Annotated in this window: 49 protein-coding genes, 1 pseudogene and 1 riboswitch (2 of these 51 only partly in view); of the genes and pseudogenes, 38 read left to right on the top strand and 12 right to left on the bottom strand. The window is 55.3% G+C overall.

The genetic code is table 11. From position 1 onward, the window contains the following. A protein-coding gene (locus QOY30_RS17235) for a bacteriohemerythrin (RefSeq protein ID WP_283745852.1) crosses the window boundary here: on the top strand, window positions 1-163 show its end. Its footprint begins 293 nt before the window's first position; 163 of the gene's 456 nt are visible here — the last part of the coding sequence; the start codon falls outside the window, past its left edge; the stop codon is at window positions 161-163. Window positions 164-174: 11 nt separating this feature from the next. Here QOY30_RS17235 and QOY30_RS17230 read toward each other — a convergent pair whose 3' ends face one another. Both QOY30_RS17230 and QOY30_RS17225 read right to left on the bottom strand, forming a co-directional pair. Then, window positions 175-1,665 (bottom strand): YifB family Mg chelatase-like AAA ATPase, encoded by a 1,491-nt coding sequence (locus QOY30_RS17230; RefSeq protein ID WP_283745851.1) that lies wholly within the window; start codon window positions 1,663-1,665, stop codon window positions 175-177. 3 nt (window positions 1,666-1,668) lie between these two features. Continuing rightward, window positions 1,669-1,881, bottom strand: a complete 213-nt coding sequence (locus QOY30_RS17225) for an accessory factor UbiK family protein (protein ID WP_283745850.1) — start codon at window positions 1,879-1,881, stop codon at window positions 1,669-1,671. A gap of 231 nt (window positions 1,882-2,112) precedes the next feature. On the opposite strand from QOY30_RS17225, the gene QOY30_RS17220 reads away from it, so the two are divergent. From QOY30_RS17220 to QOY30_RS17205, 4 genes are all read left to right on the top strand, one after another. Beyond that, the gene (locus tag QOY30_RS17220; protein WP_283745849.1) at window positions 2,113-2,910 is read left to right on the top strand and encodes a TorF family putative porin; all 798 of its coding nucleotides are present in this window, start codon (window positions 2,113-2,115) and stop codon (window positions 2,908-2,910) included. A gap of 65 nt (window positions 2,911-2,975) precedes the next feature. After that, a complete protein-coding gene (glnK, locus tag QOY30_RS17215; protein WP_013028206.1) occupies window positions 2,976-3,314 on the top strand; it encodes a P-II family nitrogen regulator in 339 nt (112 codons plus the stop codon). 11 nt (window positions 3,315-3,325) lie between these two features. After that, window positions 3,326-4,831, top strand: coding sequence for an ammonium transporter (locus QOY30_RS17210; protein WP_283745848.1), 1,506 nt, complete (start codon window positions 3,326-3,328; stop codon window positions 4,829-4,831). A gap of 302 nt (window positions 4,832-5,133) precedes the next feature. Next, window positions 5,134-5,472, top strand: coding sequence for a P-II family nitrogen regulator (locus tag QOY30_RS17205; RefSeq protein ID WP_283745847.1), 339 nt, complete (start codon window positions 5,134-5,136; stop codon window positions 5,470-5,472). Between the two features lie 101 nt (window positions 5,473-5,573). Here the strand turns inward: QOY30_RS17205 and QOY30_RS17200 are convergent, their stop codons facing one another. The 4 genes from QOY30_RS17200 to purU all read right to left on the bottom strand — a co-directional run bounded on the left by QOY30_RS17200 (window position 5,574) and on the right by purU (window position 11,571). Beyond that, window positions 5,574-7,682 carry a putative bifunctional diguanylate cyclase/phosphodiesterase gene (locus tag QOY30_RS17200; RefSeq protein ID WP_283745846.1) on the bottom strand — a complete coding sequence of 703 codons (2,109 nt, stop codon included), beginning with the start codon at window positions 7,680-7,682 and terminating at the stop codon, window positions 5,574-5,576. 71 nt (window positions 7,683-7,753) lie between these two features. Continuing rightward, on the bottom strand, window positions 7,754-9,913 hold the full coding sequence (locus tag QOY30_RS17195; RefSeq protein ID WP_283745845.1) for a methyl-accepting chemotaxis protein: 2,160 nt from the start codon (window positions 9,911-9,913) through the stop codon (window positions 7,754-7,756). 220 nt (window positions 9,914-10,133) lie between these two features. Further along, window positions 10,134-10,670: a YbhB/YbcL family Raf kinase inhibitor-like protein gene (locus QOY30_RS17190; protein WP_283745844.1), complete on the bottom strand. Its 537-nt coding sequence runs from the start codon at window positions 10,668-10,670 to the stop codon at window positions 10,134-10,136. Between the two features lie 46 nt (window positions 10,671-10,716). Next, on the bottom strand, window positions 10,717-11,571 hold the full coding sequence (gene purU / locus QOY30_RS17185) for a formyltetrahydrofolate deformylase (protein ID WP_283745843.1): 855 nt from the start codon (window positions 11,569-11,571) through the stop codon (window positions 10,717-10,719). A 145-nt stretch (window positions 11,572-11,716) separates the two neighbouring features. Here purU and QOY30_RS17180 point away from each other — a divergent pair, with 145 nt between their 5' ends. Next, window positions 11,717-11,989: a hypothetical protein gene (locus QOY30_RS17180; protein ID WP_283745842.1), complete on the top strand. Its 273-nt coding sequence runs from the start codon at window positions 11,717-11,719 to the stop codon at window positions 11,987-11,989. Window positions 11,990-12,034: 45 nt separating this feature from the next. On the opposite strand, the gene QOY30_RS17175 is transcribed toward QOY30_RS17180, so the two are convergent. The 4 genes from QOY30_RS17175 to QOY30_RS17160 form a co-directional block, all read right to left on the bottom strand. Beyond that, window positions 12,035-12,799 (bottom strand): polysaccharide deacetylase family protein, encoded by a 765-nt coding sequence (locus QOY30_RS17175; RefSeq protein WP_283745841.1) that lies wholly within the window; start codon window positions 12,797-12,799, stop codon window positions 12,035-12,037. Window positions 12,800-12,862: 63 nt separating this feature from the next. Next, entirely contained in the window at window positions 12,863-13,420 is a 558-nt protein-coding gene (locus QOY30_RS17170; protein WP_283745840.1) for a DUF3617 domain-containing protein, read from the bottom strand. A 138-nt stretch (window positions 13,421-13,558) separates the two neighbouring features. Then, on the bottom strand, window positions 13,559-14,362 hold the full coding sequence (gene murI, locus QOY30_RS17165) for a glutamate racemase (RefSeq protein WP_283745839.1): 804 nt from the start codon (window positions 14,360-14,362) through the stop codon (window positions 13,559-13,561). Between the two features lie 142 nt (window positions 14,363-14,504). After that, complete coding sequence (locus QOY30_RS17160; protein WP_283745838.1) at window positions 14,505-16,100, bottom strand: ABC-F family ATPase; 1,596 nt, start codon at window positions 16,098-16,100, stop codon at window positions 14,505-14,507. A 386-nt stretch (window positions 16,101-16,486) separates the two neighbouring features. On the opposite strand from QOY30_RS17160, the gene QOY30_RS17155 reads away from it, so the two are divergent. The 13 genes from QOY30_RS17155 to ptsP all read left to right on the top strand — a co-directional run bounded on the left by QOY30_RS17155 (window position 16,487) and on the right by ptsP (window position 25,801). Continuing rightward, a complete protein-coding gene (locus QOY30_RS17155; protein WP_283745837.1) occupies window positions 16,487-16,822 on the top strand; it encodes a GrlR family regulatory protein in 336 nt (111 codons plus the stop codon). A 361-nt stretch (window positions 16,823-17,183) separates the two neighbouring features. Further along, window positions 17,184-17,366, top strand: coding sequence for a DUF4160 domain-containing protein (locus QOY30_RS17150; RefSeq protein ID WP_283745836.1), 183 nt, complete (start codon window positions 17,184-17,186; stop codon window positions 17,364-17,366). Beyond that, window positions 17,321-17,641, top strand: coding sequence for a DUF2442 domain-containing protein (locus QOY30_RS17145; protein ID WP_283745835.1), 321 nt, complete (start codon window positions 17,321-17,323; stop codon window positions 17,639-17,641). Before QOY30_RS17150 ends, QOY30_RS17145 begins: the two co-directional genes overlap by 46 nt. Window positions 17,642-17,682: 41 nt before the next feature. Next, window positions 17,683-17,958, top strand: a complete 276-nt coding sequence (locus tag QOY30_RS17140; protein WP_283745834.1) for a hypothetical protein — start codon at window positions 17,683-17,685, stop codon at window positions 17,956-17,958. A gap of 32 nt (window positions 17,959-17,990) precedes the next feature. Further along, the gene (locus QOY30_RS17135; RefSeq protein ID WP_283745833.1) at window positions 17,991-18,374 is read left to right on the top strand and encodes a hypothetical protein; all 384 of its coding nucleotides are present in this window, start codon (window positions 17,991-17,993) and stop codon (window positions 18,372-18,374) included. A gap of 204 nt (window positions 18,375-18,578) precedes the next feature. After that, window positions 18,579-19,214, top strand: a complete 636-nt coding sequence (locus QOY30_RS17130) for a hypothetical protein (protein WP_283745832.1) — start codon at window positions 18,579-18,581, stop codon at window positions 19,212-19,214. Between the two features lie 174 nt (window positions 19,215-19,388). Then, window positions 19,389-20,093, top strand: coding sequence for a hypothetical protein (locus tag QOY30_RS17125; protein WP_283745831.1), 705 nt, complete (start codon window positions 19,389-19,391; stop codon window positions 20,091-20,093). A 17-nt stretch (window positions 20,094-20,110) separates the two neighbouring features. Then, the gene (locus QOY30_RS17120; protein WP_283745830.1) at window positions 20,111-20,641 is read left to right on the top strand and encodes an RBBP9/YdeN family alpha/beta hydrolase; all 531 of its coding nucleotides are present in this window, start codon (window positions 20,111-20,113) and stop codon (window positions 20,639-20,641) included. A 199-nt stretch (window positions 20,642-20,840) separates the two neighbouring features. Further along, a complete protein-coding gene (gene gshA, locus QOY30_RS17115) occupies window positions 20,841-22,115 on the top strand; it encodes a glutamate--cysteine ligase (RefSeq protein ID WP_283745829.1) in 1,275 nt (424 codons plus the stop codon). Next, on the top strand, window positions 22,112-23,218 hold the full coding sequence (locus tag QOY30_RS17110) for an FAD:protein FMN transferase (protein ID WP_283745828.1): 1,107 nt from the start codon (window positions 22,112-22,114) through the stop codon (window positions 23,216-23,218). Before gshA ends, QOY30_RS17110 begins: the two co-directional genes overlap by 4 nt. Before the next feature lie 195 nt (window positions 23,219-23,413). Then, window positions 23,414-23,836: a PTS sugar transporter subunit IIA gene (locus QOY30_RS17105; protein ID WP_283745827.1), complete on the top strand. Its 423-nt coding sequence runs from the start codon at window positions 23,414-23,416 to the stop codon at window positions 23,834-23,836. Further along, complete coding sequence (locus QOY30_RS17100; RefSeq protein WP_283745826.1) at window positions 23,808-24,077, top strand: HPr family phosphocarrier protein; 270 nt, start codon at window positions 23,808-23,810, stop codon at window positions 24,075-24,077. Before QOY30_RS17105 ends, QOY30_RS17100 begins: the two co-directional genes overlap by 29 nt. Further along, complete coding sequence (ptsP, locus tag QOY30_RS17095) at window positions 24,074-25,801, top strand: phosphoenolpyruvate--protein phosphotransferase (protein ID WP_283745825.1); 1,728 nt, start codon at window positions 24,074-24,076, stop codon at window positions 25,799-25,801. The genes QOY30_RS17100 and ptsP overlap by 4 nt, the downstream gene beginning before the upstream one ends. Before the next feature lie 58 nt (window positions 25,802-25,859). On the opposite strand, the gene QOY30_RS17090 is transcribed toward ptsP, so the two are convergent. Together QOY30_RS17090 and QOY30_RS17085 are read right to left on the bottom strand one after the other, a co-directional pair. Then, window positions 25,860-26,465, bottom strand: a complete 606-nt coding sequence (locus tag QOY30_RS17090) for a nucleotidyltransferase domain-containing protein (protein ID WP_283745824.1) — start codon at window positions 26,463-26,465, stop codon at window positions 25,860-25,862. A gap of 12 nt (window positions 26,466-26,477) precedes the next feature. Beyond that, a complete protein-coding gene (locus QOY30_RS17085) occupies window positions 26,478-28,784 on the bottom strand; it encodes a penicillin-binding protein 1A (protein ID WP_283745823.1) in 2,307 nt (768 codons plus the stop codon). Between the two features lie 138 nt (window positions 28,785-28,922). On the opposite strand from QOY30_RS17085, the gene QOY30_RS17080 reads away from it, so the two are divergent. The 19 genes and pseudogenes from QOY30_RS17080 to atzF form a co-directional block, all read left to right on the top strand. Continuing rightward, window positions 28,923-30,023 carry a pilus assembly protein PilM gene (locus QOY30_RS17080; protein ID WP_283745822.1) on the top strand — a complete coding sequence of 367 codons (1,101 nt, stop codon included), beginning with the start codon at window positions 28,923-28,925 and terminating at the stop codon, window positions 30,021-30,023. Beyond that, entirely contained in the window at window positions 30,020-30,607 is a 588-nt protein-coding gene (locus tag QOY30_RS17075; RefSeq protein WP_283745821.1) for a PilN domain-containing protein, read from the top strand. Before QOY30_RS17080 ends, QOY30_RS17075 begins: the two co-directional genes overlap by 4 nt. Before the next feature lie 5 nt (window positions 30,608-30,612). Then, window positions 30,613-31,242, top strand: a complete 630-nt coding sequence (locus tag QOY30_RS17070; RefSeq protein WP_283745820.1) for a type IV pilus inner membrane component PilO — start codon at window positions 30,613-30,615, stop codon at window positions 31,240-31,242. Beyond that, window positions 31,239-31,751 (top strand): pilus assembly protein PilP, encoded by a 513-nt coding sequence (locus tag QOY30_RS17065; RefSeq protein WP_283745819.1) that lies wholly within the window; start codon window positions 31,239-31,241, stop codon window positions 31,749-31,751. Before QOY30_RS17070 ends, QOY30_RS17065 begins: the two co-directional genes overlap by 4 nt. A gap of 159 nt (window positions 31,752-31,910) precedes the next feature. Beyond that, window positions 31,911-33,830 (top strand): type IV pilus secretin PilQ, encoded by a 1,920-nt coding sequence (locus tag QOY30_RS17060; protein WP_283745818.1) that lies wholly within the window; start codon window positions 31,911-31,913, stop codon window positions 33,828-33,830. Window positions 33,831-33,921: 91 nt separating this feature from the next. After that, window positions 33,922-34,425, top strand: a pseudogene (locus QOY30_RS17055) (shikimate kinase); the annotation flags it as partial. A gap of 60 nt (window positions 34,426-34,485) precedes the next feature. Then, entirely contained in the window at window positions 34,486-35,568 is a 1,083-nt protein-coding gene (gene aroB, locus QOY30_RS17050; RefSeq protein WP_283746084.1) for a 3-dehydroquinate synthase, read from the top strand. Further along, window positions 35,561-36,685: a deoxyguanosinetriphosphate triphosphohydrolase gene (locus QOY30_RS17045; protein WP_283745817.1), complete on the top strand. Its 1,125-nt coding sequence runs from the start codon at window positions 35,561-35,563 to the stop codon at window positions 36,683-36,685. The genes aroB and QOY30_RS17045 overlap by 8 nt, the downstream gene beginning before the upstream one ends. A gap of 92 nt (window positions 36,686-36,777) precedes the next feature. Then, the gene (locus tag QOY30_RS17040; RefSeq protein WP_283746083.1) at window positions 36,778-41,454 is read left to right on the top strand and encodes a glutamate synthase-related protein; all 4,677 of its coding nucleotides are present in this window, start codon (window positions 36,778-36,780) and stop codon (window positions 41,452-41,454) included. Next, window positions 41,454-42,917: a glutamate synthase subunit beta gene (locus tag QOY30_RS17035; RefSeq protein WP_283745816.1), complete on the top strand. Its 1,464-nt coding sequence runs from the start codon at window positions 41,454-41,456 to the stop codon at window positions 42,915-42,917. The genes QOY30_RS17040 and QOY30_RS17035 overlap by 1 nt, the downstream gene beginning before the upstream one ends. A gap of 13 nt (window positions 42,918-42,930) precedes the next feature. Further along, window positions 42,931-43,995, top strand: coding sequence for a uroporphyrinogen decarboxylase (gene hemE, locus QOY30_RS17030; protein WP_283745815.1), 1,065 nt, complete (start codon window positions 42,931-42,933; stop codon window positions 43,993-43,995). A gap of 295 nt (window positions 43,996-44,290) precedes the next feature. Next, window positions 44,291-46,465, top strand: coding sequence for a primosomal protein N' (locus QOY30_RS17025; RefSeq protein ID WP_283745814.1), 2,175 nt, complete (start codon window positions 44,291-44,293; stop codon window positions 46,463-46,465). A gap of 55 nt (window positions 46,466-46,520) precedes the next feature. Beyond that, complete coding sequence (locus QOY30_RS17020; protein ID WP_283745813.1) at window positions 46,521-47,534, top strand: hypothetical protein; 1,014 nt, start codon at window positions 46,521-46,523, stop codon at window positions 47,532-47,534. Between the two features lie 277 nt (window positions 47,535-47,811). Continuing rightward, complete coding sequence (locus QOY30_RS17015) at window positions 47,812-49,224, top strand: FAD-binding oxidoreductase (RefSeq protein ID WP_283745812.1); 1,413 nt, start codon at window positions 47,812-47,814, stop codon at window positions 49,222-49,224. Window positions 49,225-49,376: 152 nt separating this feature from the next. Further along, entirely contained in the window at window positions 49,377-50,201 is an 825-nt protein-coding gene (locus tag QOY30_RS17010) for an NYN domain-containing protein (protein WP_283745811.1), read from the top strand. Window positions 50,202-50,406: 205 nt separating this feature from the next. Beyond that, window positions 50,407-50,517, top strand: a riboswitch (guanidine-I (ykkC/yxkD leader). Window positions 50,518-50,671: 154 nt separating this feature from the next. Beyond that, complete coding sequence (locus QOY30_RS17005; protein ID WP_283745810.1) at window positions 50,672-51,400, top strand: urea amidolyase associated protein UAAP1; 729 nt, start codon at window positions 50,672-50,674, stop codon at window positions 51,398-51,400. Window positions 51,401-51,414: 14 nt separating this feature from the next. Next, entirely contained in the window at window positions 51,415-52,065 is a 651-nt protein-coding gene (locus QOY30_RS17000; RefSeq protein WP_283745809.1) for an urea amidolyase associated protein UAAP2, read from the top strand. A 217-nt stretch (window positions 52,066-52,282) separates the two neighbouring features. Beyond that, entirely contained in the window at window positions 52,283-55,903 is a 3,621-nt protein-coding gene (uca, locus tag QOY30_RS16995; protein WP_283745808.1) for an urea carboxylase, read from the top strand. 7 nt (window positions 55,904-55,910) lie between these two features. Further along, window positions 55,911-57,671: the 5' portion of an allophanate hydrolase gene (atzF, locus tag QOY30_RS16990; protein ID WP_283745807.1), read on the top strand. Its footprint extends 9 nt past the window's final position; the window shows 1,761 of its 1,770 coding nt (coding positions 1-1,761); it begins with the start codon at window positions 55,911-55,913; its stop codon lies off the right edge, out of view.

Genomic DNA, 57,671 nt, shown 5'->3' with positions numbered 1-57,671 from the left:
CGAGGATATTTCAGGGGAACTGGAAAGCTATTTGACCAATTGGTTGTTGGACCACCTCAAGCACGACGATACCGACTATGCTGAGCTGGCAAAGCAGCATCTGCAGGCGCAACCTGATTTCCAGAAACAAAACAAGGGAATATTTGCGCGCCTGTTCGGATGACGGGCGGAGGACTAAAAGCTCATGCGCCGATATTGCACTGCTTCGGCGATATGAACCGCCAGTATGTTTTCGCTGTCGGCAAGGTCGGCGATAGTGCGCGCTACCTTGAGTATCCGGTGATAAGCGCGGGCTGAAAGATCCAGACGAGTGATGGCTTGGCGCAGCAGTGTCTCTCCCTTCGTATCGGGCGCGCACCATGTATCTATTTCGGCGACGGAAAGCAGCGCGTTGGGTTTGTCTTGGCGCACAAGCTGCCGCTGCCGCGCGTCTTCTGCCCTGGCCTGTATCGGCGCACTGTGTTCGCCGTCAGCCTGTTTGAGCAAATCCTCCTGCGGCACGGCGGGCACTTCAATCTGGATGTCGATGCGATCCAGCAAAGGACCGGATATCTTGCCGCGATAGCGCGAAATCTGGTCCGGTGTGCAGCGGCACTTGCCATTGTAGTGCCCGAGATAACCGCAGGGACACGGGTTCATCGCGGCAACCAGTTGGAATTGGGCACGGAAATCTGCCCGGCGTGCCGCTCGCGAGATGGTGATGCGTCCGCTTTCCAGGGGTTCCCGCAGCACTTCCAGTACACCCCGGTCGAATTCCGGCAGTTCATCCAGGAATAAAACGCCATGCATGGCGACCGAGATTTCACCGGGACGCGGATTGCTGCCGCCGCCGACCATTGCAACGGCCGAGGCCGTATGATGGGGCGAACGGTAAGGCCTGCGTTTCCAGTTTTCCACTTCGAACATACCGCCCAGGGATTGCATGGCGGCACTTTCCAATGCTTCCTGCTGCGTCATTTGCGGCAGGAGGCCGGGGAAGCGAGCGGCCAGCATGCTCTTGCCCGTTCCGGGCGGGCCAGACATCAGCACGCTGTGCCCGCCTGCCGCGGCGATTTCCAGTGCGCGCTTGCATTGCGCCTGACCTTTGACATCGCGCATGTCGGGGTAGTGAAGAACGGCGGCTTGCGTATCGGGTACATGGCGGGTCAAGGCATCGCGTCCCGCAAGATGGGCAGCCACCTGCAGCAGCGATTGAGCGGGATAGACAACAGCATCTTCAACCAGTGCAGCCTCGGGTGCATTAATGGCGGGCAGGATAAATGCGCGTCCACTGTTCGCGGCGCGGTAGGTCATCGCCAGGGCGCCGCGTATGGCGCGCAACTCGCCGGTCAGCGCCAGTTCGCCCGCATACTCATATTCGGCAAGTTTGTCGGAAGGTATCTGGCCGGACGCAGCCAGAATGCCCAGCGCGATAGGCAGATCGAAACGTCCGCTCTCTTTTGGCAGATCGGCAGGGGCAAGGTTGACGGTGATACGCCGTGCGGGAAACTCAAACTGGCAATTCTGCAATGCCGCGCGGACGCGGTCCTTGCTTTCCTTCACCTCGGTCTCGGGCAGGCCGACGATAGTGAAATTGGGCAATCCGTTTGCAAGGTGCACCTCAACGGTGACCAGCGCGGCGTCCATCCCCGCCAGACCGCGACTGTATAAAACAGCCAGCCCCATTTGTTAGCGTTGCGCTTCCAGTGCGGCCAGGCGAGCTTCGAGTTTCTCCAGACGCTGCGCCAGCACTTCAAATTCCTCGCGCGTGACCAGATCGAGCTTGGAGAACCCCTGCGCCAGCAAAGCCCGAGCATTCTTCTCGAAATCCTTGGCGGGGCTGTTGGCAACGGCTTCGCTCAATTTGGAGGACATTTCTTCAAAAAATTTTGCGTTCAGCATAACGAATAACCCTTAATTGACTAGGGCGCTAGTGTATCAAATAGTTGGCGCACCGCTCGGGTGCGCCGCACTGTTTTCGTGCATGGACTTGGTGCGCCGTACTTTCCAAAATAATTACAATCCTGTCACAAACCGAGTATCGGCGCGGTATTCCATGGTTGGCACAGTTTCTGCTGAGAGGTAGGCGTGGATACTTTCATCCCACTTAATTTAATAACGAAAGGAAACACCATGCTTAAGAACAAACTGCTAGTTGCTGCCTTGGTCTCTGCTTTCTCTGTGAGCGCAATGGCTGATGATGCTCCGGCTGCACCGGCATCGCCATTTTCTACCAACGTGGCACTGACGACCAACTACCTGTATCGCGGTATTTCGCAAACTGGTGGCAAGCCGGCCATCCAGGGCGGTTTTGACTATGCAAATGCCAATGGTCTGTACATCGGTACATGGGGTTCAAGCATCAGCTGGTTGAGTGACGGTGGAGCTGCCGCAAATGCAGGTTTGGAACTGGATACTTACGGTGGTTACAGGTCCACCGCAGGCGCATTGGGTTATGACGTAGGCTTTCTGCGCTATAACTACCCAGGTACCTACGCACCAGGTGCAACCAAGGGTGATACCAACGAAATCTACGGCAAGTTGACCTATTCGTATTTCTACGTGAAGTATTCCTACAGCCTTGGAGATACTTTTGGCGTGCCGGACGCAAGTGGCACGAACTATATAGATATAACAGGAACCTATCCTATCCCGGATACGACCTACACTCTGGCGGCTCACTATGGCAAGCAAAGCTATAGTGGATCATCTGCCAAATATAACGCTTATGTTGCCAATGTTTTGGGCGGCTTTTCACCTACATATTCGGACTACAACATCAGCCTTTCTAAGGATTTGACGAATGGTTATGCGGCTAGCCTGACCTACAGCAATACAAATGCCACCGCGGCATACAACAGCACGGTTTATGGAACGACCAACAAGTTGGGCAAAGGCGTCGCAGTATTGGCGCTGAGCCGTACGTTCTAATTAAGTAAGTAGGTAGCCAGGCAAGCGGGGCGACAACGCTCCGCTCAACTCAAGGAGAAGTGAATATGAAAATCGTCACTGCAATCATCAAGCCGTTCAAGCTCGACGAGGTGCGTGAAGCGTTGTCCGCCATCGGCGTGCAGGGCATCACTGTCACCGAAGTCAAGGGCTTTGGACGGCAAAAGGGCCACACCGAGCTGTATCGCGGTGCGGAATATGTAGTCGATTTCCTGCCCAAGATCAAACTGGAAGCGGCCATCAAGGCTGACCAGCTGGACAGCGTCATCGAAGCCATCGAAAAATCTGCACAGACCGGCAAGATCGGCGACGGCAAGATCTTCGTGCAAGACCTCGAACAAGTTATCCGCATCCGTACCGGCGAGACCGGTCCGGAAGCACTATAAGGAGCGATGAGATGAAAAAATTATTTGCGCTTTTCGCCCTGCTGGCCATGTTGTGCGGCCTGACAGGCGCGGCCTATGCTGACGAGGCTGCCCCGGCATCCGCTGCAGCAACGGCTACCGCAGCTCCGGCAGCGGCAGCAGCAGCACCCGCTGCTGCCGCCACTCCGAAATGCGGCGACAAGGGTTTTGACTGCAACAAAGGCGACGTGGCCTGGATGATGACCTCCACAGCGTTCGTGCTGCTGATGACCGTTCCCGGATTGGCACTGTTCTATTCCGGTATGGTACGCAGGAAGAATGCCCTGTCCACAGTCATGCAAAGCTTCGCGATTTTCTGCGTGATATCGGTACTGTGGGTGATCTTTGGCTACAGCGCGGCCTTTACTGCCGGGCATGAAGGTAGCTCACTTGCTCCGTTCATCGGTTCGCTCGACAAGTTCTTCATGTCTGGCGATGATCCGACCACGGCCGTGGCAGCCACATTCAGCAAGGGTCAATACCTGCCCGACTTCGTGTACTGCATGTTCCAGCTGACTTTCGCTGCAATCACGGTCGCCCTGATCAGCGGCGGTTTTGCAGAACGCTTCAAGTTCTCGTCGATGATCATATTCAGCGTTCTGTGGTTCATCTTCGCCTACCTGCCGATTTCGCACATGGTTTGGTACTGGGATGGTCCTGATGCTTATACCGACGCCAAGGCAGCCGATCTCGCCAATAGCCATGCCGGGTGGTTGTTCCAGAAAGGCGCAATCGACTTTGCCGGTGGCACCGTGGTTCACATCAATGCCGGTATCGCAGCACTGGTTGCGGCTCTGATGCTTGGCCCACGCAAGGGTTACGGCAAGATTCCAATGCCTCCGCACAGCCTGATGATGACAGCAATCGGTACTGGTCTGCTGTGGATGGGATGGTTCGGTTTCAATGCAGGTTCGGCATTGGAAGCCACCGGTGCAGCGGGTCTGGCCTTCTTCAACACCTTGTTTGGAACTGCGGTTGCCGGTGTTGTCTGGACGCTCGTTGAGTGGATCGTCAAAGGCAAGCCTAGCTTGCTGGGCATCTGCTCCGGTATCGTGGCTGGCCTGGTAGCGATCACACCTGCAGCAGGCTATGTCGGCGTGGGCGGTGCAATGGCCATCTGTGCAGTCGCAGCAGTAATCTGCTTCTTCGCGGTAACGGTAATCAAGGCGAAACTGAAGTATGACGATGCACTTGATGCATTCGGCGTGCACTGCGTCGGCGGTATCATCGGTGCCATCGGTACCGGCATATTCGTCAACCCGGCTCTGGGCGGTACTGGCGTATACGACTATGTTGCCAACAAGGTTGCCGATTTCGATGCTTCGGCACAGGTCGTTTCGCAACTGTGGGCCGTCGGTACCTCGCTGGCCTGGTCCGGTTTCGTAGCCTTCGTGATCCTGTTGATCCTGAAGCACACGATCGGTATCCGCGCATCTGACGATGCACAGGAAGAAGGTCTGGATCTGGCCGATCATGGCGAGAATTCCTACAACCTCTAAGTAACATTTAGCAAGTAATGAAAAGGGCATCTTCGGATGCCCTTTTCATTGGTACTTGCGCATGACGATTTTGCGCAAGCAGGAAAGATATCAAGCGAAAGATGGATGTGGTCAGGAAAAAAGCACACGCACCACCTGAGAGCGATGCAATAGCAAATGCGCATGAAGCCGGTGCGAAATCTGTTCAAGATTAATGCGGACCATCCAGCCAACCCAATAGCGGCCTGATTGTATATGCTGGCACAGTACCTGCTCATTACTTGGCATGAATACATTCGTTTAAGCCGGGAACTGGAAAAATCATGAAAATCGTCACCGCAATCATCAAGCCTTACAAGCTGGACGCAGTACGCGATGCTCTGTCCATCATCGACGTGCAAGGCATCACAGTCACCGAGATCAAGGGACATGGCCGGCAAAAAGGGCACACCGAGCTGCACCGGGGCGCAGAATATATTCTGGATTTCGTGCCCAAGCTCAAGCTCGAAGTGGCTGTCAAAGATGACCAGCAAGAAAGTGTGACAGAAGCCATCAGAAAGGCGGCTAAAACAGGCAGGATAGGCGACGGCAAGATATTCGTTCCCGCGCTCGAACAAGCTGTCCGTATCCGTACCGGTGAGACCGGCCCGGAAGCCCTGTGAAAATACGTTCGGTAGTGTTGGATGTACATCCACAATTCACTGAATTGAGCAGCAAGCCATGGCAATGACCAGAAGCAAGGTAAGCGAAGGCCCTGCGCTGATTATCGGGATGGTCCGACGATCAGGAATGTATCAAACGCTGCCGTGGAAAGGGGTTTGCTGAAAAAATAGCCCTGCAGCTCGTCGCATCCTATGCCAAGCAGGAATGCCTGTTGATAGGCTGTTTCCACACCTTCGGCGATGACCTTCATGCCCAGGCTATGTCCGAGTGCGACAATTGCCTTAAGGATGGCAATATTGCTGGGCTCCGCCTCCAGGCGGCTCACGAATACCTGATCGATCTTGAGCCGGTCGACCGGAAAATCTTTCAGGTACGCCATGCTGGAGTAGCCGGTACCGAAATCATCGATCGCCAGTTTCACGCCAAGTGCCTTCAGCTCATGCAGTGTTTTGATAAAGCTGCCTGTGTCATGCACCAGACTGCTTTCGGTGATCTCCAGTTCCAGACATGCAGGGTTCAGGCCGCTCTCTTTCAGTATCGATTGCACTACACCGACAAGACCTGAATGGCGGAATTGGCGCGGCGATACGTTAACGGCGATCGGCAGTTCACGACCCAAACGCGCATTCAGCTCGACGGCCCGGCTGCAGGCAGTACGCAAGACCCATTGCCCGATGTCTTCGATGAGCCCGGTTTCTTCCGCAATTGGTATGAAACTCGCCGGAGAGATCATACTTTCGCCGACGGGTTGCCAACGTATCAACGCCTCAGCACCGCAGATGTCACCGCTGGCAAATGACAGCTTGGGCTGGTAATGCAGAAGAAACTCATTGTTATCCAGCGCCTGGCGCAATCGATATTCCATGTCCAGACGTTCCATCAGCCGCCGATTGAGTTCGTCGGTATAGAACTGGAAAGTGTTCCTGCCCGACTGCTTTGATTTGTACATGGCCGAATCGGCATATTTGAGCAGGGTCGTGGTATCCCGCGCATCGTCGGGATAGATGCTGATGCCGATGCTGCAGGAAACAACGAATTCCCGGCCTTCGATCAGGCATGGGTCGGCTACCGACGATAGAACTCGCTGCATGCTCTCCGAAACATCCTCAATCTTGTGCAGACCGGTCAGCAACAGCACAAACTCGTCGCCACCCAAACGGACCACGGTGTCGGAATCGCGCACGCAGCCGGAGAGGCGCGTCGCCATGATCTTGAGCAATTCGTCCCCGGCGTGATGCCCCATGCTGTCGTTGATCAGTTTGAATTGGTCCAGATCGATAAAGGCTACGGCCACTTTGCTTGAATAGCGCTCTGCCATGCCGATATATTGCTGCAGGCGATCCGCGAGCAAAGTGCGGTTGGGCAAGCCGGTCAGGGCATCATGGGTTGCCTGGTATTCGATCTGCTGCTGGTAGCTCTTGCGCTCGGTGATGTCCTCGACCGTGCCTTCGTAGAATATCAGCTTGCCATCCTGATCCCTTACCTCACGCGCATTCTCGGAGATCCAGATAATATCGCCGTTTTTGCGGTGGACCAGGGCTTCAAAATTTTTTACGTGGCCGTGGGCCGTCATCAGCCTGATAAATTCATCGCGCTTGAAGGGATCGACGTACAGCTGCTTTTTGATATCGGTGATGCCGTGAATCAGATCTACATCCGAATCGTAACCGTAGATCCTGGCCAGAGCGGGATTGAAATTGAGGTAGTGACCGTCTGGAGACGTCTGGTAAATACCTTCCAGAGCATTTTCAAAGATGGAACGATAGCGTTCCTCTGCTTTGCGGGCAGCTATTTCGCTTTCCCGGCGTTGAGTGATGTCCTGCATGAAGCCTTCGATCGCCTCGACTTCACCCGAATCGTTATAAAGCGGGCAGCCGCGTTCAAGTACCCATTTGATTCCGCCGTCAATGTGAATGATGCGATACTCGACTGAAAAATGCTGACCTGAAGAAATGGCATCCTCTATCACTTTGCGCACGCGATCCCGGTCTTCAGGAAATGTGATCGCCTTGAAACAGATGTCCTGGTTCGACACTAACGACAGAGCATCGTAGCCAGTCAGCTGCTTGCAACCATCCCCGACAAACACCATCGTCCACTCGTCATCATAAAGGCAGCAATACACCATGCCATCCAGATTGTTGAGGAGAGCCTTTAGCATGCGCTCGCTGTTTTCGAGCTTGGCCTGCAGGCTGGAATTGATATACATATGGGCAGACGGACTCGCGGAAACACTCGATCCAGTGTCGAATTTGGTCGGCATTAATGAAAGATTGTGTTTCAAAGGACGGGACGCGCTTGCAATTGCGTTACCTGGAATTGACTTGAAAGATGCTGAAGCCTCAGAGAAGTCTGTCTTGCCCTCGCAACGCTGAAATTCAGCTGGTCCAGCGCCCCGCGCATCGATTCCGTGACTTTGGCGACGCCCTGCACATCGTTACCATAACGATGTGAGCTATCGGCAATACTCTGGATCAGACTGAACATGCGTTCCACAATTTCAGTCATGCCGGTGTTATCGGAAGCAGCCGCTTCCGCCAGGCGCAATCCCTCTTCCATTCCGATGGAACCATTTTCCATGATGTGCACAGCGTCACGCGCCTGACCCTGCACGGTGCCGATCATTTGGCCTATCTCCTTGGTTGCAGTTGTGGTGCGTTCAGCCAGCTTGCGCACCTCATCGGCAACGACGGAAAATCCGCGCCCTGCTTCTCCGGCACGGGCAGCTTCAATCGCCGCATTCAGGGCCAGCAGGTTGGTTTGATCTGCGATGGCGTTGATCACCATCACGATCTTTCCTATCTCCTCGGTGCTGTTGCTGAGGCGCTTGATGGTTTGCGAAGACTGCTCGATAGAAGAGCGTATGCCCTGTGTTCGCTGCTGCACCAGCTTGAATTGTTGCCGGGCATTGTCAACGGCAAGTTGCATGGCAGCACGTATCTCGGCCGTGGTTTGCATCGCCGTATCTATATCTCCCATTTGCCGCCGCAACGACAGCAGGATCTCCTGTACCGCAGCGAGAACCTGATGAGCTGCCACGGTTGCTTCCTGATTGCGACTCATCATGCTTTCGTGGTTCTGATCCATCTCTCCGGTGGCATGAATGACGCGACTGACGGTGCCATCGAGCGTATCGATAAAACTGTTGATCCACTGCGACATGATCGCCGGTTCATCGATCGTTGTTTGATTGCGTTCCAGGCGTTGAGAGAGGTTCCCGCCGCCCTCGGCCAGGATACGGATCATGCGTGCCATGAGGCGCAATCGTTCCGTCATCGGCTTCAGGCCAAAGTGGTAAAACAGCAAGACACCAATTCCCAGCAGGGAAAGATTGAGCAGCGCAGTCCACGCAATATCCAGCTCCAGCATCCGCCCGACCACGAATGTAAGCAGCCAGGTCGTGAATACCAACATCAGATTGGTGCTCATCATGAGAAAATTGACAGATCGAAAGCGATTCGCTTCTTCCAGGTCCGCTTCGCACATCATGCCCCAGGTATCGGGTGAACCGGGCATCTGAAAAGTAACGCCTTTGCCGATCACAGGAATATGCCGGTAGTCGGAATAACCTGGATATTTGACGAACAGGTTCGCTCCGCGAGCGATAGTTTCCCTGACTCCGGGATGTAATTTTCCGGTAGCCGGGTCGTTAAAGACTATTTCGAATTCGGTGTGATTCCTGATTTTGACGACGCCAAAATCGGTATGCACGCCCTGCTTGAGGTTTTCTCCCAGACTGAACGTGCTATCTTCAAACCGTGAGCGAGAAAGTGCGGTACCCGGCTGAATAGCGGGGTCGAAAACCGACTTAACCATGAACAGGTAGTTGTCCCCTGAATCGACGAAAATGTGGCCCGCCTCGCGCTGGATAAGATCTCCCAGCACATCGTTCGGTACCCGCCCGCACAGGCAGCCGACGACTTTGCCTTCTGCCTTGAGCGGAAGATAAAACATCAACGTCACCGCATCGTGGAATTTCGAACTGGAAGGCCCGATGGACTGGGTCGTCTGATCGATATAAGGCCCATGCAGGAAACGCTGGGCTTTCGCAGTCTGCAGTACATTGGGAAACTGGAAAGCGGCGCCGACTCGCACAGGGTAACTGGACGCAATAACGCGACCATCGCAATCGATGACGAAAATCTCGGAAAAATCCGCTGATCTTGCAACCAGGTTCTTCATCAGAGTAACGGTAGGCTCCGGCAGTTCGCGCACTACCTCGGCGGCCATACCTTCCAGCAGTACCCATTGGTGGTTAGCCCAGCCTGTCAGGGTCTGAATGCGTGTAGCGGCGATCCCTTCAAAGGTCTGCTCCAGAATCGGATAACGCCGACGATTGATCAGGGTGGCCCAGCGCATCGCGAATTTTCCGGTCTTGCCGAACCAGGGCAACCAGTGTTTCTCGGAAGACAATAATTCCATTTGTTCGCTTTTCAACATGATGCATTAATCCGGAATGAGGACCTGTTACTAAAAGCAAGCTTTGGGCCATGATGTCTGCCAGTCTTAATCGATGTTTATCGGCGTCATTCAGAATTGCTTGCCCAATAACAGTGCACGTCATGAGTGTGTGCACCAAATTTCATGACTGAAGCAATTGGAAAATTGGGGACAAAAAAACAGGGCATCCGCAGATGCCCTGTTTTGATGTAGCTTGCTGTTATCGGGAGTAGGTTGCAGTCAGCTTGGCCAAGCCAATTCTGTTCGCGTGCAACATGAAACCGATCAGTGCGGGACTGGCATCTTCAGGCACGTCAAGTTTTGCAACCTTGAGAGCGTAGACCGTGAAAATGTAATGATGCGGCTTGTCGCCAGCCGGCGGACAGGCGCCGCCAAAATTGCGATCGCCGTAATCGTTGCGTCCCTGCTTTGCACCGGCGGGCAAGGCTGCCTTGACCACCGCTCCGCCGGGCAATCCCGTCGCCGATGCCGGGATGTCATACACCACCCAATGCCACCAACCGCTGCCCGTGGGCGCATCGGGGTCATAAACAGTCACTGCATAACTGAGCGTGCCGGCCGGGGCACCCTTCCAGTTCAATTCGGGCGAAAGATTGCCGCCCTTGCAGCCGAATCCCTTGTATTCCTGTTCCTCGCCCATCGGATGGCCCATCTTCACATCCGGGCTGGACAGATCGAACGCCATGGCGTTGCAGGCAAGCAATGCCGAAAAAATAAAACCCAAAGTTCTTTTCATGTGTTGTATCTCCTGTTCAAAGGTTAGCGGGGGAATCCTGCATTCATTAACGGAACACGATGGTCTTGTTGCCGCACACCAGCACGCGGTCTTCCACATGGTAACGCAGGCCCCGCGATAATACTGTCTTCTCGATGTCGCGCCCATAGCGCACCAGATCATCCACCGTGTCCCCATGGTCAATCCGCACCGTGTCCTGTTCGATGATAGGACCGGCATCCAGTTCATCGGTGACGTAATGGCAGGTCGCGCCGATGAGTTTGACGCCGCGCTGATAGGCCTGGTGATAGGGTTTGGCGCCGACGAAGGACGGCAGAAAACTGTGATGGATGTTGATGATGCGACCGCTGAAGCGCTGGCACAACATCGGCGGCAGTATCTGCATGAAGCGCGCCAGCACCATGCTGTCGCCGCGGTATTGCTCGAATAGATTCGCAATCTTATCGAAAGCGGCGGTCTTGTCCTGCATATCCACAAAAATGAAAGGGATGCCGTGCCATTCAACGAAACTGCGCAAGTCCTCGTGATTGGAGATCACGCAGGGAATGTCCACCTGTAACTCGCCGCTGCGCCAACGGTGCAGCAGATCATCCAGGCAATGGTCCTGCTTGCTGACCAGGAGGACCAGGCGCTTTTTCAAGGCAGAATCGGAAAGCTGCCAGTCCATACCGAAGTCCCGCGCCAGCGAAGTGAAACGGCGACGGAATTCGTCTGCATCAAACGGCAGGGAATCGGCACGTATCTCCTGCCGCATGAAGAACCGCTGCGCGTCCTGTTCGGTGTGATAACTCGCCTCGACGATGAAGCCGCCATGCTGGGCGATGAAGCCGCTTACTGCAGCAATAATGCCCGCACGGTCAGGGCAGGAGATGGTCAAGGTGTAGTGCCGGGTGGAAGACATTCGGATATTCCCTATTTGTTGTCCGGAGATTTTAACGGATAACTCCATCAAACTTGTCGCATGTTGTACAGATGAGGCCTTTGAGGTTCTATGGACTGCAGCTACACTGGAAAGCGAGCCAACATTTCAGCGAGAGAAAACCAATATGCTCGAACTTCCTTCAATGTGGAACCTGGTCATATCCACTATCGTTTTCTTCGTCGTTGCCTGGTATATCCACCGCTACCTCAATGAGCAAGGAGTGCCCAAAGGCATAACACGCGGCTTACTCGTTTTTGTGATGGCTTCGCTGGTGTCATGGGGGGCGGGAGATGTGGTGGACTGGGCGCAGGAAAAAATCGAAGGACCGCGACCGGTTGCGCAAACCCCGAACGATCTGACACAACTGCTGAAAGAAGTGGGTCAGGTAAAACCATAGTTGTTGCCGGGAATCAATGTTGCAAAAATACTGAGGCCGGACCGGTCAGCGTCCCGGCTTTTCGTTAAGTTTTCTTTCAGGTTTTTCCGGTAATTCCTTCAGGTCTACCTGATCCAGGCGGACAAAAACAAATCCCGATTTGAGCAAATACGCCAATCCGGCAGCAAGACCTTCCGCCGAATCTGAATCTGGCTTGTTCATGTGCGCGATGATCACGTCACCGGTTTTTACACGCCGTAGTCTTTTCTCGATAGTGATTTTGCTGGACGTGGCTCCATGGTCAGCATTCACGGAAAACCCTGCGATCTTGTAACCCAGCCTGTCTATTTCCTTGACGGACTGCTCATCGTATTCCGCAGTGGCATCTCTGTACCAATGCGGCGCAACGCCGGTCGCTTTTTGTACGGCGCGTGCGCCTTCCACAACTTCGCGCCGAAGATGGACGACATCAGGCTCGCCGGGAATTCCATATATCTCTCTTCCCGCACCTATGACGGCAGGGATGTGTTTCTCGCCATGATTTTCTACATCGAACAGGTCAAGGTGCGACTTGATGACGGAAAGGCCGTGGGGGTTTCGATCAAGCCATCGTTTTGTGGCAAAGATCGTGGCCGGGATTTTGTTCTTGATCAGGAATTCGATGAGGTCGCTGTCGTATTTTCCGGAGCAGGCATCCAGCGTCAGGGCAACCATTTTTCCGGATTCGGGAGTTGTAGCCAGCTGATCATGAATCTCAACAGGGCGCTGTTCGGCAAGCGCAATCGGAGGCGCAAGCATCGCTGCCAGAATGAATATAAGCGAGAATCTCATTGGATGTGTCACATTTTGTGTCTAATATCAGACGCGGGGCAAGACAGTAGTGAGTACCTGAATCTACCTTGCCAACTGGTCGGCTGGCTTGATGCCTTGGCAGTCGGCGCCCAGATATTTCATCTGCAAATCCATCTGCATTGTGGATTGTCCCCGCGCATCGGTGGTAGTCATGTCCGTATGGGTTGTCACCGTATCGTTGCTGTACGTGCTGACTCCCTTGCCAACCAGGGTTCTTCCATTTTTGGTGCAATTGATATCAAAACTGGTTTTGTTGCCGCTTCGATTCAATTTGACCGGTTCGCAACCGCTTTCCAAAACAGGGCTGTCTTTGCTTGCCATGGCCGGACTGATGCAGATGCGCTGCGCACTGGGTTGCGTCGCCGTCCCGCCGGAGACTTGATTCATCATGGCTTGCATCTGCTTGCGTTCCTCGGGCGACATTTTGGCCAAAGCTTGCTCCATTTGGGCTTGGGCCGCGGCCATCTGGGCGCTCATGTCACGCCCGTCTACCGTCATGCTGATCTGTTTCATTTCCCACAGCCCCGGCTTCAGGTTGGAACTTTGGGCAAACGCGGTGCCGCACAAGCAGATAAGAATTACCAAGGCTAATTTCTTCATGCTTTCCTCCGATAGGCGATGGTTGAAACAGGTTTTAAGAATTACAGTTTATGCCGGTTTTGTCTGTCATGCCCATAGAAATGCCAGCCAATAAACCAGCGAATCGACAAATTCCGCAACCAAGATTCCGTGGGCAGGTTATAAAAACTCAAGCGGTAAGCGCGCCGCGACAACATCGCTCTTCCACAACGCAGACATGATGCGTGAAGCTTGCCCGGCATCGCCGCTGGTGAAAAAACGCGTACTTCCGTCGCCGTGAGCGCGCGCGGGCAATTCGGTCTGAATGCGCCGACGCAGCTGCAGGGCAACGGCAGCACCGGTATCGACCAGGGTAATGTTGGCGCCGACTGCATCGCGAATCAGCGGAGCCAGGAAAGGGTAATGAGTGCAGCCCAGTATTAACGTATCCGCCCCGCGCTCAAGTAACGGAATGGTGTAGCGTTTGACCAATTCAAGAGTTCGCGCGCTGTTCAGTTCACCCAGTTCAACTTGCTCGACCAAACCCGGGCAGCCCTGAGTGACGATCTCCACTTCTTCGCCATAGCGTTCCAGCAGTGCGGCGAAGCGCGCGCTTTCCAAGGTGCCGATGGTGGCGAGTACGCCGACAACGCCGCTACGGGTGGCCGCGACGGCAGGTTTGACTGCGGGTTCCATGCCGACGATGGGCAGTGAAAACTCGCTGCGCAGGCTCGCCACAGCTGCAGCCGTGGCGGTATTACAGGCGATGACGACGGCATCCGCACCCTGCCCGATCAGAAAACGGGTGAGGGTGTGCGAGCGCTGCTCGATGTAGTCCGTAGATTTGTCGCCATAAGGAACGTGACCGGAATCGGCGACGTAAATCAGGCGTTCATGCGGGAGCGTCTGGCGTATGTGTTGCAGGACGGATAGCCCGCCCACACCCGAATCGAAAACGCCGATCGCACCAGTAGAGATAGTCACACCTAAACTCCCGTCATTCCGGCGGAGGCCGGAATCCAGCAGTAAAACATATCCGCATAGCGGACAAAATCAAATGCAGTCCCGCTACGCGAGGCCAATAAATTGGCTGGATTCCGGCCTCCGCCGGAATGACGCCGTATTATTATTCCGCCATCTGGTCACGCAGGAATTCTTCATACGTGCCGTGATAGTCGTTCACGCCCTTGGCCGAGATCTCAATGATGCGCGTTGCCAACGAACTCACGAACTCGCGGTCATGGCTCACGAAGATCAGCGTGCCCTTGAACAGGTCGAGTGCCGTGTTGAGCGACTCGATGGCTTCCATGTCCATGTGGTTGGTCGGCTCGTCCATCAGCAGCACGTTGGATTTTGCCAGCATCAGCTTGCCGAACAACATGCGGCCCTTTTCGCCGCCGGACAGCACCTTCACGCGCTTCTTCACGTCGTCGCCGGAGAACAGCAAACGACCCAGCGTGCCGCGCACCACCTGGTCGTCGTCGGTCGGGCCGCGCCAATCGGTCATCCATTCCATCATTTCTTTGTCCTGGGCAAAGTCGGCGGCATGGTCCTGCGCGTAATAGCCGAGTTTGGCTTTCTCCGCCCACTTGATGCTGCCGGTATCGGGTGCAAGCTCGCCTGCTAGGCAGCGCAATAGTGTGGTTTTACCAATACCGTTGGGGCCGATGATGGCAACCTTTTCGCCCGCGTCGATGCGGAAATTGACGTTGGAGAACAGCATGCGGTCGTAGCCCTTGGCCATCTTCTCTACTTCCACGGCAACGCGGTGCAGCTTGTCACGCTCGTCGTAATCGAAGCGTATGAATGGGTACTGGCGGCTGGAAGGCTTGATGTCCTCGATCTTGATCTTGTCGATCTGGCGCGCGCGCGACGTGGCCTGCTTGGCTTTGGAAGCATTGGCCGAGAAGCGAGCCACGAAGGCTTTCAGCTCGGCAACCTTTTCCTTGGCCTTGGCGTTGTCCGACGACTGCTGCTCGCGCGCCTGTGTGGAAGCCAGCATGTAATCGTTGTAGTTGCCCGGGTACACGGTAATCTTGCCGTAGTCGAGGTCGGCCATGTGCGTGCACACGCTGTTCAAAAAATGGCGGTCGTGGGAGATGATCACCATCGTCGAATTGCGCGCATTCAGGATGTCTTCCAGCCAGCGGATCGTATTGATGTCCAGGTTGTTGGTTGGCTCGTCCAGCAGCAGGATGTCCGGATTGGAGAACAGAGCCTGTGCCAGCAGCACGCGCAGCTTGAAGCCCGGCGCCACCGCGCTCATGTTGCCCTGATGCAACTCGATGGCGATGCCCAGACCCAGCAGCAACTCACCCGCCCGTGCTTCGGCGGTATAGCCGTCATACTCGGCAAAGGTCGCTTCCAGATCTGCGGCACGCATGTAATCTTCTTCACTTGCATCGGGATTGGCATAAATCGCATCGCGCTCGGCCATCGCCTCCCACATTTCGTCGTGCCCCATCATCACCACATCCAGTACGCGATTGTCTTCATACGCGAACTGGTCCTGGCGCAACTTGCCCAAGCGCTCGGTCTTGTCCAGCATGACTTCGCCGGAAGATTGTTCCAAATCGCCACCGAGGATCTTCATGAACGTGGACTTGCCGCAACCGTTGGCGCCGATCAAGCCGTAGCGGTTGCCGTCGCCGAATTTGACCGAGACGTTTTCAAACAACGGCTTGGCGCCGAACTGCATGGTGATATTTGCTGTAGATAACATGGGACTGCCTTATTTTCGAAGGCGCGCATTCTACCACTGACGGGAGGCGAGCTGACCTTAGGCTTCATGGTGGTCTGTAAGTGCTATTTCGGACGCGATGGCGGCATGGCACCCGAAGAGCGGCGATTGACTTCGAACGGTAATTCGGGTGACATAGCTAGTTCAAAGATGTCTCGAATTCATCACTGAGTGAGTAGTTAGGTTGGAAATGCAATGACAGGTGTGTTATCAGAGCCACTATTTGGCTATTCGCTTGGTTCTTCCAAGAAATCAACAGATTGATTGCGATATGGGTAGAGTTATACACCGCTTTACGTTAGGGCTCTTATCCATAATGGTCGCCAAGTATCAGCATCACTTTGTAAATTACTAAATTGAGGTTAATCATGTTAGAAGCACTTTGGTCAGTTGAGTTTAAATCTAGTTTTGGTATGCAAGGTAACGGCGTTGTTGTTTTTGAAACAGGTCGAGTTTTTGGTGGTGACAGCGCCATGATTTATGTCGGTAGTTTCAAAGTTGAAAACGGTGTCATTCACGCCGAGATAAACGTAAAAAAATATGCCGATGTTCAGGGTATGTCCTCGGTTGTCGGGTTGGACAACTTCAATATGAAAGTTACCGGAACGCCTGCGCAAAATGAAATGGTTTTGTCCGGCCATGTAGTTGAAGATCCAGCGCGCAAAATCACAATCAAGGCTGTTCGCCGTGCTGAGCTTCCGTAGTTGCCATAGCCCTAACCTAACGTTCTAGCGGGACTGCCGCGAAGCAGCCCGCGTCAGCCCCTCAACTTAACGTCAGGGCTTAAAAATGGAAGCCGGGTAGGCATGTTTTTGTGCCCACGCGGTAAATCCACCTCAACGCATCTACCTCGTGGGCATAATTGCCCACCTACAAAACTGCGAACCCCTATCTCAACCAACTGGACACCGGCCTGACCGAAGGTCAGCCTGTCCTGAGTCTGTCGAAGGATGGGGTTGCTGGTAAACTGGCAACAAGGAGGTAATACATGCCAACCATCAGCCAGTTCTTCGGAATCATCATCCAGATGTTCTGGCGTGAGCATGCACCGCCCACTTTCACGCCATGTATGGCGAGTACGAAGCCTTGATCGACATTCGCACATTGGAAATCATCAGAGGTAACCTGCCGAGACGTGCTCAGGCACTCGTACTCGAATGGGCAGCACAACATCGCACCGAATTGATGGAGGACTGGAACCTATGCAAATCGAAACAGTTACCCAAGAACATCGCCCCGCTGGAGTAATCGCAGCCGCACCTTGGCGTGTGCGTACAGTCAATGTGCAACAGGGCTATCGGCTTTCAATCACCTGCAACGACGGCACGAGCGGTATCGTCGATATGTCGGCACTGGTGAATAGTGCGAATGCAGGTATTTTCGCCGCACTCAAAGATGCTCAGTTGTTTCAGCAAGTCAGCATCGAGCTAGGTGCGCTCACTTGGCCGAATGGGGCTGATCTTGATCCGCTGTGGGTACATGAGGAGATTGGGGAAAATAAAACGTGGTCTGTTCCCATTTAGTCCGTTTAGCCGTGTCGCCGCTTAGTTGGATTTAAAACTTCATGGGGACTACGCTCGACCTAGATTCGCTTCTTGATCAGACCTTTTTTGGTCTCGATACACTTTCGATGCTCGGAGATGTGGAAGACTTTCTCGAGTTTTCGCAGAGCAACATTGGCTGGCAAAAACATCGGGAGCTTCAGCGTGCTCAGAAAGAATGTGATGACGTGGGATTCGATGACCCACAATCTGAGGTCCAGTATCGAGATCATATGCTGGAAGGTGTGGAGTACAGATTTGAAGTAAGCCTGACACAAGAGTCCGCTACGCGGCTTTAATCGCGTTAATTACAACAATTGAATGGGTGCTATTGGCATTAAAGAAGCGCGCAACCTTTGATTTTCCAGAGCAGTCAAAAAAGCGGAAAAAACAGAATGAGGCGGTATATATACTGACCGTGTTTAATGACAAAACGAAATTGGGCTTAGAATCGAAAATTCAGTTCCTTGAATACTTGATATACGCAAGAAATTGTATCGTTCATGCCGCTGGCCTATTGGATTCTTACGAGCATGGAGAAGAACTGCGTAACAATATTGTGGCAATGCCTGGGTTGAGAATATCCGACATCCACTTTCTTGGTGATGGAATAGAAATTGAATCCGGTTTCCTAGAGGATTTCATTAAAGATGTTAGGCTTTGGCTGCCAACAATAGAGAGAGTAGGTACAGTGCAAAGACTCTTACGCAAATGAGAACAACTATAAGGTGTCTTTATCAAGTTCTGTTTTGCGATGAGATATGGTGCACAAAGTTTAGCTTTATAGGAATGGAAATTTCATTTCGACAGCACCGTATAGTGGTGGTGCAGTTGTCTACATGAACCATAAATATACGCATAGGAGGTAAGCGTGACAGTCCCAGGCATCATAATGACATGCCTCTTTGGCGCCTTCATCGTGATGGGCCTGCTGAGTTCCCGTATGGAGCGACAACAAAAGCAACTGGGTGAAGAAAGGAAAGCTAAAGAACAAGATACCGAAAAAAATAAAAACCAAGAAGAAGCACAGTTTATAAGCACAGTAACCAACCTTCTTCCCGATACGGACGCGGCAATCAAGCAATTGATGACGCGACATAGTTGGGATGAGCTAATTGGTACGATAGGATTGAGTAAACTGCACTTGACGTTGCTAAAGAATGTACGATTTAAGAATCAAGTAGACTTGCCAAATATGCAGGCTGCTCACTACGGGCGCGAAGAAAATCACGTCGCAAACGTGGCTCGCAGAACTACATCGTCTTATATTGATATTGGCTCATATGGCGTCGATTTATTTGCGCAAGAACCTACCGTTGAATTGCTGCGAAATCTAGTAAGTTCAGATTTGGTCTCAACATCTGTCCCAATAACACAAAATCAAAGAAGTTTTGTCTGCAAATTGACTCCAAAAGGTCAGTCAGTGCTGGCACTAAACTCTCGTTTTGAAAATATCGATAAATCATTTCGCTTACGTCATGTTCTAAGTGAGGAAGAAAGAAAACTCATTACTACTGTTTTGTACAAGAGCATATTCGTAGGTGTGACAGATTGAGACTAAAGCGGAATCAAAGTACTAAATTAAAGGGGCTATCTCTGCGCTTAACTCAACGTGCTGATTGCCAACCATTCGGTCAACCTCAACGCCAACAGTGAATTGAGCAGGTCAGGTTCGAAAGATTACTTGGTTTAAACTACAGCCTTCCTGAAATCCGTTACCCGCAATCGAATGAACGAAAACATCCCCGCCATCACCCCGTTAATCAAACACGCCAATGATGGTCTATCAGCCGCAGAGCAAGCCGAGCTGAAGCAGCATCTCGCCGAAAAGCTCCAAGAGCTAAGCGCACTGTCAGACACAACTTCGCTGCAGCGCGCACGGCTGCAAATGGACATCGCCGAACTGCTGAATGCGTTGGAGCGCAAGAAGGAGGCGTGGGACATTGCGCGCGAGGCATTCCGGATTTCCCTGCAACAGGAATCCTGGCAGGACGCGGTGGAGGCGTGCGATGTGCTGTTTCAGGCCGGGCAGGACGATTCCATGGCCGCGCTAGGGATGGGTATATGGCTGGCCATTACCTTTCCGGTCGATCCGGAACTGACGATTGCGATGCTGATCCATCTGGTGGAGGAGACGCCCGATGTTTCGGATGTCGGTGCCTTGGCCGCAATCGCGGCGCGTTATGTGGTTGATCTGCGCGCCGACGATGACCAGCATGAAAGCCAGTGCTTTCTCGTCGACAACCTCATCGCGATGGTGGCCAAGCGCCATGGCAATGTGCAGGATCAGGAGGCGATGAACCGGTGGCTGGACAGGCTGGAGCTGCGCGATCCGCAGGTGTTTCTGCCACGTTTGTCCCAGGCAGTGGACGCGATCGTGGGTAACAGCTGGTGGTTCGATCGAGACGAGTTGCGAAATAGATTGCCCGATTGACAGGATACGAATCTTATATGTCTACACCCGTCCTCATCCTGCCCGGCATCGGCGACTCCGGGCCACAGCACTGGCAATCCCTCTGGGAGAATGCGCACCCTGACTTCGTGCGCGTACAACAACGCGACTGGGACAAGCCGGTTTGCGAAGAGTGGGTTGCAACGCTGGAAGCCGCCGTGAAACAAGCCGGACCCCGGGTTATCCTGGTGGCGCACAGCCTCGGCTGTCTGACCATCGCGCATTGGGCGGCCGGTCCTCATTCACCTGCGGCAGGAGCTTTGCTGGTGGCGGTGCCCGATCCGAACGGGCCGAACTGTCCTCCGGATGTGACGGGATATTCCCTAACGCCAACTCAGCCGCTTTCGCTCCGCAGCACCGTTGTGATTAGCAGAGACGACCCGTATGGTTCTGCTGAACACGCAGAGCGTCTGGCTCAAGCCTGGGGCAGCCGTGTTGTGCATATCGGCAATCGCGGCCATATCAATGCAAGCAGCGGGCTTGGCGACTGGAGAGAAGGCTACGCATTGCTCGAACAGCTCCGGGGTTGATCAGACAGTGTTCTTCCACAACGACGCCCTATTCTTGCAAGGTAACCGGCCTGTGGGCGAGTAACGACGGGCATCTTCAGGCAATTACCCGGCGGCGTCGGCGAATCCCGCACTCCCTTGAAGGCTAGCCTCCTGCTTGCTTGCGCATGAGGTGATGCCAATCGGCTAGAATGTGAGCCTTGTTTTCGCAGGTAGACACATGGTCCCGCACCTCACCACCGCATTGAAAGGCCCGTTGCTCGATCTGGAGCGACGCTTCCTGAGTGAACAGCCCGCCATAGAGCGCTGGTTCCGCACGCAATGGCTGGAACATACGATCCCGTTCTACACGTCGGTCGATCTGCGCAACAGCGGATTCAAGCTTGCCCCGGTCGATACCAACCTGTTCCCGGGCGGTTTCAACAACCTGAACCCGGATTTCTGGCCTTTGTGTGTGCACGCCGCGCAGAGTGCGATCGAAAAAATCTGCCCGGAAGCGCGCGGGGTGTTGGTCATTCCGGAAAATCACACCCGCAATCAGTTCTATCTGCAGAATGTGACGCAACTGACGCAGATATTGCGCCAGGCCGGGTTGAAAGTTCGCGTCGGCAGCCTGTTGCCGGAGATCACCCAGCCGACGCCAATGCAGCTGCCCAACGGCGGGACGCTCACACTGGAGCCGATCCAGCGCAAAGGCAACCGCCTGGGCATGACGGACGGTTTCGATCCCTGCGTGGTATTGCTGAACAACGATCTTTCGGCGGGCGTGCCGGATATTCTGAAGAATCTTGAGCAGAACGTGATGCCACCGCTGGAAGCAGGCTGGATGACGCGGCGCAAGTCGAAGCATTTCGCTGCTTACGACAAGGTCGCCGATGAATTCGCCAAACTGCTGGACATCGATTCCTGGCTCATCAACCCCTATTTTGCCGTGTGCGGCGAGGTTGACTTCCATGCGCGCACCGGCGAGGAATGTCTCGCTGCGCAGGTCGATACTGTGCTGCAGCAAATCCGCGCCAAATACGCCGAGTATGGTGTGAAAGAAGATCCCTTCGTGATTGTCAAGGCCGACGCGGGCACTTACGGCATGGGCATCATGACGGTAAAGGACGCGAGCGAAGTGCGCGACCTTAACCGCAAGCAGCGCAACAAGATGGCAGTGATTAAAGAAGGGATGCAGGTCTCCGACGTGCTGATACAGGAAGGCGTCTACACCTTCGAAGACATCAATGGCGCGGTGGCCGAACCCGTGATTTACATGATCGACCACTTTGTGGTCGGCGGCTTTTACCGCGTGCACACCAGCCGTGGCGTGGACGAGAACCTGAATGCGCCGGGCATGAGTTTCTCTCCCTTGGCCTTCGAATCCTGCTGCGCCTTTCCCAATCCGGATTGCGCGCCGGACGACACGCCCAACCGTTTCTATGCCTACGGGGTGGTGGGAAGATTGGCAATGCTCGCCGCGGCGGTAGAATTGGCAGAAATGCAGCAATGAAGTTTCTTTCACGTCTCGCTCTATTGCTGCTGGTACTGCAGCTTGTCGCTTGCGGCAAAGAGCCGCTCTACCAGGAGCAGGCTTATGTTTTCGGCACGCAGGTGGATGTCACCATCTACGGCGAGAGCGATGCGAAAGCACGACAGGCGGTTGTTCTGGTGATGCAGGAATTTCAGCGTTTGCACGACATGTTGCATGCATGGAAGCCCTCCGAGTTGAGTGACCTGAATGCAGCCATTGCGCAAGGCAAAAGCAGGCAAGTCTCTCCGGAGCTGGCGATGATGCTGAAGGATGCGGCGCGAGTATCCGCCCAGTCCGACGGATTATTCAATCCGGCCATCGGCGGACTGATTCAGGCGTGGGGATTTCAGGCGGACGACTTCAAGGCGGTGCTGCCGGATGAAAAGAAAATCGCTGCGCTGGTAAAAGCGAATCCGCAGATGAGCGACCTGGCTTTTTCCCCTTCGCCACCGACGGGGAAGAGAGCAGTTGTTCTTCCTCCTTTCGGGGGGAAGTCGGAAGAGGGAAATGAAGGGGAAGTCATTTCCAGCAAGAACAAATACGTGAAGATCGATCTCGGCGGCTACGCCAAGGGTTACGCGCTGGATCGTGCTGCCGCCATTCTGAAACAGCAGGGCATACACAATGCGCTCATCAACATCGGCGGCAATGTCATGGCGCTGGGTACGCATGGCTCGCGCGCATGGCGCGTCGGCATCCAGCATCCGCGCAAACCCGGTCCGCTTGCCACGCTGGAACTGCATGATGGCGAGGCCATCGGTACTTCGGGCGACTATCAGCGCTATTTCGAATTGGACGGCAAGCGCTATTGCCATCTGATCGATCCGCGCAACGGACACCCGGTGCAAGGTGTGGAAGCGGTCACCATTCTCACGCACGGCGAGCATGCCGGATTGCTGTCCGACGCTTCATCCAAGCCATTGTTCGTTTCAGGAGTTCAGGGATGGCTGGGCTATGCGCGGAAAATGCAGCTGGAAGAGGCGTTGCTGATCGACGCCCGGGGCGTCGTGCATCTTACCGCTGCGATGCAGAAACGGCTAAAATTCACGGATGAATCCACGCTGCGGGAGGTTGTGCAATGAACGCCAACGATCCGTTGCAACAAAATATCCGGCGCACGACCGGGCAGCATGCGCCAAAAAAGATACGCGCGATCGTGGATTAGGAGAACGGAAGCGCGCAGAGACAGCCGTCACACTGCGCTGGCTGTTGCGCTACGGGTGGATGTATTGCTGGTAGTCGGCGCGCTTCTGGCACATTTGATAGGAGTGTATTGATTGGTCGGTATCCTGCTTATTACGCATAACGGTCTGGGCGAAAGCCTGATCGATTGTGTACGTCACGTCATGGGTAGTGCGCCCGCGCATGTCAAAGCCTTGTCTGTTCTGGCACAGGACGATCCGGCACTCAAGGAAGAAGAGGCGCGTGCGCTGATCGCCGAACTCGATGATGGACAGGGAGTATTGCTGCTATCGGACGTTTACGGCGCCACACCTTGCAATATCGCGCGGCGGTTGTGCCAGCCAGGCCGCATCGAAGGCGTGGCAGGCGTGAACCTGCCGATGCTTTTGCGCGTGGCATGCAATTGCAACAAGTCGCTGGACGAGCAGGTGCAACGTGCCCTGGATGGCGGCAGGGAATGTATTGTTTCTATTGATTCGGAAGGCGGCAATGTTGCAACAAGATGCGCTAATTATTAACAAGCTGGGGCTGCATGCCCGGGCTTCCGCAAAACTCACCCAACTTGCTTCGCAATTTCCCTGCGAAGTATGGTTGACCCGCAATGGGCGCCGCGTGAATGCCAAAAGCATCATGGGCGTGATGATGTTGGCGGCGGCAAAAGGTTCGAGTATCAATATCGAAACAACGGGAGAAAAGGAGCAGGAAGCGATGACAGCACTCCTTGCGTTGATAAACGACTACTTCGGAGAAGGTGAATGAGCTTCACGCTGCACGGCCTTCCAGTCTCCGGCGGCATCGCCATCGGCCATGCGCATCTGGTGTCGCACACTTCGCTTGAAGTGGCGCACTACGTGTTGCCCAAACATCTGGTCGATGAAGAAGTCGCGCGCTTGGATGCTGCGCTGGAAGCCACACGCACGGAACTGACCGATTTGCGCAGCTACCGTCCGCAACAGGCGGCGGCCGAGTTCGATGCGTTTCTGGACATTCATCTGATGATCCTTGGCGACGAGCATATCAGTCAGGCAGCACGCCAGATGGTCTTGCGCGAACACTGCAATGCCGAGTGGGCGCTGAAAATGCAAATGGACGAATTGGTCACGCAGTTCGAAGCCTTCGAGGATACTTATCTGCGAGAGCGCAAGACCGATGTCGTGCAGGTGGTTGAGCGCGTATTGAAAGCGCTGAACGGGGAATCCGGGCATGTGCCGCCCACCACCAAGCACGATGTGGAAATGATCCTTGTCGCACATGACGTCAGCCCCGCCGATTTGATCCAGCTCAAGCCGCACCAGTTCTTCGGCATTCTCACCGATCTGGGCGGAGCGACCTCGCACACATCCATCGTGGCACGCAGCCTGAACACGCCGTGTGTGGTCGGCCTGCACCACGCGCGCGAACTGATCAAGGACCACGACATGCTCATCGTCGACGGCGAGCAGGGCGTGGTTATTGTCGATCCGGACAAGCATCTGCTGGCCGATTACAGATTGCGCAAGAGCCAATGGGAACTGGAACGGCAGAAGCTGAAGCGGCTGAAGACCGCGCATGCCGATACGCTGGATGGCACGCACATCGAACTGCACGCCAACATCGAGATGCCGAATGACCTGATGGAGGTGAAAGAGAACGGTGCCACCGGCATCGGCCTGTTCCGCAGCGAGTTCCTGTTCCTCAACCGCGACAATTTGCCTGACGAGGAAGAGCAATTCAACGCCTACCGTGAAGTGGTAGAGGGCATGGAAGGCCTGCCCGTTACCATTCGTACTTTCGATCTCGGCGCGGACAAGCAGATCAAGGGTGCGGTGCGCGTTGCCAGCAATCCGGCGCTCGGTTTGCGCGCCATCCGGTTATGCCTGGCCGAGCCGCAACTGTTTCGGGCGCAGTTACGGGCATTGTTGCGCGCTTCGGCTTACGGGAATTTGAAGATTCTGGTGCCGATGTTGTCGGGTGTCTCGGAGATCAATCAGACTCTGCAATTTATCGAAGGCGCAAAACAAAGTCTGGCGAATGAAGGCGTCGCCTATGATCCGAAAGTGCAGATTGGCGGCATGATCGAGATACCCGCCGCAGCGCTGGCACTCAATATTTTCATCAAGAAGCTGGATTTCCTCTCTATCGGTACCAATGACCTGATCCAGTACACGCTGGCGATCGACCGCACGGATGATGAAGTGGCGCATTTGTACGATCCATTGCATCCCGCAGTGCTGCAGTTACTGGCACACGTCATCGGTAGCGCGAACAAGGCGGGGGTACCGATCTCGGTATGCGGCGAAATGGCGGGTGAGCTGGCATACACACGATTGCTGCTTGGCTTGGGCTTGCGCCAATTCTCCATGCACCCGGCCCAATTGCTGGGCACCAAACAGCGCGTGCTCACTACCAGCCTGCCGGAGATGGCACCGCTCGTGCAGAAGATCATGCGTGCCGATGACCCGATGAAGATACGCGACCTGCTTGATCGGCTGAATTCCGCCTGATACCGAAAAGATTGATTACGGTTTCGCAGAGGCCCCTGTGCAGGGTACGGTCTCGGGGCTAGTTGTTTGCCGAATCCGCTAACAATGTTTCCACTGCCGCAATATTGGCGTGCGTCTCGGGGTGACGGCTACCGCTGTGGCGTGCATTCTCGGGCAAGACAATGATGTGCGTCTGCGCGCCGGATTCTCCGGTCAGGGTGTAACTCGGCACGTTTTCTTCATGCCCTCCCACCCGTACTTTCCATTCCCCGTCCTCAAAATCGAGGTTATGTTTGAGCAGGAACAGCAGCACAGCCTTCGCGTCGTCGCTGAAGAGCATGAGGTTGATGTCGGAATTTTCATCTGCCGTGCCGCTCAATACAGAACCAACAAGGTAGGGATTGAAATCGGCCAGCAAGTGCATGGCGGCGAGGGCCTCTTCACGCAGCTGATACAGGATGTCAGGGTGGCTGTCGTGCTGGTAGAGGAAACGATAGCTGTGCAGGGCGTCATCCACTTCCTGGTTGCTGGGCAAGTGTTGGGTATCGGATGCGCCCAGTTGACGGGCTGCCTTGCGCTTGGCCAGGGCATGATCGGTGATGCCGTCCTCGGCCATCAATTTGGCAGCCTGCTGTGCGAGTTGTTCGCGCATCAAGTCGCGGCGCTGAATACTGGGTTTGCTCATCGTCTATAGTTGTTAGAAGAGTTGACCGCTCGTCTCTGCTTTGCTTCCTTCCGGTACAGTCTCACCCTGTTCCGGCGGGACATTTTCTTCATAGAAGTACTCGATATGGGTGCCGTTGGGATCGCGCAGTCCGTTATCGTTGATGCGTGCGGTTACTATATGTTCCGGGACTGTGTATTCGACCTCGGGCACGCCCTTCAGCAGCTTGTCCATGTAACCCATCCAGATCGGTAGAGCGGCACCGCCGCCGGTCTCTTTTTCGCCCAGACTTTGCGGATTGTCATAGCCTATCCATGTAACGGCGACAAGAGTGGGATGGAAGCCGGCAAACCAGGCGTCCATCGAGTCGCTGGTGGTGCCGGTCTTGCCCGCAAGGTCTTGCCTGCCCAGTTCCATGGCACGTATGGCGGTGCCGTGTTTCACCACGTCCTGCATCATGTTGACCATGGTGAACGCGTTGCGCACATCGATGACCTGTTCAGCCCCTTCTCCGGCAACGACGGGAGCCGCCTGTCCAACAAGCTTGCCCTGGCCGTCTTCGATGCGCTGAATAAAATAGGGCATGATGCGGTAGCCGCCATTGGCAAAGACGGAATAGCCACCCATCAGTTGCAGGGGGGTGACAGAACCAGCTCCCAGCGCCATGGTCAGAAAAGGTTTGATCTTGTCCTTGTCGAAGCCGAATTTGGTGACGTAGTCTTGTGCATATTCGACTCCGATCGCCTGCAGAATGCGGATGGAAACCAGGTTTTTGGAGCGGACAAGACCTTGGCGCAGGCGCATCGGACCGTCGAATCCGCCTTCATAGTTTTTTGGCTGCCACAGCTCTTCACCCGTCTGCGAAAGGTCGATGACCAGCGGCGCATCGTTGATCACGGAAGCAGGCGTGAATCCCTTCTCCAAAGCGGCGGAATATATAAACGGTTTAAAACTGGAGCCGGGTTGTCGCCATGCCTGGGTGACATGGTTGAACTGGTTGCGATAGAAATCGAATCCGCCTACCAGTGCGAATATCGCTCCGTCGCGCGGATTCGCTGAAACGAAGGCGGACTCGACCTGTGGCAGTTGGGTGATCTCCCAGGAGTCCTTTTCGTTCTTGAAAACCCGGATCAGCGATCCGGCACGGATACGGTGGTTCAGCGCAAGTTTTTCACCCAGGGTTTGTTGTGCGAAACGAAGTCCATCTCCGTTGATTTCCACGACCTGCCCGCGCTTGCAGTGAGCCTTGATGCCTTTGGAACTGATGGAAAGAACCACAGCGGGGATCAAGTCATCGCTGTCTGGGACATCTTCCAGTGCGTCTTCAAGGAGTTCATCAGTACTGTTTTTCTTCAGATCAACATAGCCTTCCGGTCCGCGATAGCCGTGGCGATGGTCGTATTCCATCACGCCCTTGCGCAGCGATGCATAGGCGATAGCCTGGTCTTGCGCGCGAATGGTGGTGTAGACGCTGTAGCCCTGCGTGTACGCATCATCCTGATAGCGGTCGTACATCTCCTGCCTTACCATTTCAGCCACATAGCTGGCATTGACCGCGAACTCCTGTCTGCGGTTTGACTGTCTGGTTACGATCGGTTCTTTCTGGGCCAGGTCGAACTGTGCATTGTTGATATAGCCCAGGTCGTGCATGCGTCGCAGAACGTACATTTGGCGCAACCTTGCACGTTCCGGGTTTACCACGGGATTGAACGTGGCGGGCGCCTTGGGCAAGCCGGCCAGCATTGCCATTTCAGCCAGGGAGAGCTGGTTTAGCGATTTCGAGTAGTAGACTTGCGCGGCTGAAGCGAAGCCGTAGGAACGTTGTCCGAGATAAATGTGATTGATGTAAAGCTGCAGAATCTCGTCTTTGCTCAGATTGTGTTCGATCTTGAAGGAAAGCAGCATTTCATTGAATTTGCGCGAAAGCGTCTTTTCCTTGGAAAGAAAGAAATTTCGCGCGACTTGCATGGTGATCGTGCTGGCTCCTTGCCTGACTCCGCCTGAAGTGAAATTGGAATAGGCAGCACGGAGTACACCAATGTAATCCACTCCGCCGTGCTCATAGAAACGGTCATCTTCTGCCGCGAGAATGGCTTTTTTCATCAACTCGGGCACATCCTCGATCTTGACCAGTTCGCGGCGTTCTTCGCCGAATTCGCCGATCAGCGTTCCTTCCGCGCTAAAAACCCTCAGTGGCATCTTGGGTCGATAGTCGGTCAATGTTTCAAGAGAGGGCAATGTCGGGTAGGTGACTATTGATGCAAAGACAAGGAGCAAGATCGGTAGCAGCGGCAGGATGAGTACGGCCAAGGCAGGATAAAACCACCAACGAGAAGTCATGAGCGAGAGTTCGAGTTAACTATCAGGCGATTATATCTTTTTAGGCTCGGAAATCGAGTTCATAAAAAAAACTTTACACTTGCTGGAGTTATTGCTAGGATTTAAACCACTTTAGTACGGATGAGCGCTAACCAGTCTATGATCAAAGGAAATTTTGATATCCCATTAGACTTTCTGAGTACCTCCACACCACCCTTGATCGGGGTGGACATCAGTTCGTCCTCGGTCAAGATGGTGGAGCTGAGTCAGGCACCTAAAAAGAATGGGTATGTAGTAGAGCGTTATGCCATCGAGATGCTCCCGGTCGATGCAGTGAGCGACGGTAACATCAATAATCTGGATGCTGTTTCCGATACGGTTAAGCGAGCCTGGAAGCGTTTGGGCTCTCGTATCAAGAACGTCAGTCTTGCGTTGCCCGCGGCGGCAGTGATCAGCAAGAAAATATTGTTGCCTGCCGGTTTGCGTGAGGACGATCTGGAATATCAGGTTGAGAGCGAAGCGAACCAATACATCCCTTTTGCGCTGGAAGAAGTCAATCTGGACTTTCAAGTGATCGGTTCAGCGCCGAACAATCCCGATGAAGTTGAAGTGCTGTTGGCAGCATCACGCAAGGCGAACGTCGAAGACCGTGTTGCTGCAGCGCAGACGGCAGGTTTGAAAGCGATCGTAGTGGATGTGGAGCCGTATGCTGCAGAAGCGGCTTTCGAGATGATACGTTCCCAGTTGCCGGGCGGGGCGGCGGATCAATGCGTCGCGCTGGTTGACATCGGCGCCTACGTGATGAACGTGAATGTGTTGCGCAATGGTCAGTCGGTCTATATGCGCGATCAGCAGGTGGGCGGAGCACAACTCACCCAGCAGATTCAAAGCGTTTTTGGGTTATCTGCCGAAGAGGCGGAGTCTGCCAAGCGCAATGGCGGATTGCCGGAAAATTATGAAAGCGACGTGCTGTCGCCCTTCCGCGAAAATATCGCGATGGAAGTGTCGCGGGCGTTGCAGTTTTTCTTTACCTCGACGCAATATAACGAAGTGAACTATGTCGTATTGGCAGGCGGCTGTGCTGCGCTTCCGGGTTTGGATGAAGCGGTGGCGACACGTACACAGGTCAGTACGCTGGTGGCCAATCCGTTTGAATTGATGACGTTGTCCAGCCGGATCAAGCCCCGGCAGTTGCAGATGGACGCACCTGCATTGATGATCGCGTGCGGTTTGGCTATGCGGAGGTTCGATCCCTCATGATACGTGTAAACCTGTTACCGCACCGTGCGGAAAAGCGCAAAGCCCGTCAGATGCAGTTCATTGTGTTTAGCGTTATCTCGCTGATACTGGGTGCAGTACTGGTCGGTTTTGTCCATGTCGCTATCAGTACACAGATTTCCTATCAGGAACGGCGCAACACTTTCCTGAATCAAAATATTGCGATACTTGATAAGCAGATTGCCGAGATCAAAAAACTGCGCGAACAAACCCAGGCTTTGCTTGCGCGCAAAACGGTAGTAGAGAATCTGCAAAGTACCCGGTCGGATGTCGTTCATTTACTCGATCAGATGTTACGGATTTTGCCGGACGGGGTATATCTGAAAAGCCTCAAACAGACCGGATACAAAATCGCCATCGTCGGCTACGCCCAGTCGAGTGCGCGAGTTTCGACATTGATGCGCTCGATCGAAGATTCACCATGGCTGGATACGCCAATGTTGATTGAGGTTCATGCATCGACCGTTGGCGGAGCACGCTTGAGCGAGTTTTCCCTCAACTTTAACCTGACCAAGCAGGCGGCGCCGGCTACACCCGCACCTGTGAAGCCAGGCGCGAAAGGTTAAGGAAAATGAATTTTATTGAAGAACTGAAGAACATCGACCCCAAGACCCCGGGAAGCTGGCCGTGGCTCATCAAGATTGCTGCTTTTGCAGCGCTATTCATGGTGGTCGTGGCAGCAGGTGCGGTATTTGATTGGCAAGACGAATGGAATAATTTGAAGTCGGCACGCCAGGAAGAAGACAAACTGCGGGATACGTTTCTTGCGAAGAAGCGTGAAGCCATTAATCTCGACATCATCAAGAAACAATTGATCGATACGCAACAGTCTTTTGGTGCACTACTTAAACAATTGCCGAGTAAATCAGAGATGGACGCGTTGCTGACCGACATCAATCAGGCAGGTTTGGGACGCGGATTGCAGTTTGACTTGTTCAGGCCGGGGCAGGAAGCCGCGACCGGTGTGTTTACCGAACAGCCGATTACCCTCAAGGTAACGGGCAACTATGACGATCTGGGTAAATTTGCAAGTGATATTTCGCAGCTGCCGCGTATTGTGACGTTGAACGATATCAGCGTGGCTCCAGGAACGGGCGGAGTTTTGACCATGGATGCAACAGCGAAGACTTTCCGTTATCTGGATGAAGACGAACTGGCAGCGCAAAAGCATGCAGCCAAGGCTGCTGGAGCCAAAAAATGAGGTCTGCTCATTTAATATTTTTAGCATCACTATTGCTGGTTGGTTGCGGCGGCGAAGAATTCCAGGATCTGCGCGATTTCGTCAAGAACGCAGGTGCGGACATGCGTGGCAAAGTTGAACCCCCTCCCGATATCAAACCGTATGAGTCGTTTACATATGATAATGACTCTAATCTGCCGGACCCTTTCAAACCGCGTAAACCGGATGCAAGAAACGCCGGTCACGGTGGACAGAATCAACCTAATCTGAATCGTCCCAAAGAAGAATTGGAAGACTTTCCTCTGGAAAGCCTGAAGATGGTTGGCTTCCTGTCACAAAAAGGAGTAGGGCAAGCAGTGATTCGCTCTACCGAGGGCAAAATCTATCGCATCAAGGCTGGAAATTACATCGGTTTGAATTTCGGACAGGTCACTTCGGTGACGGAAACGGAAGTCAAAATCAAGGAAATGGTTCAAGACAGCGTTGGCGACTGGTCCGAACGTGAAAGTAGCCTACAGTTGGTTGAGTGAATAGGAGTGAAGACGATGAAACAATTCAGTAATCCGGTTCTGGGCGTCATCCGAATAGTGACAGTCGCTCTGCTTTTCGGTGTGCCCGTTGCTCAGGCGCAAGAACCAGCGAATACAGATGGATTGAATAGCATCCAGACTATCAGTGCGACCAACGAATTGGGCGGCAAGGTGGTGATCACAGTGGGTCTGAAAAATGCACCAACCGGCCAACCTACTACGTTTGCTATCAACACCCCGCCACGTATTGCCTTCGATTTTCCCAATACGGAGAACGGGCTGGGTAAATCGACCCAGGAATTCGGTGAAGGTGATCTGCGGAGCGCTAATATCGTCCAGGCCGGTAACCGCACACGCCTGGTTGTGAATTTGTCCCAAATGTTAAGTTATGAATCGCGTGTGGATGGAAACAATCTTCTGATAACTCTGCAACGCAGGGGAGTTGCAGGGGGCGATGCAGTTACGTCGCACTTTGCTGAAGTGAAGCCTGGAGCGCAACAACACAGTTTGCGTGACATAGATTTTCGCCGTGGCAAAAATGGTGAAGGTAAGCTGCAGATCGACCTTTCGGATATGGATGTCGGCATCGATATAAAGCAACAAGGCCGTTTGCTGCTGGTGGATTTTCAGGGTACGAGTCTGCCAAGCAATTTGCTGCGCAAGCTGGATGTAACTGACTTCGGAACACCGGTCCAAACGATAGATACGTTTACCCAAGGCGAGAACGTGCGTTTGGCAATAGAACCCAAGGGTCAGTGGGAATACTCGGCCTATCAGACCGATAACAAGTTTTTCATTGAAGTCAAAGCGGTTGCGGAAGACCCGAATAAATTGGTCAAGGGGAACCAAACCGGCTATGCGGGCGAAAAGCTTACACTGAATTTCCAGAATATCTCAACGCGCGAAGCGTTGAGCGTAATTGCCGATTTTACCGGCTTGAACATGGTTATCAGCGACACTGTTTCAGGCAATCTGACGTTACGCCTGAAAGATGTTCCCTGGGATCAGGCACTGGACATCATATTGCAGAGCAAAGGATTGGACATGCGCAAGAACGGCAATGTAATCCAGGTAGCGCCCCGCGAAGAAATCGCCGCCAAAGAAAAGATTGATCTTACGGCCCGTCAGGAAATCGGTGAACTTGAAGTGACACGAACTGAAAGTTTCCAGCTTAGCTATGCCAAAGCCGCCGATATGGTGATACTGCTAAAGAACAAGGATTCAGGCTTGCTTTCGAAACGCGGCTCGGCAGTTTCGGATTTGCGCACGAATACGCTATTTGTACAGGACGTTCCATCTCGTCTGGAAGAGGTGCGCAATCTGATCAAGCAACTCGATGTTTCTGTGCGCCAAGTGATGATTGAAGCGCGTTTCGTTGCAGCTGGCGATTCCGTTAACCGAACCTTGGGCGGGCGCTTAAGCTATGCAGGTCCGGGATCGACAGTTCCCCCGGGATTCGCAGGACCAGCGGGAAACAGGGCGGCGCTTGCTACCGTAAACAATATGCCTGGCGCGGGCTCCGGCATGGGCGGCATGACACTCAGCTTGTTCAACGCATCTGCCACCAAGGTGCTGACGTTGGAATTGACAGCCTCTGAGCTTGATGGATATACCAAAAATATCGCCAGTCCGCGTGTGCTGACGTCAGACAAGACCGCAGCGACCATTGAGTCCGGAGTCCAAATTCCGTATCAATTGGCAACCGGCTTTGGTGCAACCAGCATCGCATTCGCGAATGCAGTGTTGGGCCTGACAGTGACTCCGCAGATTACTCCCGATGATCGCATAGCGATGAAGGTGGTCGTGCACAACGATACGGTGGGCAGCATCTATTCCGGCGTGCCCAGTATCAATACCAATAAAGTGGAAACCCAGGCGGTGGTGGATAATGGGGGTACGGTGGTCATCGGCGGAATATACACTCAAGACGACACAGATTCGAAACAACAGATTCCGTTTTTGGGGGATATACCGGTGTTGGGATGGCTCTTTAAGAACGACAACTTGATAAAAACCAAAAAGGAATTGTTGGTGTTTATCACGCCAAAAATTGTGAAAGATACCTTGGGTATAAATTAAAGGTGGTTTTGTTTGTTGAAAAGCCCGGCGATGCCGGGCTTTTTCTTTTTGGCCAAAGCTGGGACCGCCAAGTTTCCGATACAATCACGCAATGGGCAACACGATACAAAACAAGCGATTGTCGGGAAATATCATTCTGGTGGGAATGATGGGCTCCGGCAAAACCACCGTGGGCAAGCTGCTTGCCAAACAGCTTGGCAAGACATTCATCGACAGCGACGAAGAGATACAGCGGCGCACCGGTGTCACTATTCCACACATCTTTGATGTCGAAGGAGAAACGGGGTTTCGTATACGTGAAGGTTGTGTAATTCAGGAATTGCTCAAACTGGACAACATCGTGCTGGCGACCGGAGGAGGGGCGATACTCAGCGCGAACAATCGTCCAATGATGAAACGGAACGGTGTTGTGGTGTACTTGAAGAGCAGTGTTCATGATCTGTGGCAACGTACCCGTCACGATCACAATCGCCCATTATTGCAGACAGGCAATCCACGCGCCAAGTTGCAAGAGCTGCACGATCTGCGCGATCCGCTCTATATGGAAACTGCCGATGTGATCATCCATACCGGCAAGCAAAGCGTGCAGATATTGCTGGAGAGGCTCCAGCATAAATTGGAAGACTTCAGTCAAATGACAGGAAATGAAACGGCGATGGAAACCTTGCACGTAGGGCTGGCGGAACGCAGCTATCCCATCCATATCGGAAGCGGACTGCTGAATAACGTTGAAATACTGCTGCCCCATATTCCGCATAAGCGTGCAGTTATCGTAAGCAACACTACTGTTGCGCCACTGTATCTGCATGGCCTGAGCGAAAAATTGGGCTCGAACGGCGTGCAAGTGCAATCCATCATCCTGCCGGACGGGGAACAATATAAAAACGGCGATTCCCTGAATATTATCTATGACGCACTGCTCTCGGCGCGCAGTGAGCGCAGTACACCTCTCATCGCTTTGGGCGGCGGAGTCATCGGCGACATCACCGGTTATGCTGCAGCAACCTATTTGCGCGGCGTTCCGTTCATTCAGATACCCACCACATTGCTGTCGCAAGTGGATTCCTCGGTTGGCGGGAAAACCGGCATCAATCATCCACTGGGCAAGAACATGATCGGAGCGTTCTACCAGCCTGGCATGGTACTGGCGGACACAACAACACTCAATACCTTGCCGGACAAAGAACTGCGCGCCGGAATCGCCGAAGTCATCAAGTATGGGTTGATACGCGATCTGCCATTCCTGGAATGGCTTGAAGCCAACATGGAGAAACTGCTGGCGAGAGATACAGGCGCGTTGCAGTATGCCATTGAACGCAGTTGCCGTAACAAGGCTGAAGTAGTCGGCGCAGACGAACGCGAAAGCGGCGAGCGAGCGCTACTTAACCTTGGGCATACCTTTGGCCACGCCATCGAAAACGGCATGGGCTATGGCGTGTGGTTGCACGGAGAAGGTGTGGCAGCGGGAACGGTCATGGCAGCAGATTTGTCGCAGCGTCTTGAATGGTTGCATTCTGAGGACGTGCTGCGCGTACGCAGACTGTTTGAACGCGCTGGGTTGCCCGTAGTCGGCCCAAGGCTGGGTGCCGAGAAATATCTGCAACTGATGGGATTGGATAAAAAAGTGGAGGACGGCAAGATACGCTTCATCTTGCTGAAGACGCTGGGAAACGCCGTGATCACGAGCGACGTACCGCAGCCGCTATTAGAGCAAACACTGGAGGCTTGCAGTGCCTGATCTTCAACTCGCTCCTTATGCGGTCAGCATCAGCGCGCATGGCAGAAAGTATGCCGAGCCAGCGCCGCAGGGGCGTAGCGAATTTCAGCGTGATCGCGACCGCATCATCCATTCCGGAGCGTTCCGCCGGCTCGAATACAAGACGCAAGTCTTTGTGAATCACGAAGGCGACCTGTTTCGCACCCGTCTTACCCATAGTATCGAAGTCGCGCAGATCGCCCGCTCCATAGCGCGGCGATTGAGGCTGAATGAAGACCTGGTTGAAGCAGTGTCGCTGGCTCATGACCTTGGGCACACGCCATTCGGTCACGCCGGCCAAGACGCGCTGAATGCCTGCATGAAAGATCATGGCGGCTTCGAGCACAACCTGCAATCCTTGCGCGTGGTGGATGTGCTGGAAGAACGCTACGCGGCCTTTGACGGCCTGAACTTGTGCTTCGAGACGCGCGAAGGCATCCTCAAACACTGTTCCCCGGAGCACGCCACACAACTGGGCGAAGTGGGCGAACGCTTCCTCAAAAACCTCCGGCCCTCGCTGGAAGCTCAGATCGCCAATCTGGCCGACGAGATTGCCTATAACAACCACGATGTCGATGACGGCCTGCGGTCCGGTTTGGTCACGCTCGAACAGCTGTCTTCGGTGCGGCTCTTTGCGCGGCATCTGGAAGAAGTGCGTGCAAGCTATCCGGATCTCGCCGAGCGCCGTGTGGTGCATGAAACGGTACGCCGCATGATCAACACATTGGTTACCGACCTCATCGCACAGACAGAACAAAACATCCGGAAGTATGCACCGCAGAATGTGGAAGATGTGCGTGCTGCCCCGCCGATCGTGGCTTTTAGCGCAGAAATGCACGAACTCAACCGCGAGTTGAAAGCCTTCTTGCGCACCCATTTATACCGACACTACAAGGTCATGCGCATGACAGCCAAGGCACGCCGCATCATAGGTGACCTGTTCAATGTGTTTTATGAAGATCCGCGACTATTGCCGCACCAATTCAACCCGGCGGCCGAATCCGAGCGCTCCCGTGCCGTGGCGGACTACATTGCCGGAATGACCGATCGTTACGCCATCCGCGAGCATCGGCGTATTTTTGCCATAGAAGAGATCTGATCAGCCGGTTGCCCTCCACCCCCGGTTTAAGGTAGCATTCCCGCCCTTTCGCATAAAAAATTGGAAGGCGGCACGTGCCGCCATTTTGTTGGATGATCGAGGTGAGGAGCAAGGTGAACAATTCGTCGTTGCCAGCGCAACAGGGTCTATACGATCCGCGCAATGAACATGATGCATGTGGTGTCGGTTTCGTCGCACATATCAAAGGTCTCGCAAGTCACGACCGCGTCAGCCAAGGGTTGCAAATTCTGGAGAACCTGACGCACCGCGGTGCGGTCGGTGCCGATCCGCTTGCGGGTGATGGTGCAGGTATCCTGATTCAGGTTCCGGATGCTTTCCTGCGCAAGGTACTGACCAGGGACAAAGTCGCGCTGCCGCCTGCAGGGGACTACGGCGTCGGCATGTTGTTCCTGCCGCGCGAGGCAAAGGCACGCGCCGCCTGTGAAAAAATCATTGCCGACAAGATCAAGGCTGAAGGCCAGATCCTGCTGGGCTGGCGCGATGTGCCGGTGGACAACAGCGGTCTGGGCGCAAGCGTAAAAGCGGTCGAACCTGTAGTGCGCCAAGTGTTCATTGCGCGTGGCAAGAAGACAGCAGATCAAGATGCATTTGAGCGCAAACTGTTTGTCATCCGCAAGACTGCCGAACACGCGATCAGCGCGCTGCCCAAAGGACAGGGCAAGGGTTTCTACATCCCTTCCATGTCTTCGCGGACCATCGTCTACAAGGGCATGCTGCTCGCCGATCAGGTTGGCAAATACTTCCTTGACCTGCAGGACAAAGATCTGGTCAGCGCTTTTTCGCTGGTGCACCAGCGCTTCTCCACCAACACCTTCCCCACCTGGAATCTAGCCCATCCGTTCCGCATGATCGCGCACAACGGCGAGATCAACACCCTGCGCGGCAACGTCAACTGGATGGCGGCACGCCATGCGGCGATGTCATCCAAGTTCCTGGGCAAGGACCTCGACAAACTGTGGCCGCTGATCGTCGAGAACCAATCCGACTCGGCCTGCTTCGACAATGCGCTGGAGTTGCTGGTGGCGGGCGGGTATTCATTGCCGCACGCGATGATGCTGCTGATTCCCGAAGCCTGGGCTGGCAATCCGTTGATGGACGAAGAACGCCGTGCGTTCTACGAATATCACGCCGCATTGATGGAGCCGTGGGACGGCCCCGCCGCCGTGGCCTTCACCGATGGCCGCATGATAGGCGCGACATTGGACCGTAACGGCCTGCGCCCCGCGCGTTACCTCATTACCGACGACGACGTGGTGCTGATGGCTTCCGAGATGGGCGTGCTGCCGATCCCGCAGAGCAAGATCATCAAGAAATGGCGCCTGCAGCCCGGCAAGATGTTCCTCATCGATATGGAAGCCGGACGCATCGTCGACGACGCCGAACTGAAACATCAGCTCTCCACGGCCAAGCCATACCGCAAGTGGATTGAGCAATCGCGTTACATACTCGACGATCTGCCCAAGGTTGACGAAAAATACGAATCTCAAGTCAGCATGCTGGATGCGCAACAGGCATTCGGTTATACGCAGGAAGACCTCAAGTTCATCATGTTGCCGATGGCGACCGCGGGCGAAGAAGCCACCGGTTCAATGGGTAGCGACGCCGCACTGCCAGTGCTGTCGAACAGAAACAAGGTGCTGTACAACTACTTCAAGCAGCTGTTTGCGCAGGTGACCAATCCGCCGATCGACCCGATCCGCGAAGAGATTGTGATGTCGCTCACTTCCTTCATCGGCTCCAAGCCCAACCTGCTCGGCGTCGACGAAACGAAGCCGGCACCGCGCCTGGAAGTGCACCAGCCGGTGTTGTCGCAAGAGGATGCGGCCAAATTGCACAGCATCGATAAGCTCACCAAAGGCAAATACAAATCCAAAGTGCTGGACCTTACCTATCCGGTGAAGAACGGCGCAGCGGGCTGCGAAGTCGCCATCAAGGCCTTGTGCAAAGAAGCCGACAAGGCTGTGGCTGCCGGTTTGAATGTGTTGATTCTTTCCGACCGGGCCCTGGATGAAAAGCGCGTGGCAATTCCTGCCCTGCTGGCAACCGCTGCAGTGCACCATCATTTGGTGAAAGCAGGATCACGCACCAGCACAGGCCTGGTCGTCGAGACCGGCTCTGCACGCGAAGTGCACCACTTTGCTTTGCTTGCAGGATACGGCGCGGAAGCAGTTTATCCGTGGCTGGCATATGACAGCCTCGCGTCACTGGAACTGCCCGCGGGCTTGTCGGTGAAGGATGCGCAGAAGCGTTTCGTCAAGGCGATCAACAAGGGCCTGCTCAAGGTAATGTCCAAGATGGGCATTTCCACCTATCAGTCCTATTGCGGCTCGCAAATTTTTGAAGCGATCGGCCTCAACAGCGATTTCATCGGCAAATATTTCCCCGGAACGGCGACACAGATACAAGGTATTGGCCTCAAGGAAGTGGCGGAAGAAGCAGTGCGCATACATCTGTCGGCGTTCGGCAACGATCCTGTGCTGGTAAACATGCTGGACGCAGGCGGCGAATATGCCTGGCGCACACGCGGTGAAGAACACACCTGGACGCCGGAATCCATCGCCAAGTTGCAGCATGCGACACGTTCCAACAACGCGGCGACCTACAAGGAATATGCCAAGCTCATCAACGACCAGACGCAGCGCCAGATGACGTTGCGCGGTTTGTTCGAGATCAAGCCGCTGGGCAAGGCAGTACCGCTGGAAGAAGTCGAGTCGGCCAAGGAAATCGTCAAACGTTTTGCGACCGGCGCGATGTCGCTCGGTTCCATCTCTACAGAAGCGCATACCACGCTGGCCATCGCGATGAACCGTATCGGCGGCAAGTCGAACACCGGCGAAGGCGGAGAAGACGCGAACCGTTTCAAGGTACTGCACGGCGGTGAAAAGCTGTCCGACATTATCGGCAAGCATCGCATCGAAGCCGATCACACCATGAAGGCGGGGGACTCGCTGCGTTCGCGCATCAAGCAGGTCGCATCGGGTCGTTTCGGCGTTACCGCCGAATACCTGGCCAGTGCCGACCAGATCCAGATCAAGATGGCGCAGGGTGCGAAACCCGGCGAAGGCGGCCAGTTGCCCGGCAGCAAGGTGTCGGAATATATCGGCAAGCTGCGCCACTCGGTGCCCGGTGTCGGCCTGATTTCGCCGCCGCCGCACCACGACATCTACTCAATTGAAGATCTGGCGCAGCTCATTCACGACCTGAAAAACTCCAATCCCTCCGCTTCCGTTTCAGTGAAGCTGGTATCTGAAGTCGGCGTGGGCACCGTGGCTGCAGGCGTGTCCAAAGCCAAGGCAGACCACATCGTGATCGCCGGCTTTGACGGCGGTACCGGCGCTTCACCGTTATCATCGGTGAAACACGCGGGTACGCCGTGGGAACTCGGTTTGGCCGAAGCGCAACAGACGCTGGTGCTGAACCAGTTGCGCGGCCGTATCGGTTTGCAAGTGGACGGCCAGCTGAAGACCGGTCGCGATGTGCTGATCGGTGCGCTGCTTGGCGCGGACGAGTTCGGTTTTGCTACCGCACCGCTGGTGGTCGAGGGTTGCATCATGATGCGCAAGTGTCACCTCAACACCTGTCCGGTCGGCGTGGCCACGCAGGACCCGGCACTGCGCAAGAAATTTACCGGCCAGCCGGAACATGTGGTGAACTATTTCTTCTTCGTCGCCGAAGAAGTGCGCGAACTGATGGCGCAGATGGGCATACGCAAGTTCGACGATCTGATCGGACGCAGCGACCTGCTCGACATGCGCAAAGGCATCACGCATTGGAAAGCCAAGGGACTGGATTTCTCCAAGGTTTTCCATCAGCCCGACATGCCTGTCAGGGTGGCGCGCTTCCATTCCGAGGAACAGGATCACGGTTTGGAGCATGCATTGGACAACGATCTGATCGCACAATCCAAGGAAGCTCTGGACGCAAAACGCGTCGTGAGCATCGAAACCACGATACGCAACGTCAATCGCACCGTCGGTACCATGTTGTCGTATGAAGTAGCGAAACGCCATGGCAACGCGGGCCTGCCGGATGACACGATCCGCGTGAAATTGGTGGGTACGGCAGGTCAAAGTTTCGGTGCGTTCCTCGCGCACGGCATTACTTTCCAATTGGAAGGCGAAGGCAACGACTACGTGGGCAAAGGCATGTGCGGCGGGCGCATCATCGTCAAACCGGCCGACGACAGCAAGCTGGTGGCGGAAGACAATATCATCGTCGGCAACACCGTGCTCTACGGCGCAACGGCCGGTGAAGTCTTCTTCCGCGGCGTGGCTGGCGAACGCTTTGCGGTGCGCAATTCCGGCGCGACCGCCGTGGTGGAGGGTTTGGGCGATCACGGTTGCGAATACATGACCGGCGGTATGGTGGTAGTGCTGGGTCAGACCGGTCGCAATTTTGCGGCGGGCATGTCCGGCGGCGTAGCTTATGTACTGGACGAAGACGGCACCTTCCCGCAACGCTGCAACATGTCCATGGTGCAACTGGAAGCGATTCCCGAAGAAGTGGCTGCCAGCGAAACCGGCGAAGTGGAAGCGCATGGCCGTGTGCATTTCAATCACCTGAACAAGGCCGACGAAGCGGTATTGCGCGGCAAAATCGAAAAGCACTTGCATCTCACCGGCAGTACCCGTGCAAAACAGATACTGGATAACTGGAAAACCTATCTACCAAAATTCGTGAAGGTTATGCCGACCGAATATCGTCGTGCGTTGCTTGAAATTGCGGCGCAGCAAAAGGAGGCCGCATAATGGGCAAGCCAACCGGGTTCATGGAATTTCAGCGCGTCAGCGAAGGTTACGCGCCGGTTGAACAAAGAGTAAAAACCTATCACGAGTTTGTCGCACATCTCACCGATGCCGAAGCCAAGCAGCAGGGCGCGCGCTGCATGGATTGCGGCATCCCGTTCTGCAACAACGGTTGTCCGGTCAACAATATCATCCCCGACTGGAACGACCTGGTGTACCGCGGCAACTGGAGGGAAGCGCTGGAGGTCTTGCACTCCACCAACAACTTTCCCGAAGTGACAGGCCGCATCTGCCCCGCCCCGTGCGAAGCGGCGTGCACGCTAAACATCAACAATGACGCGGTCGGCATCAAATCCATCGAGCACGCCATCATCGACAAGGGTGGCGAAAATGGCTGGGTCGTGCCGCAACCGGCGAAGAAAAAAACCGGCAAGAAAGTTGCCGTGGTCGGTTCCGGCCCCGCGGGACTGGCGGCCGCGCAGCAACTGGCACGTGCAGGCCATGCAGTCACCGTGTTCGAAAAGAACAGCCGCATCGGCGGCCTGCTGCGTTATGGCATCCCCGACTTCAAGCTGGACAAGCGCCTGATCGATTGGCGCATGGCACAACTGGCCGCCGAAGGCGTGAAGTTCCAGACCAATACGTTTATCGGCACGGACGCACCGGGCAAAGGCATTGCCAACGACGCAACGAAAACGATCAGCCCGAAACAACTGCAGAAGGAATTCGACGCAGTGATCCTGGCCGGGGGCTCGGAGCAACCGCGCGATCTGCCGGTTCCGGGGCGTGGATTGCAGGGCGTGCACTACGCGATGGAAATCCTCGTTCCGCAAAACAAGGAATATGCGGGCGGACCCAAAAATAACATCAGTGCATCCGGCAAACACGTTGTCGTGATCGGCGGCGGCGATACCGGTTCCGACTGTGTCGGCACCTCCAACCGTCACGGCGCTGCATCGGTCACACAGATCGAAGTGATGCCGCGCGCGCCGGATCAGGAAAACAAGCCGATGACTTGGCCGAACTGGCCGCTCAAGCTGCGCTCGTCCAGCTCGCATGAAGAAGGCTGCGAGCGTGACTGGGCGATCTCGACCAAGGAATTCATCGGCGAGAACGGTGTGCTCAAGGCGATCAAGGCGGTGCGCGTCGAGTTCAAAGACGGCAAGATGCTCGAGGTTCCCGGCAGCGAATTCGAGCTCAAGGCCGACCTCGTGTTGCTGGCGATGGGCTTCACCAATCCGTTGGCGCAGGTGCTGGATGCATTCGGCGTGGAAAAGGACGCACGGGGCAATGCGAAAGCGTCGACCGACGGTGCAGGCTGCTACCAGACCAACGTGAAAAAAGTATTTGCGGCGGGTGACATGCGCCGCGGCCAATCGCTGGTGGTGTGGGCCATCCGCGAAGGTCGTCAGGCGGCGCGTGCAGTGGATGAGTTCCTGATGGGCAGTAGCGTTTTGCCCCGATAAGAAAAGATAAAAAATGAACTTCAAAGTAAAGAACGACACTTTCCTGCGCGCCCTGTTGCGCCAGCCGACCGACTACACCCCGTTGTGGATGATGCGTCAGGCCGGGCGTTACCTGCCGGAGTATTGCGCCACGCGCAAACGCGCGGGCAGTTTCCTCAATCTGTGCAAGAGCCCGGACCTGGCCACGGAAGTGACTTTGCAGCCGCTGGAGCGTTTTCCGCTGGATGCAGCCATCCTGTTTTCAGACATCCTCACCGTACCGGACGCAATGGGTCTGGGTCTGTATTTCTCCGAAGGCGAAGGCCCCAAGTTCGAGCGCCCATTGAATACCGAGGCCGCGATCAAGGCACTGCGCGTGCCGGACATCGGAACCGATTTGAAGTATGTGACCGACGCCGTGTCGCAGATCCGCAAGGCGCTGGATGGAAGCGTGCCGCTGATCGGTTTTACCGGCAGCCCGTGGACGCTTGCCTGCTACATGGTAGAAGGCGCCAGCAGCAGCGAATACACCAAGGTGAAGACCCTGATGTACAAGGAGCCGAAGCTCATGCACCACATCCTCAGCGTGACTGCGGATGCCGTGACCGCATATCTGAATGCGCAGATCGAAGCGGGCGCGCAAGCCGTGATGATCTTCGATTCCTGGGGCGGTGCGTTGTCGCACGCGGCTTATCACCAATTCTCGCTGCCTTATATGCAGCGCATCGTGCAGGGGCTGAAGCGCGAGCATGACGGCGTGAAGGTTCCCAGCATCGTGTTCACCAAGGGCGGCGGCCTGTGGATTGAGAGCATCGCCGACATCGGTTGCGATGCGGTCGGACTGGACTGGACCATGGACATCGGCATCGCGCGGCAGAAGGTTGGCCACAAGGTCGCCCTGCAGGGCAACCTCGATCCCAACGTCCTGTTTGCGACGCCGGAAGTGATACGTGACGAAGTGGAAAAAATCCTGACCAGCTACGGATACGGCGGCGGTCATGTGTTCAACCTGGGGCACGGGATTTCGCAATACACCAACCCGGAGAATGCCGCCGCGCTGGTGCAGGCAGTACATGAGCTAAGCAAAAAATATCATTAAGAATCAAGCCCAGTCTTTAAACCTTATAAACAGCTTGATTTATATCTGAAGGCCACGGATCTATTTTTCCGTGGCTTTTTTGTTTGCTATATAAGTAATTGTTTATTAAAAGGCTATATCCCTGGATAGATTTTGGGCGACAGAAAAAAACCGTATATACAATTAGGAGTTAGCCTGTTTATCGGGTAGTTGCCCACACAGTTATCCACAGCTTATGTGCATAAGAAAAAATCTCCAATCGGCTCAAGCGGATTAGCTAAACTTCACAGAATTCACCAGAGAATCTATCCATAAAATGCCCATCATTCGCGTCGCGCTGGACGTGCCTTTGTCAACACTTTTCGATTATTTCGTGAGTGCAGACACATTGCTCGGAATCGGGCAGCGGGTGCTCGTACCATTCGGGCGCAAACAGGTGCTCGGTGTGGCGATGGAGTGGATTCAGGATTCGACACTTGCCATGGATCGGATCAAACCGGTAACAAAAGTGCTGGACGATGTGCCGCCGCTGCCGGAAGAGCTGCTGACCCTGCTGCGTTTTTGCAGCGACTATTACCACTATCCCCTAGGTATGACCGTGCTCTCTGCCTTGCCCACGCGTTTGCGTGCCGTGGAACCGATTGTCGTGAAACAGTCTCTGGATTACACGCTGAGCGCCACAGGAAGGGCGCTGGATATCGCGACATTGCCCAAACGTCGCGTCGTGCAGCAACGTATTCTGCAGGCTCTGCGCGAGGCACCGCTCAGCGGTGCGCAGCTGCGCAACCTGTCACCCAGCGCGCCAACTGCACTCAAGTCTTTGCTCGAAGAGGGCTGGGTCGAGACCATCGCACCAGTGGAGCGCACCACGCACACCTTCAACAATGCGCATGCACTCACTAGCGAACAACAACAGGCGGTAGATGCTGTCACGCAGCAAACCGGCTACGGCTGCTTCCTGCTGCACGGCATCACCGGCAGCGGCAAGACCGAGATCTATGTGCACCTGATGCATGAAATGTTACAGCGCGGCGGCCAAGTGCTGCTGCTGGTACCCGAGATCAACCTTACGCCGCAGCTTGAAAATTATTTCCGCAGCCGTTTTCCCGACATTGACCTGGTCAGCCTGCACAGCGGCCTCGCCGACGGCGAGCGCGCCCAGAACTGGCTCAAGGCGCAGTCCGGCGAAGCGCGCATCGTGCTGGGCACGCGTCTTTCAGTCTTTACGCCGTTGCCGAAACTGAGCCTGATCCTGGTTGACGAAGAGCACGACCCCTCCTTCAAGCAGCAGGACGGCCTGCGCTACTCGGCGCGCGACGTGGCCATCTTCCGCGCCAACCAGCGCGGCGTGCCCATTGTCCTCGGCTCCGCCACACCCTCGCTGGAAAGCTGGTACAACGCGCAGAGCGGACGCTACAAATTATTGAAGCTCACGCAACGCGCCGTGCAGCCCGCCACCCTGCCCGTCGTGCGCTGTATGGACATCACCAAGCTGCCGCTGCAGGACGGCCTGAGCGAGCCACTGCTTACTGCCATCGAGGCGCGGTTGCAGCGCAAGGAACAAAGCCTGATCTTCATCAACCGCCGCGGCTATGCGCCGGTGCTGATGTGCACTTCCTGCGGTTGGCTGTCCGAGTGCAAGCACTGCGCGGGCAAGCTGGTGCTGCACCAGAAAGACCGCAGCCTGCGCTGCCATCATTGCGGCGCACAGCAGCGCGTGCCAAACGCCTGTCCCACCTGCGGCGATGCCGACCTCAAGCCGGTGGGTATCGGCACGCAACGCCTGGAAGAGACGTTGCAAACCCGTTTTCCCGCAGCGCGCATCCTGCGCGTGGACCGCGACAGCACGCGCAACAAAGGCGCGTGGAATGCGATGCGCAAACAGATCCACGACGGCGAGGCCGACATCCTGATCGGCACGCAGATGCTGGCCAAGGGCCACGACTTTCCCAACCTCACTCTGGTCGGCGTCATCAGCCCGGACAGCGCGCTCTATAGCGCCGACTTCCGCGCCTCGGAAAAACTCTTCGCGCAACTCACGCAAGTCGGTGGCCGCGCCGGACGCGCCGACAAAGCCGGCGAAGTCATCGTGCAAACCGCCTTCCCCAATCATCCGTTGTTCCAGGCCCTGCGCGCGCACGACTACGAGATCTGGGCGCAGACCCTGCTGGCCGAGCGCCAGATGGCGGGCTTCCCGCCGTTCGTGTACCAGGCGCTGCTGAGTGCGGAAGGCAAGCAGGAAAGCGATGCCTACAATTTTCTGAAGCAGGCGCGCGGCGCAGCGCAGGAATTGCACATGCCGGTCGAGGTGTACAGCGTCGTACCCGCCGCCATGCCCAAACGCGCCAACCATTACCGTGCGCAACTGCTGGTGCAGAGCGACAAGCGCAAGGCGCTGGGGGAATTTTTGCGGGCGTGGAAGCCGGTGCTGGATGCGTTGCCTGCGGGCAAATTGCGCTGGGTGTTGGATGTTGATCCGATGGAGTTTTGAGGGTTAGACAGCGTAGGGCACGCCGCTTTTACATGGCCAAACGCCGTGTTATCGTTTGTGGGGTTTAAAAGATCAAGGAGATGGGAATGCAGACACAGAATATACGGCGGACTACTCCAGAATATACGGCGATTTTGCCGCCTACTTTACGTTAGCCGTTATGACACTTCATCACTCGATGCTTCAGCGCCTCTCTTTTGCCAAATATCTTTACACGCTGGCAATCGATCAATCTCGGCTTCCCGAAATTCAGGCCGCCGCATCTCTTTTAACGTTTCACGATTCAATCGAATTCTTCTTGCAGATTTCATCTGAGCATCTAAATGCAGGGAAGGGGCAACCCAGCTTCCTTGATTACTGGGATATTTTGAGTCCAAAGCTCGCCGGAGTCGAGCTTCCGCAAAAGGAGAGTATGCGGCGCCTTAACAAGGCAAGAGTATCGCTCAAGCATTCCGGTACGCTTCCATCAAGGCTAGATATCGAATCATTTCGCGCTTCCGTGACTGAATTCTTCACAGAGGCATCTCTACTGGTGTTTGGCCTAGAGTTCTCGGAGCTTTCTTTAATCGAGTACGTCTCAAACAATGAGGTTAAGTTGCATCTCAAAAAAGCGACGGACTTTGCCACAAGGAATGCGTATGAAGAATCAACACATGAAATAGCGCTAGCCTACGAAAAGTTGGTTGACTCATATACATTGGAGGTGACAAGTGGAATTTCTCGCCGGGCATTCTCGTTTGGATCAAGTATGGATTTCATGTCCGCTAGTCAAATTGGACTTCGGGGTAATGGGCTTGACCGCGTGGGGGATTTTGTCGATGCCGCAAAGAAGTCAATTGAAGAACTTCAAAATGCCGTTCGTATTCTTTCTCTCGGAATCAACTACAAGAAGTATGTCAAGTTCCGGTCACGCCTTCCAATCGTAATGCGGATGATGGGCGGTAACTATGTAATTCAGAAGATAGCTCACAAGGAAATTGATCATGACTACATTGGGTTTTGCATCATGTTCGTTGTCGAGTGCGCCATCCGTCTCGATGAGTCGAGTAATGTTGCGACTAACGACTAGCCACACGGTAATAGCGCTGCGCTTATTGCACCCTACAAGACTCATCGCTCTGAATGATGGGCATCTTTCATCCATGCAAAAGCATTCCCGCAACACCCGTCGATAGGTGATCCACAGCTAAAATGCCTGAAGAGTGCCGTCCCTTCTGGCCTGACGGCTTGCATGCCTGAAAACATCCGTCCCTCTTGGGCTGACGGCAAGGCAAGCAAAGCATTCCCGCCTCCACGCTGACACAGCACAGGGCTACAATGGCGATCTCGCTTGAACAGAGAAAACGATGACGATAGAACCACAAGTACTGGAATCCCTGGTCGCCATTACCGGCCGCGACGGCGTATTGACCGGCGTGGACGCCGCGCCTTACGGCAAGGACTGGCGCGGTCGCTATGCGAACGAAGCGCTGGCAGTGGTGTTTCCTTCCGACACGCAGCAGGTCAGCGACGTCGTGAAGCTGTGCGCCGCGAACAAAATTTCCATCGTGCCGCAGGGCGGCAACACCAGTTTGTGCGGCGGCTCGGTACCGCTGGCGGGGCCGATACCGCAGATCGTCATCAACCTCTCGCGCATGAACCGCGTCCGCGCCATCGATCCCACCAACTACACCATGACCGTGGAAGCAGGCTGCAAGCTGGAGTCACTGTATGCGGCGCCGGAAGCGGCGGACAGGCTGTTCCCGCTCGGGCTGACTGCGGTCGCGCCGCACTGCGAGATCGGCGGCAATCTGTCCACCAATGCGGGCGGCATCAACGTGCTGCGCTATGGCACGGCGCGCAATCTCGTGCTGGGGCTGGAAGTGGTGCTGCCGGACGGACGCATCTGGGACGGCCTGCGCAGCCTGCGCAAGGACAATACCGGTTATGACCTCAAGCAGTTATTCATTGGTGCGGAAGGCACGCTCGGCATCATCACCGCCGCGGTGCTGAAGCTCTTTCCGCGTCCGAAGTCGGTGGCGACCGCCTGCATCGCGGTGCGCGACCCGGCAGCAGCGGTGGAGTTGCTGGCACACCTGCGTGCCAACTGCGGCGACACGATCGACGCCTTCGAGTTCATCTCGCGCTCGTGCCTGGACCTGGTGTTCAAAAATATTCCCGAGACCCATGAACCGTTCGCCATCAAGCATGAATGGCTCGTCATCACACGCCTGGCCGATGTGCTGCCTGCGCCGCTGGATGCAGCCCTGCGCTATGCGCTGAATTCGTACGGCAGCGGCATCGTCGAGTTCGAGGTAACCACCAACAAGGATGACGCCGAGCGCTGGTGGAAGCTGCGCAAGAACATCGCCGAGGCGCAAAAGAGGGAAGGTCTCAGCATCAAGCACGATATCTCGGTGCCGATCAGCCGCGTGGCGGAATTCATCGAACAAGCCAGTGCCGCACTGCGCAAGGCGTTTCCCGGTGTCCGCATTGTCGCCTTCGGCCATATGGGCGACGGCAACATCCACTACAACACCTCCATGCCGGACGCTGTGCAGAACAAGATGTTCCTCGCACAACATGAGAAGGAAGTGCACCACATCGTGTATGAATTCGTGGCGAAGCTGCAGGGCAGCATCGCCGCCGAGCATGGCCTTGGCCAGCTCAAACGCGAAGAGGTCACCCACTACAAGAGCGCACTGGAGCTGGAGCTCATGCGCAGCATCAAGAGCACCCTGGATCCGCAAGGGCTGATGAATCCCGGGAAAGTGGTTTGAGTTTATTGAGCCGGCATGCGTGATTCAAGAATCCGTTCGCATTGACCCTTCGACTGCGCTCAGGACTAAAGGCCTTGTCGAAATGTGAATGGATTCTTGTGCTTCGACAAGCTCAGCACGAACGGCAAAATTGTTTACAGGAGAAGGCAACAATGGCAAACCAACCCGAAATTACCAACATGGCTTTGTTCTGCGATTTCGAGAACGTGGCGCTGGGCGTGCGCGACGCCAAGTACGCGCAGTTCGACATCAAGAAAGTGCTGGAACGCCTGCTGCTCAAGGGCAGCATCGTGGTCAAGAAAGCGTATTGTGACTGGGATCGCTACAAGGAATTCAAAGCCACCATGCACGAAGCCGCGTTCGAACTGATCGAGATTCCGCACGTGCGCCAATCGGGCAAGAACTCCGCCGATATCCGCATGGTCGTCGATGCGCTCGATCTCTGCTACACCAAGGCCCACGTCGACACCTTCGTCATCATCAGTGGCGATTCGGATTTTTCGCCGCTGGTCTCCAAGCTGCGCGAGAACAACAAATACGTGATCGGCATCGGCGTGAAGGATTCCACTTCCGATTTGTTGAGCGCTAATTGTGATGAATTCATCTTCTACGACGACTTGGTGCGGGTGCAGGAAGCGAAGAAAAAGCAGGCCGCCAAGAAGGCCCCCGCCAAGGCAAAAACAGGAACAGTAAAACCGGCCGAAGCAAAGGGCGAAGAAGACAAGAAGCAGGAAGCGATGGAATTTTTGGTTGAAACGGTCGAGGGTCTGATCTCGGAACGCGGCTCGGACGAAAAGATCTGGGGTTCGATGGTCAAGACCACCATGCAACGACGCAGGCCAGGCTTCAACGAATCTTTCTATGGTTATCGCTCGTTCCGTGAACTGATGGAGGATGCACAGAAGCACAAACTGGTGATGCTGGTGAAGGACGAAAAATCGGGGCAGTACACGATCCGGTTGCCGGTAGTGGATTAGCCCGAGCTCGAATCGACCAGTAGCGCCGTCACGCCCCATCGTCTTTAGCGCTCAATTTTGGTGCGTGCTTGCACAATACAAGTGCACTCATGGCGAAGATGCAATATTCCCCACAGCTTGTTACTCCGGCTGAATGGCATTTCAGTACAGTGGCATGATTGCTGCTACAATTTAATCAAGGGTGCCGGTCTTGCAGGTCGGCCACTTATAGAAGAACTAGGGTTCCGACCGTCTATTGAAGTCGATGGTGTCTGGTCCGAGAGTTCTCGGTCTTGTTGATGACAAGGCTCCACGGAGGGATAAAAGCCCGGGAGGATGTGACCAAGTTTCATTGGCACCCTCCCGGGCTATTTTTATTTCAGGAGTCGTGCAATGTCATTTCAACAGCATCCTACCGGTCGATCGACTCGCTCAATCTGTGCGGAACATTCTGTCAGCATCAGTAGTGATACAGCAAAAAGCGAGACGCCATGACCAAGCAAATATCCAAACAAAACATGCTGTGGGAAGAAACCATTCCCGGCGGGGGCCACTGGTCGTTCTTGATGAAGCGCGGAACCGCATTGCGCATCACCGATGTGGAAGGCGGGGCGAATCTGTCCGCGCTGTTCTACAACCGGGAAGAGAAGCTGGAACGCTACAACATGGCCGATACGCTGAAGGCGCAACACACCGCGCATCTCACCAAAGGCTTCGTGTGCTATTCGGACATGGGGCGCGTGCTGGCATCCATCATCGAAGACACTTGCGGCTGGCACGACACAATCTGCGGCATAAGCAACGCGGCGCTGGTGGAGAAGAAATACGGCAAAGCCGATTACCAGCAGTATCGCAACGCCATGCACCGTAATGCGCGCGACAGCTTTCTGATTGAACTCGGCAAGTGGGGTTTGGGGAAACGTGACATCGTGCCCAACGTGAATTTCTTCAGCAAGGCAAGTGTGGACAATGCCGGAAACTTGCATTACGAGCCCCGCAATTCCAGGGCGGGGAATTTTGTTGACTTGCGCTTCGACATGAATGTGCTGGTCGTCATGTCGGCGAGTCAGCATCCCCTGGATCCCGATTTGAAATACGCCCCGAAACCGGTGTTGCTGCAGGCATGGAACTGCGGTACTGCAAAGGAAGACGATTACTGCCGCAATTTCCGACCGGAGAATGTGCGCGGTTTCTACAACACCGAATTACTGTTTGGCTAAGGGCAGGAGAAAACATGGCTATCGTCGAAAGCAAATTGGCAGCGCAGCAAGCAAGTTTCGACTGCGTCCTGCCGGCGGGTGAATCCTGGCTGCATAAAGTGAAACGCGGGCAGGTATTCCGCATTCTTGACCTGGAAGGCAATCAGGCAGTGGATACGCTGTTCTACAACGCGCACAACCCGGAAGAGCGTTATAGCGCGGTGGATACCATACGCGAGCAAGGCAACCTGTATCTGACTGCCGGCACACGCCTGTTGTCCACCGAAGGCAACGTACTGATGACCATCGTCGCCGATACCTGCGGCAGGCACGATACGCTCGGCGGTGCCTGTGCGGCGGAAAGCAACGCTGTGCGCTATGCCATTGACAAGAAATACATGCACAGTTGCCGCGACAGTTTTTTGCACGCCCTCGGTCATTGCGACTGCGGCATGGACAAGCGCGATCTGACTGCCAACGTGAATTTTTTCATGAATGTGCCGGTGACCCCGCAGGGTGAACTGACATTCGCCGACGGCATCTCTGCGCCAGGGAAATACGTCGAGATGCGCGCGGAGATGGATGTGTACGTGCTGATCTCGAATTGTCCGCAGTTGAATAATCCCTGCAACGCCTATAACCCGACGCCGGTGCGGCTGTTGATCTGGGACGAGACAGGGCATTGATAAACATTTGGGCGCTTCTAAAAATTAAAAGTTCTAAGCAAGACAAGGCGCGAACAAAAAATTGCGACGCAGCATATGCATGATATGTAAGGAGTAATTTTTTGTGAGTAACACAGTATTGCGACGAAATTTGGATTTTTAGAAGTGTCCATTAGTCGGTATCCGGACGACCGGATACCTAATAACGATGCAGGACGACCTGCTGTTCAGGTGAGCTATGTTCAATAAAGTGTTGATCGCAAATCGCGGCGCAATTGCCTGCCGCATCATCCGAACGCTGAAACGGATGGGTATCCGATCGGTCGCAGTCTATTCGGAAGCCGATGCCCGTTCATTGCATGTGCAGATGGCAGACGAGGCTGTTTGCATCGGCGGGCCCGCTGCTGCCGAGAGTTATTTGCGCGGCGAGCGCATTCTGGAAGTCGCCCGGAGCACAGGTGCCCAGGCCATTCATCCCGGTTATGGTTTTCTATCCGAGAACGCCGCATTCGCCGAACAGTGTGCCGAAGCGGGGGTGGTATTCATCGGTCCCACACCGGACCAGATGCGCCGCTTTGGACTCAAGCATACCGCACGCGAAATCGCAGAACAGAACGGTGTGCCGCTGCTGCCGGGCAGCGGACTGTTGGGTGATGCCGGTCACGCGCATGCCGAGGCCTCGCGCATCGGCTATCCGGTGATGATCAAGAGCACGGCGGGCGGTGGCGGCATCGGCATGCGTCTATGCTGGAGTGCGGACGAACTGAACGAGGCGTTCCAGTCGGTGGAACGTCTGGCGCGCGCAAACTTCAAAGATGCCGGCATCTATCTGGAGAAGTATGTCGAACACGCGCGTCATATTGAAGTGCAGTTGTTCGGTGACGGCAGGGGGCAGGTGATCGCGCTGGGTGAGCGCGACTGCTCGGTGCAGCGCCGCAATCAAAAAGTAATCGAAGAGACACCCGCGCCGAATTTGACACCGGAAGTCAGAAAGCATCTGCTGGAAACCGCTGTGCGGTTGGGCGAAGCCGTGCAGTACCAATCGGCCGGAACGGTGGAATTCGTGTTCGACGCCCATAACGGCGAATTCTATTTCCTCGAAGTGAATACGCGTTTGCAAGTAGAACACGGTGTCACGGAAGAAGTGACCGGGGTCGATCTGGTCGAATGGATGGTGTTGCAAGCGGCTGGCGAACTCCCTGATCTGGGTTCGGTACTGATCAAACCCAAAGGCGCTTCGATCCAGGTACGTCTGTATGCGGAGGATCCGAACAAGAATTTCCAGCCTTCCAGCGGTGTGCTGACCGGGGTCGAGTTCTCTGCCGATGCGCGCAATGAAACCTGGGTGGAGCGCGGTAGCGACATTCCGCCGTACTACGATCCGATGATCGCCAAGATCATCGTCAAGGCGATGAACCGGGAAGCGGCGCTGGAGAAGATGCGCGATGCGCTGGCCGATACGCGGGTGGACGGTATTGAGACCAATCTGGAATATCTGCGCCAAATCGTGGCTGACCGCGTGTTCGCCGAGGGTCGGCAGACCACGCGCTACCTGAACGGCTTCCATTACAAACCGAACACCATCGACGTGCTGGAATCAGGCGTGCAAAGCACGCTTCAGGACTACCCGGGCCGTCTCGGTTACTGGAACATCGGTGTGCCGCCGTCGGGGCCGATGGATGCGCTTGCATTCCGGTTGGGCAACCAACTGTTGGGCAACGCAGGCGATGCGGCAGGATTGGAACTGACCGTTTCCGGCCCGACGCTGAAATTCAATCGCGACACGGTCATCGCGCTGACTGGCGCGGCGATGAAAGCCGAACTGGATGGCAAACCGTTGAAATTCTGGCGCAGCCATGTGATCAAGGCGGGTAGTGTGTTGCGGCTGGGCGCGGTGCAAGGCGGCGGTTGCAGGACTTATCTGGCTGTGGGCGGCGGCTTCGATGTACCGGATTATCTTGGCAGCAAATCCACTTTCACGCTGGGCCAGTTCGGCGGCCATGGCGGGCGCACGTTGCGCACCGGCGATGTGTTGCACCTCGGCGTTGAACCTCCTCCCCGGACACATCGCGCACTGCCGACAAATCTGATCCCTGCGTATGGCAATCAGTGGGAGATTGGCGTGTTGTACGGTCCGCATGGCGCGCCGGATTTTTTTACACCATCCGACATCCAGACTTTTTTTGCCACCGAATGGGAAGTGCATTACAACTCCAGCCGCACCGGTGTGCGCCTGATCGGCCCCAAGCCGGAATGGGCTCGGCAGGACGGCGGCGAGGCCGGGCTGCATCCGTCCAACATCCACGATAACGCCTATGCCATCGGCGCGGTGGACTTCACCGGCGATATGCCGGTGATCCTCGGCCCGGACGGTCCCAGCCTCGGCGGTTTCGTGTGTCCGGTGACCATCGTCCATGGCGAACTATGGAAGATGGGTCAACTGCGGCCGGGGGATACGGTGCGCTTCCGCTGGATGACCCTGGAGCAGGCGAATCACCTCGAACAGCTGCAAGACGAGACCATCGCAGGGCTGAGCTTGCCGAGGGCGCCACGCGAGTTTCCAGCCGCCAAAAAGATGGGCAGCCCCGTCATTCACAGTATTCCGGCCAAGGGTGAGCAGGTACAGGTGGTTTATCGCCAGTCCGGCGACCGCAACCTGCTCATCGAGTATGGGCCGCTGGTGCTCGATATCAATCTGCGATTCCGGGTACACGCGCTGATGCAATGGGTGCAGCAGGCGATGAGCGAGGGAAAGCTGCAAGGCGTCCTCGATCTGACTCCCGGTATCCGCTCGTTGCAGATCCATTTCGACAGTCGCGTGATGTCGCGCGGCGAATTGGTAAAGAAACTCATCAAAGCAGAGAAGCAGCTGCCACCCATTTCAGACATGGAGGTGCCAACACGCATCGTGCATCTTCCGTTGTCGTGGGACGACCCTTCGACAAAACTGGCGATCGAGAAATATATGCAGTCGGTACGCAAGGATGCGCCCTGGTGTCCGAGCAACATCGAGTTCATCCGCCGCATCAACGGCATTGCCGACATCGAACAGGTAAAACGTATCGTGTTCGACGCGAGCTATCTGGTGCTGGGTCTTGGGGATGTCTATCTTGGTGCGCCGGTGGCCACGCCGCTCGATCCGCGGCACCGCCTGGTCACGACCAAATATAACCCTGCACGTACCTGGACTCCGGAGAACGCTGTCGGCATCGGCGGTGCCTATATGTGTGTCTACGGCATGGAAGGTCCCGGCGGTTACCAGTTTGTCGGACGCACCGTTCAGATGTGGAACCGTTACAAACAGACGGCTGACTTCGAGCAAGGAAAACCATGGTTGCTGCGCTTCTTCGACCAGATTCGCTTTTATCCGGTGTCGGAGCAGGAGTTGCTCAAGATGCGCGAGGACTTCGTGGCCGGACGTTTCCAGCTCAAAACCGAGGAGACCACCTTCAGTCTGAAGGAATACAACCAGTACCTGCATACCAACGACAGGGAGATCAGTGCATTCCGCAACACGCAGCGTGCCGCGTTCGCCACAGAGCGCGAGATGTGGAAAGCCAACGGTCAGGCGGAGTACGCCACGGACAGCACGGTGGCAGATGCCGGAACGGACAGTGAACTTGACCTGCCGCCGGGTAGCCGTGCCGTGACAGCCCATGTCGCGGGCAACGTGTGGGCCATGTCTGTCGAGGTTGGCAGCAAGGTCAGGGCGGGCGATACGCTGGTGGTCATCGAGTCGATGAAGATGGAGATCGCGGTGCTCGCTCCCTGTGACGGCGAGATCCTTCAATTGAATTGCCGTGCGGGCGGACAAGTCTCCGCCGGGCAAGACCTGCTGGTAATCCACAGCGATGAGTGAGGGAACGATGAAAAACGATCTGAGCATAAATGCACTCCGTAAACGCTATCTTGCAGGCGAGCTGCATCCGCTGGCCGTCATGCAGGATATTCTGGCGCGCATCGGCGACGACCCGCACCACGTCTGGATCCACCGCTTGTCGTTGGCGGAAATCAGTGACTACGTGTCGGCCCTGCAAAACAAGGATCCTGTTACGCTGCCTTTGTACGGCATTCCGTTCGCCATCAAGGACAACATCGATCTGGCGGGTGCGCCGACTACGGCAGGCTGTCCTGAATTTGCCTATCAGCCGCAACGTCATGCGACGGTGGTGCAACGCCTGATCGAAGCGGGTGCGATCCCCGTCGGAAAAACCAACCTGGATCAATTCGCTACCGGGCTGAACGGTACACGTTCGCCGCACGGCGCATGCCGCAACGCGTATGACGCGGACTATATTTCCGGCGGTTCCAGCTCGGGTTCGGCAGTAGCCGTTGCGCTGGGGCTGGCCAGCTTCAGTCTGGGTACCGACACTGCCGGTTCGGGTCGCGTACCCGCCGCGTTCAACAATTTGGTCGGCGTAAAAGCGACGAGAGGCTGGTTATCCACCTGCGGCGTGGTACCTGCCTGTCGTTCGCTGGATTGCGTTTCCATCTTTGCGCTCAACACGGCTGATGCCGGCAGTGTGTTGTCTGTGGCAGCCGGGTACGACGAGCAGGACGCCTACTCGCGTCCGATGCTGCCGCACGGTTTTGATTTCGGACGCGCCGAAACTTTCCGTTTCGGTGTGCCGCGCGCCGAGCAATTGCAGTTCTTTGGCAATCAGCAGGCTGCCACTTTGTTCCAGCGCAGTTGCGATGCGTTGCGTGCCATCGGCGGTACAGCGGTCGAAGTCGATTTCGCCCCGTTCCTGAATGCGGCACGCCTGCTGTACGAAGGGCCATGGGTAGCGGAACGCTATGTCGCGATCCGCGAATTCTTCGATGCAAATGCGGAACACGTCAATCCGGTGGTGCGCGAGATCATCGCCGGTGCAAAGAAATTCTCCGCGGCCGATGCGTTCAGCGGCATGTACCAGCTGGAAGCGTTGCGCAAGGAAACCGCATCGGTCTGGAACAGGATCGATTGTCTGGTCACGCCGACCGCCGGAACCATCTATCGCATAGACGAGATGCAGGCCGACCCGATACGCCTGAATGCGAACCTCGGCTATTACACCAACTTCATGAACCTGCTGGATTATGCTGCGGTAGCAGTTCCGGCAGGCTTTCAGGACAACGGCCTGCCATTCGGCATCACGCTGGCAGCACCTGCACATCAGGACATTCCATTGCTGCATCTGGCCGATCGGTTGTTCCATGACGCGAACGATTTACCCGCAGAAAAAGAAAAATTGCTGACCGGAAGAATCCGCGTCGCAGTTTGTGGCGCACACCTCGAGGGACTCCCGCTTAATCACCAGCTCACAAGTCGAGGCGCGCACCTGGTGACATGCACCAGCAGTTCGGCCGATTACAAGCTGTATGCATTGCCCGGAGGCCCACCGTATCGTCCGGGTATGGTGCGCGTGGAGAATGGTGAGGCAGGCGGTGCCATTGAAGTGGAAGTATGGGAAATGCCCGCGCGCGAATTCGGTTCATTCGTGGCTGGCATACCCGCGCCGCTCGGTATCGGCACCATCACACTGGCAAGCGGCGAACAGGTTCAGGGTTTTGTCTGCGAGCAGTATGCCGCAAAGGATGCGGCCGATATTTCCCGCTTTGGCGGATGGCGAGCCTATCTGCGGCAG

Origin of the sequence: Sideroxydans sp. CL21 (assembly GCF_902459525.1) — a bacterium.
Classification (GTDB): Bacteria; Pseudomonadota; Gammaproteobacteria; order Burkholderiales; family Gallionellaceae; genus Sideroxyarcus.
This window is presented reverse-complemented; position numbering and strand designations above follow the sequence as displayed.

Bases quoted from the DNA above. Each gene is read 5' to 3' on its own strand.
- QOY30_RS17040 (WP_283746083.1), top strand. From the start codon at position 36,778: ATGATCGAGGTGAGGAGCAAGGTGAACAATTCGTCGTTGCCAGCGCAA.
- QOY30_RS17110 (WP_283745828.1), top strand. From the start codon at position 22,112: ATGAAGTTTCTTTCACGTCTCGCTCTATTGCTGCTGGTACTGCAGCTT.
- QOY30_RS17160 (WP_283745838.1), bottom strand. From the start codon at position 16,100: ATGTTATCTACAGCAAATATCACCATGCAGTTCGGCGCCAAGCCGTTG.
- QOY30_RS17190 (WP_283745844.1), bottom strand. From the start codon at position 10,670: ATGAAAAGAACTTTGGGTTTTATTTTTTCGGCATTGCTTGCCTGCAAC.
- QOY30_RS17090 (WP_283745824.1), bottom strand. From the start codon at position 26,465: ATGAGCAAACCCAGTATTCAGCGCCGCGACTTGATGCGCGAACAACTC.
- QOY30_RS17070 (WP_283745820.1), top strand. From the start codon at position 30,613: ATGAATTTTATTGAAGAACTGAAGAACATCGACCCCAAGACCCCGGGA.
- QOY30_RS17125 (WP_283745831.1), top strand. From the start codon at position 19,389: ATGAACGAAAACATCCCCGCCATCACCCCGTTAATCAAACACGCCAAT.
- QOY30_RS17230 (WP_283745851.1), bottom strand. From the start codon at position 1,665: ATGGGGCTGGCTGTTTTATACAGTCGCGGTCTGGCGGGGATGGACGCC.
- QOY30_RS17175 (WP_283745841.1), bottom strand. From the start codon at position 12,799: ATGAGATTCTCGCTTATATTCATTCTGGCAGCGATGCTTGCGCCTCCG.
- QOY30_RS17025 (WP_283745814.1), top strand. From the start codon at position 44,291: ATGCCCATCATTCGCGTCGCGCTGGACGTGCCTTTGTCAACACTTTTC.
- QOY30_RS17065 (WP_283745819.1), top strand. From the start codon at position 31,239: ATGAGGTCTGCTCATTTAATATTTTTAGCATCACTATTGCTGGTTGGT.
- QOY30_RS17005 (WP_283745810.1), top strand. From the start codon at position 50,672: ATGACCAAGCAAATATCCAAACAAAACATGCTGTGGGAAGAAACCATT.
- QOY30_RS17205 (WP_283745847.1), top strand. From the start codon at position 5,134: ATGAAAATCGTCACCGCAATCATCAAGCCTTACAAGCTGGACGCAGTA.
- QOY30_RS17000 (WP_283745809.1), top strand. From the start codon at position 51,415: ATGGCTATCGTCGAAAGCAAATTGGCAGCGCAGCAAGCAAGTTTCGAC.
- QOY30_RS17120 (WP_283745830.1), top strand. From the start codon at position 20,111: ATGTCTACACCCGTCCTCATCCTGCCCGGCATCGGCGACTCCGGGCCA.
- hemE (WP_283745815.1), top strand. From the start codon at position 42,931: ATGAACTTCAAAGTAAAGAACGACACTTTCCTGCGCGCCCTGTTGCGC.
- aroB (WP_283746084.1), top strand. From the start codon at position 34,486: ATGGAAACCTTGCACGTAGGGCTGGCGGAACGCAGCTATCCCATCCAT.
- QOY30_RS17085 (WP_283745823.1), bottom strand. From the start codon at position 28,784: ATGACTTCTCGTTGGTGGTTTTATCCTGCCTTGGCCGTACTCATCCTG.
- QOY30_RS17015 (WP_283745812.1), top strand. From the start codon at position 47,812: ATGACGATAGAACCACAAGTACTGGAATCCCTGGTCGCCATTACCGGC.
- QOY30_RS17145 (WP_283745835.1), top strand. From the start codon at position 17,321: ATGCAAATCGAAACAGTTACCCAAGAACATCGCCCCGCTGGAGTAATC.
- QOY30_RS17180 (WP_283745842.1), top strand. From the start codon at position 11,717: ATGCTCGAACTTCCTTCAATGTGGAACCTGGTCATATCCACTATCGTT.
- QOY30_RS17010 (WP_283745811.1), top strand. From the start codon at position 49,377: ATGGCAAACCAACCCGAAATTACCAACATGGCTTTGTTCTGCGATTTC.
- QOY30_RS17075 (WP_283745821.1), top strand. From the start codon at position 30,020: ATGATACGTGTAAACCTGTTACCGCACCGTGCGGAAAAGCGCAAAGCC.
- QOY30_RS17225 (WP_283745850.1), bottom strand. From the start codon at position 1,881: ATGCTGAACGCAAAATTTTTTGAAGAAATGTCCTCCAAATTGAGCGAA.
- QOY30_RS17035 (WP_283745816.1), top strand. From the start codon at position 41,454: ATGGGCAAGCCAACCGGGTTCATGGAATTTCAGCGCGTCAGCGAAGGT.
- QOY30_RS17200 (WP_283745846.1), bottom strand. From the start codon at position 7,682: ATGTATATCAATTCCAGCCTGCAGGCCAAGCTCGAAAACAGCGAGCGC.
- uca (WP_283745808.1), top strand. From the start codon at position 52,283: ATGTTCAATAAAGTGTTGATCGCAAATCGCGGCGCAATTGCCTGCCGC.
- QOY30_RS17170 (WP_283745840.1), bottom strand. From the start codon at position 13,420: ATGAAGAAATTAGCCTTGGTAATTCTTATCTGCTTGTGCGGCACCGCG.
- QOY30_RS17210 (WP_283745848.1), top strand. From the start codon at position 3,326: ATGAAAAAATTATTTGCGCTTTTCGCCCTGCTGGCCATGTTGTGCGGC.
- QOY30_RS17155 (WP_283745837.1), top strand. From the start codon at position 16,487: ATGTTAGAAGCACTTTGGTCAGTTGAGTTTAAATCTAGTTTTGGTATG.
- QOY30_RS17220 (WP_283745849.1), top strand. From the start codon at position 2,113: ATGCTTAAGAACAAACTGCTAGTTGCTGCCTTGGTCTCTGCTTTCTCT.
- gshA (WP_283745829.1), top strand. From the start codon at position 20,841: ATGGTCCCGCACCTCACCACCGCATTGAAAGGCCCGTTGCTCGATCTG.
- QOY30_RS17140 (WP_283745834.1), top strand. From the start codon at position 17,683: ATGGGGACTACGCTCGACCTAGATTCGCTTCTTGATCAGACCTTTTTT.
- purU (WP_283745843.1), bottom strand. From the start codon at position 11,571: ATGTCTTCCACCCGGCACTACACCTTGACCATCTCCTGCCCTGACCGT.
- QOY30_RS17100 (WP_283745826.1), top strand. From the start codon at position 23,808: ATGTTGCAACAAGATGCGCTAATTATTAACAAGCTGGGGCTGCATGCC.
- glnK (WP_013028206.1), top strand. From the start codon at position 2,976: ATGAAAATCGTCACTGCAATCATCAAGCCGTTCAAGCTCGACGAGGTG.
- QOY30_RS17195 (WP_283745845.1), bottom strand. From the start codon at position 9,913: ATGTTGAAAAGCGAACAAATGGAATTATTGTCTTCCGAGAAACACTGG.
- ptsP (WP_283745825.1), top strand. From the start codon at position 24,074: ATGAGCTTCACGCTGCACGGCCTTCCAGTCTCCGGCGGCATCGCCATC.
- QOY30_RS17150 (WP_283745836.1), top strand. From the start codon at position 17,184: ATGTATGGCGAGTACGAAGCCTTGATCGACATTCGCACATTGGAAATC.
- QOY30_RS17080 (WP_283745822.1), top strand. From the start codon at position 28,923: ATGATCAAAGGAAATTTTGATATCCCATTAGACTTTCTGAGTACCTCC.